This is a genomic window from Acutalibacter sp. 1XD8-36 (assembly GCF_009917525.1).
Classification (GTDB): domain Bacteria; phylum Bacillota; class Clostridia; order Oscillospirales; family Acutalibacteraceae; genus Acutalibacter.
Map to the genome: position 1 here is coordinate 507,805 of NZ_QZDU01000002.1, position 53,586 is coordinate 561,390.

Genomic DNA, 53,586 nt, shown 5'->3' on the forward strand with positions numbered 1-53,586 from the left:
CCTGATATGCCTCCTGCTCATACTTTAAGCAGCACATAAGCCTGCCGCAGGCCCCGGATATTTTAACAGGGTTTAAGGAGAGCCCCTGCTCCTTCGCCATTTTTATGGACACCGGCTGAAAGCCCCCCAGGAACGAGCCGCAGCAGAAGGGCCTACCGCATATGCCGATACCTCCCAGCATTTTCGCCTCGTCCCTCACGCCTATCTGCCTGAGCTCTATCCTTGTGCGGAACATCCCCGCCAAATCCTTCACAAGCTCCCTAAAGTCCACCCTGCCGTCGGCGGTGAAGTAAAAGAGTATCTTGCTATTGTCGAAGGTGTACTCCACATCCACCAGCTTCATCTCAAGCCCTCTGGCGGCTATGCGCTTCTCACAGGCCTTAAACGCCGATTTCTCCTTCCTGTGGTTCTCCTCCACCACCAGAAGGTCCTCCGGAGTCGCCGGGCGTATGAGCTTTCTGAGGGGCTGTATGATAGCCGAGTCCCGCACCTCCGTGTTCTCCATGGCGACCTCGCCGCACTCAACGCCCCTGGCGGTCTCCACTATAGCCATGCTGCCCTTTTTAAGCGTCTCCCCGCCCGGGTCGAAATAATACACTTTGCCGGTGCTCTTAAACCGCACCCCTATCACTTCTGCCATTTATCTTCTCCTAACATATCAGGTCTATTAAACGTCCCCCTGCCGCAGGCCTGCACAGTAAAATGTGAGCAGCAGGCCGGAATTTCCGTTGCGCCCCAGCATCTGCAAGGTCTCGTCGGTGAGCTCCTTCATAGCCATGAGCCGCCGCTGGGAAAAGCCCCGCAGGGCCTCCGCGGCCTCAGGCGCTCCGCCCAGCAGGGAGCTCCCGCCGGCGTTGAGAGTAAAGGCGTCCCGGAATATCAGGCTCAGCCTGCCGAGGGTTTCCCCGAAGAGAGCCCTGTCCCTCTGCAGCGGGGCCGCCGCCTTCAGGAGCCTGTGCCCCGGGCCGCTTATAGCCGAGACTATCTCACCGGCAATCACAAACGCCCGGGTCGCTTCCGACCCATCCAGGGCCTCCTGCATCCGGCCCAGGTTCCCCCCCAGGCGTCTGGAGAGCTCCAGCGCCGCCTCCGGCTCCACCCCTTTTTTCCCGCGGAGCCAGTCTGCGGCCTCCTCTATCTCCGGCGGGTGCAGGTTAAATATCTGCGTCCGGGAGCGTATCGTGGGCAGGACTGCCTCAACTGTCGGGCAAAGCAGTATGAACACCGCGCTGTCCGGCGGCTCCTCTATAAGCTTCAGGAGCTTATTCTGGGCAGCTACAGCCGTATTTGAAGTGTTCCCCGAAAGCCGCACGATATAGACATTGTACGGCGCCTCCTCGGGCATCCGGTAGGCGTCCTCAAGCATGGCCCGCGCCGCGTCCACATTTAAATCCCCCGAGGCCCCGCCGCCCTCCACCGTTCTGATATCAGGATGGCTCCCGGCGTCCGCCCTTATACAGCTGGGGCATATCCCGCACGGCGCGTGTTCCCTGTCCCTGCACACAAGGGATTTTGCAATAAGGGCGGCGAGGGTCCTCTTGCCAGTTCCCCTCTCCCCCGCAAAAAGCAGGGCATGGGGAAAACGCCCGGCGGAAAAGGCTCGGGACAGGGCCTCTTTCACCGGGGCGTTTCCTAAAAATCCCGGAAATTCCATCAGACCTTCTCGAAACGGTCCACGTTCAGCACAAAGATTGTGGAGCCGCCCACAGTAACCTCAACCGGGAAGGAGGAGTACATGCCCACCTCCATTGTGGAGGAATGGGGTACAATCTGGGTGCGGCGGCTGCTGTACTTGGAGATTATGCCGATAACATCGTCCACCTTCTCGTCGTCCACGCCGGAGATAAAGGTGGTGTTGCCCGCCATCAGAAAGCCGCCGGTGGTGGCAAGCTTCGTGACGGAAAAGCCCTCACGGGTCAGGGCCGAGGACACGGCGCCGCTGTCGTCGTTGCTGACGATTGCAAGGATAAGTTTCATAATAGAGCTCCCCTTTCTGGTATAGAGGTCATTTTCATCTATTTTACCATAAACCCGGGGGAAAATCTAGTCCCAATCAGAAATTTAACATCAATTTACTCCGCAGGCAAGCAGCTCGGCCCTCTCCCTGCTCATCCCTGAGTATTTCACCATCAGCCCCACCACCTGCCGCTGGCGCTGGCGGGCCAGGTCCGGGTTTTCATTGAGGTCGTATACAGAGGGGGCGTTGGGTATGCCCGCAAGCAGGGTGGACTCATAATCCGTCATCTCAGATGGGGCCTTGTCAAAGTATGTGTAACTTGCCTCCCCCACGCTGTAGCAGCCGCTGCCAAAGTAAATGCTGTTTACATACAGCTCCAGTATCTCCTCCTTGGAGAGCCTGCTCTCCAGGGCCCAGGCCATGAACACCTCTGCGACCTTCCTGGTGAGCTCCTTCTCCTGGGTGAAGTACAAATTCTTCGCCAGCTGCTGTGTAATCGTGCTGCCGCCCTCCACAAAGGACATGGCCTTTATGTCATTATACACCGCCCGGCCTATGGCTATATAGTCCACGCCGCCGTGCTCATAAAACCTATGGTCCTCAGCGGCGATAACCGCGTCCAGGTATGTGTCCGGCAGCTGTGATAACTCTGTAAAGCTGTCCTTTGAGCGTATCTCACCAACTGCCCTCATAATGGGCTTCTGTTCCAGGGCCCCGGTGTACATATAGTAGCCCCTAAGGGTAACGCCCCCGGCGGCCACAATACATACGGCAAAGAATATCAAAATTATATTGCGGGTTATTTTAAGTGCTGTGTGTTTCCTTTTTATTGCGGTCATTGCAAGGACTCCCTTCGCTTTTGATAGCCATATTCTATCAGGACTTCCTTGCGAAATTCTTACGGAAATTCTTTCGGATTGTTTGCCTCGTCTTACATTTTCTGTAAGGTTTACTTTTTCAGCAGGAAAATGCCCGCCTTCTTGCCGGAGACAAGTATATCATACCTCCCGGCAAGCATAAGCTCCGGAGTATTGTTCAGCGCCTGAAGTAACGCCTCCTTTGCCGCGGTCAGCAGGACAATACATCCCTCGGGCTTCAGGCATTGGGACATCCCCCTAAGCGCCCTTGAGTAAAACTCCTCAATGGACATGCCCACCTCCTGATATATCCCCCAGGGCGGGTCGGTTATAAACGCGTCCACTGTCCCGGGCCCAAAGGCCTCTGTGAGCTTTAGGGCGTCCTGTCTTTTTATATGCACATTCTCCCGGCGGGGAAGCTTCCGGCGGGACGAATCCACCATCCTGCTGTCTGTGTCAAAGGCAAAAGCCTCAGCGAAGGGGAATCGCTTGCACCTCTGGAGCGGTATGGCCCCGTGGCCGCAGAAGGGGTCAACAATTATGTCCCCTGGCTTTGGCTCCGAGAGCCAGCAGAGCATATAGCACAGCTCCGGGTGCAGCTCCCCGGGAGCGAGAAGCTTGTCATAGGCCTTATGCCGCGTGAGGCGTTTTAGGAACCACCCCTGTCCATCGGCCCGGACCATGGCCCAGAACTCACTGTCCGGCAGGGAACGGTCGGGCTTCAGGCCGCTCTCAATGCGCAGCCTGTCCTCCACGGCGTTCCGGGCCTTTTTTGGCACGGAGATAAGCTGTCCGCAGCAGGAACTGACCAGCCGGAAGGTGCGGGCGCCCTTTGGATTGTCCCGGCAGGCAGGCCAGTCGGCGGGGAAGCCTGGCACAGCGCGGAGAAATCCCGCAAGGCCCTCGGGTGTGGGCGCAGCGGGAGCGGTGTACAGCACCCGGAAGATATTATTAAAGCAGAACAGATTCAAGTCGCTGTATGGCACGGAGGTGGTAAAGTCCACGGAGCCCCCGGACAGGATAGGGCCCTCCAAGTCTTTAAGCCTGCGGCCCAGTATTTTTGCGCAGAGCTCCTCCGCCCCGGGGACGCACAGGCCAAGATAGCGGTATTTCATATGAAATCCTCCTGAAGCTTGAAATATGTATGGAGATATACTATAATATAGACAGTATATCACATAAGCGGAGAGGATGGGAGCCCCAGTGAAAAAAATTCAGGAATCTGCGGAAAATTATCTTGAGACCATACTTATACTTCACGAGCGCATGGGCGCTGTGCGCTCCATAGACATAGCCTCTGAGATGGAATTCAGCAAGCCCAGCGTCAGCGTTGCCATGAAGCACCTGCGGGAGAGGGGCTGCATAACCGTGGACCAGGATGGGTATATCACCCTAACCGAGGAGGGCCGTTCCATAGCCGAAGGGGTGTACGAGCGGCACCTGCTTTTTACCCGCTGGCTCACCTCCCTTGGCGTGCCGGAGGACGTGGCTGCAGAGGACGCCTGCAGGATAGAGCATGTAATAAGCGAGGAGACCTTCAGGGCCATACAGAAGCACGTGGACGGATAAGGCCGCACCTCCTTTTGCGCCCGGGCATAGACTGGGGGGAAGGAGGTGAGCGCTTGCCTATAAGAGTTTTCATAGACCAAGGCCATAACCCCAGCGGCGTCAACGCCGGGGCTGAGGGCAACGGGCTTCGGGAGCAGGACGTGACCTATGTGGTGGGCCAGTCCCTTGCGGGAATGCTTCGGGACGACCCCCGCTTTGCCGTAAGGCTCTCAAGGAATACCCCCACAGAGAGCCTGGGCACCAGCAACAGCACAAGCCTTGCCGCCCGGGTGCGCATGGCAAACTCCTGGCCCGCCAACTATTTTATCAGCATACACTGCAACTCAAACCCTAACCCGGCTATCAACGGCTCCGAGGTATATGTGTACCAGGAGGGCACCCAGGCCTTCTGGCTTGGGCAGCACATTATACAGGGCCTTGTGCAGGAGGCCGGTACCAGGGATAACGGCGTGCGGGTGAATTCCTCGCTGTATGTGCTCAGAAGGACCACTATGCCCGCGGTGCTGGTGGAGCTTGGGTATCTGTCAAACCCCGGGGACGCCATGAAGCTGCGGGACGACCCAAGGTCCTTCGCCCGGGGCATCTATCAGGGTATGCTCAGCTATTTTGGGTTTACCTAAGGCACACAAAATAAAAAGCTTATCCCCTCATCACTGGGGGGATAGGCTTTTTATTGGGAGTGACGAAAACTTATTGTCTCTTTAGCGGGCCATGGGGGACAGCACCCAGAACATAGCCCGTTCCTTCTGGCCTGTCACCTGGAACGCGCCGGCCCTCTCCTGCACAAAGCGCTCATAATTTTCCACCTGGCGGCGGCTCATTGTATCGCGGATGATATTGTTGATTTTTTTCATGGTGGTTTCTCCTTTCAGGCTGTATATCTATTCTACTTCAGTTACTTTATTTTATCTTGATTTCACTTGCGGCTTTCAGGCATTCATGGACCAGAACATGGCCTGTTCCTTCTGCCCTGTGATTTGGAAGACTCCGGCCTTCTCCTGGATGAATCGCTCATAGCTCTCGCTCTGGCGGCGGGTAATGGACTCACGGATTCTCTCGATGATGTTCTTCTGATTGTATTTCATAATTATCTCTCCTCTGGATTTATAAATATTTTCTAAAATATGTGTAAACACTCTGTAAAGTTACTACCGGGCCAGCAAGCCTTGACTCCAGAACATCGCCTGTTCCTTAGTCGCGGTTACCTGGAACACTCCGGCCCTCTCCTGCATGAACTGCTCAAAGCTCTCGGCCTGACGGCGAGCCATATATATGTGGTTTAGGGCGTTCCTTCCGGTCTTCATGATGTTGTTAATGCTGTTCTTCATATAAAACTCTCCTCTCAGTATTTGTGCTTTCCGTGTTTCTCTTGAGCTGTGGCTATATTATAAATCAAACACTTGTCGGGTTCAACCCTCAATTCCGTAACAAGTGTTGAGTTTATAATTCTGTTCTCTGGAGCTTTCTGTCCCCGACCTTGTGACTATATTATAAATCAAGTTTATAAAGTTGTCAAGGGTTTTTATAAAGAAATTTTCAAAAATTTTTGTGAATTTATAAATACACAAAATATCCGTCTCCGCTTGACAATACCCTCCAGCCATGGTATACTGGTTGTGCATAATATCCTTAAAAACTGTGACGGGAAGAAATCGGCGCTTCCGGCCTTTCAGAGAGCCTGCGGACGGTGCGAGCAGGCAGCAGGACCGCCGCGTATACTGTTCCCCGAGTTGCCGCGCCCAACGCCCCTATGGGGTCAGTAAGTGCCGCCGTGTGGCGCCGTTACCCGCCCGGCCTTGTCAGAGGCACTGAGCAGTAAAAGCGGCCCGGCTGCTTTTACGAAATCCTGGGTGGTACCGCGAATTTTTCGCCCCGGGCGCTTTTTAAAAAGCGTTCGGGGCTTTTCATTTCCCCCGGCGAGCTACCAATCAATAATTATATAATAGAAAGAAGGATTTTAAATGAACCTTGGCTACCGTAAATACAGACCCTTCGAGCCCATAAAGCTTCCCGGGCGCACCTGGCCCGACAAGGCCATCACCAAGGCCCCGGCCTGGTGCAGCGTTGACCTGCGGGACGGCAACCAGGCCCTTATCAATCCCATGAATCTGGAGCAGAAGCTGGAGTTTTTTCGCCTCTTATGCGATATCGGCTTTAAGGAGATAGAGATTGGCTTCCCCTCTGCCTCTGAAACAGAGTACGAGATACTGCGCACCCTTATCGACCAGGGCCTTATCCCGGACGACGTAACTATCCAGGTGCTTGTCCAGGCGAGGGAACACCTTATCAGGAAGACCTTTGAGGCCATAGACGGCGCAAAGAATGTAATAGTCCACTTCTACAACTCCACCTCCACCCTCCAGCGCCGTGTTGTGTTCAATACCGATATGCAGGGGGTCATAGATATTGCCGTGAACGGCGCGAAGCTTATCCGCAAGCTCACGGAGGAAATCACAGCCAATTCTGATATAAATATAAGGTATGAGTATTCTCCCGAGAGCTTTTCCGGCACAGAGATGGACAACGCCGTGCTTATCTGCGACAGGGTGCTTGAGGAGCTGGGCGCTACCCCGGATAATAAGGTCATAATAAACCTTCCCAACACCGTGGAGATGTGTACCCCCAACACCTACGCCGACCAGATAGAGTATTGCTGCAGTCACATGAAGCATAGGGACAGCGCCATTATAAGCCTGCACCCCCATAACGACCGGGGCACTGCCACCGCCGCCACAGAGCTTGGGATAATGGCCGGGGCCGAACGGGTGGAGGGCACCATCTTCGGCAACGGCGAGCGCACCGGCAACTCTGATATTATGAACCTTGCCATGAACATGTATTCACAGGGGGTAGACCCTGAGCTTGATTTCAGCCATATGAACCACATTAGAGAGGTTTACGAGCGCTGCACTGAGCTGAATGTACATCCCCGGCACCCCTACGCGGGCCAGCTTGTGTTCACAGCCTTCAGCGGCTCCCACCAGGACGCGATAAATAAGGGCGTTAACGCCATGCAGAGGGAGCAGAACCCCTACTGGGAGGTGCCCTACCTGCCCATAGACCCTGCGGACCTGGGGCGCCAGTATGAGCCCATAGTGCGCATAAACAGCCAGTCCGGCAAGGGCGGCGCGGCCTTTGTAATGCACCAGAGCTTCGGCTATGTGCTGCCCAAGGCCATGCACCCGGAATTCGGCAGGCTTGTAAAAAAGTTCTGTGACGAGAAGGGCCGGGAGATAAGCGCCCAGGAGGTCTTTGATATCTTTAAGAACGAGTATCTTGACGTGCACGAGCCCTACGACCTTATCAGCTATAAAATATTCGAGGAGGACGGCGGCGACGGCAAGGTTATAGTGGACTTTGAGGGCACCATCCGCCACGACGAGATAACCCGGGCTGTCTCCGGCAAGGGCAACGGCCCCATCGACGCCTTCTTCAGCGCCATAAAAGCCGTTGGCCTTGAGCACTACGAATTTGTCAGCTACAGTGAGCACGCCATCTCCGGGGGCGCCGACTCCCAGGCGGTCGCATATATTGAGCTTGAGCATGAGGGTGAGAGGCTGTTCGGCGTCGGCGTAGACAGCAATATCAGCATTGCCTCTATTAAGGGGATAATCTGCGCCATTAACCGCAATCTTCGCTCATAAAAATCTGCTTTGAGGGGAAATCTTAATGGACAAGCAACTGACTATCTGGATAGTTATAGGGGTATACGCCATATTCATGCTGGCAGTAGGCATACTGTACTCCCGCAAGGGTACCGACATGGCCTCATTCACAGTGGGCGGAAGGAGCGCCGGGGCGTGGATATCCGCCCTCTCATACGGCACCGCCTATTTCTCGGCGGTAATGTTCATCGGCTACTCCGGGGGCTCCGGCTGGAGCTATGGGCTGTGGAGCGTGCTGGTGGGTATTGGCAACGCGGTGTTCGGCTCATTGCTGGCCTGGCTTGTCTTGGCAGACCGCACCCGGGAGTACACCAGGAAGCACGACATCCGGTCCATGCCCCAGCTATTTGAGACCCGCTTTAAGAGCTCCAAAATGCGGCTTTTCGCCTGCGTAGTCATCTTCGTCTTCTTAATCCCCTACTCGGCCTCAGTGTATAAGGGCCTCACCAGCGTCTGTTCGGTGATACTCGGCATAGATGAGCAGGTCTGCATGATAATAATTGCCATCGCCTCGGCGCTGCTGCTGGTGCTTGGCGGGTATATAGCCACGCTGAAAGCCGACTTTGTCCAGGGCTTCGTGATGATGATAGGCGTTACGGCGCTGATAGTGCTGGTAGTGCTCTCCCCACAGGTGGGCGGGCTCAGCAGCGGGCTCTCAAATATGGCGGAGTACATGAGGTCCCACCAAATGCTGCCCCTTAGCGGCAGGCCCGCTGTGGCGCTTATCTCCACACTGCTCATGACAAGCTTCGGCACCTGGGGCCTGCCCCAGATGGTGCATAAATACTACGGCATCAGGGACAGGCAGGAGGTAAGGCGGGGCACCGTAATCTCCACCGTCTTCGCCCTCCTGGTTGCCGGCGGCGGGTACTTTATCGGCTCGCTGTCCCACCTGTTCTTTGGCGAAACCATGCCCCAGGGCGGCAAAGACTTCCTTGTGCCCCTTATGCTGGACCAGGCCGGCCTGCCGGACCTGCTGGTGGGCGTGATACTGGTGCTGCTCATCTCGGCCTCGGTGTCCACCCTCTCCAGCATTACCCTCACGGCCTGCTCCACCGTGTCTATGGACCTGGTGAAGCCCACTGTCGCCAAGAAGATAAACGAGAAGGACCTTGCCGCCCTCACGCGTATCCTATGCCTTGTATTCGTGGTGGTAAGCTACTTCATCGCCAACTACCCCACACCCATACTTGAAATGATGTCCTATTCCTGGGGAATAATCTCCGGCTCCTTCCTAGCGCCCTACCTCCTCTCCCTATATTGGAAGGGCATTAACCGCGCCGGGGCCTGGGCCGGTATGCTGGGCGGCTTTCTGACCGCCTTCCTGCCTGCTGTAATATCCGGCTTCACCACGCCGGACGGCCCTCTGTATGCCTGCCTTGCCATGGGGATATCCTTCGCCCTGTGCTTTGTGGTCAGCAAGCTTACTGCCGGTAGGCAGCCGGCATAAACAGTCAGCAGGATTCAGATGGATACCCAAATGAAAGAAAAGATTACCCGCTTCATTAAGCAGGAGGCTGTACTCTGCGCCGCGCTTATCCTGGCCTCTGTCTCCATGCTTCTTGTGCCCCCTGACGGGGAATACATCAACTATATTGACTTCCGTACGCTGGCTGTCCTGTTCTGCCTCATGGGCGTCATGTCCGGGCTTCAGAAGACCGGACTGTTCCAGTGGGTAGCAGAAACCCTCCTCACAAGGGTCCGGCGCGCCTGGCAGCTTGTCATGATTTTGGTCCTGCTCTGCTTCTTCTCAAGCATGCTCATCACAAACGACGTGGCACTCATCACCTTCGTGCCCTTCACCCTCACCGTGCTTGGATTGGCAGGGCAGGAAATAAGGACGCGGCTGCTGGTCCCCACCGTAGTGCTCCAGACCATAGCCGCAAACCTTGGGAGTATGCTCACGCCTGTGGGCAACCCTCAAAACCTCTATCTCTACGGCAAGGCCGGTACAACGCTCTCCCAGTTTATTCTGCTCATGCTGCCGTACACCATAGCCTCCCTTTTGCTTCTTTCAGCCTGGAGCCTGATTCAATCCAGGGCACATAAAGCCCCGGTCGAGGTAGCCTTTGCCGAGAGGACAGCCCTCTCCGGCAAGCCGCTCTGTTTAGGGGTGTATGCCCTGTTATTCTTTATCGACCTGCTGGCCGTAGTTAGAGCCATCCCCTATCCCGCCGCACTGGGCCTCACCGTCATTGGACTCCTTTTGACAGACAGGGCCATATTTTCCCACATCGACTACAGCCTTCTCCTGACTTTCATAGGCTTTTTCATTTTCATCGGCAACATGGGCAGGCTGCCCCAGTTTGCCGGGCTTCTGCAAAAAATCGTCTCCGGAAACGAGGTGCTTGCGGGAATCGCCGCCAGCCAGGTCATCAGCAATGTCCCTGCAGCACTGCTGCTCTCCGGGTTCACGAAGGACTTCCCCTCCCTGATTATCGGCGTCAATCTTGGCGGCCTGGGAACTCTTATAGCGTCTATGGCAAGTTTGATTTCCTATAAGCTTGTAGTGCGTAGGGAGAAGGGGGCAGTGGGGGCCTATTTTCGGTATTTTACAACGGCGAACCTCTGGTTTTTGGGTGCGCTGGTACTGTTCTGGGTTGTTTGGGGGCGGTAGTTGCAGCATACTGATAAGTAAATTTAGGGATGTTTTTTAGCTGTATGCGGGGTTGTGGATTGTGTTGTTTTTGTCAGTATTGCTCCACGGCATGAATGTCTCAAAATGGCAATGTATGAACTTGCATCTTTGCCTGATTCGGTGTAATTGTCACGCCATGCCAGAAATTTCTTTGTGGTGGCTTTGTTGCTCCAATTATCCCTGGTTGCGAAATAAAGCACATCCTCGTATAGGTACACACTACATATTGTCCCGGCTTTTCATACGCTGTGCCGCGTCATAAAAGGTGGACTTCGGCACCCCGCAAGCTTCCGCGGCTTTGCGCAGACTTATTTTCTTTTCCCGCCACGCCTGGTACAGCGCCGGGAAGCTCTCGGGCAGGGCCCTGGCCTGGGGGCCGAAGTGCACGCCTCTGGCCTTGGCTGCTGCTATGCCCTCGGCCTGGCGGGCTCGTATATTCACCCGCTCGTTTTCCGCTACGAAGGACAGCACCTGGAGCACTATATCGCTGAGAAAGGAGCCAAGTAAATCCTTATCCCGGCGGGTATCGAGCAGGGGCATGTCCAAAACTACAATATCTATCCCCTTCTCTTTAGTGAGCACGCGCCACTGCTCCAGAATTTCTTCATAGTTCCGGCCCAGGCGGTCTATGCTCTTTATGTACAGCATATCGTCCCGCCGAAGCTTTTTTACCATTTTAAGGTAATTTGGGCGCTGGAAGTCCTTTCCGGACTGCTTGTCCGAGTAGATATTTTTTTCGGGCACCTCTAAAGCCCTCATGGCGACGAGCTGGCGGTCATGGTTCTGTTCGGCGGTGGACACCCGCACATACCCATAAATATTCCCTGTCATTTCCATCCTCCTTATGTGGATTTTGGAATTTATTTTACAATAAATAAGGGCCTGACAGGTTTACTTTTACATCAGTTTCTCATATACCCGTCCGCTGGCGCATACATATATAGCACCGAAAGAAGGTGCCCTATATGTCAAACAATGTTATCGACGACCGCGCTACCAAGCTAGGGGAGTATATCGTAGAAAATAAGGCAACCGTCCGCTGCGCTGCCAAGCAGTTTGGGGTTAGTAAGAGTACGGTGCATATGGAAGAAACAAAACAGAACGGTTGCTATGGCTAGTGAAATAGTGGAAAGGCCAGTGTACACAGATGCAAGAGTGTACACTGGCTCTTTCTGTTTCCCTAGTCTTTCAGCGCAGTGACCGGCACCACAAACACCCGTCCGGCCGCTGGTACGCTGCGTTCGCCAATCCGCACGGCACACACATCGCGGCAGGATGCTGACCCTTGGGGGCGTCCTCTCGTACCGGGCCAGGGAGCGCAGAAGCTTGGATGTGTCCCTCTTGACGCCATCGATGCAGTACATGTCGTCGCCAACCACAGCGTTCAAATATCCCTTGGGCAACAATGCTGCCTGCTGGAATCGCTGGATTTGTAGAGAGACATGGGCCGCATACGCAACTTGCCATTGCGCCCCGCACCGTTGTGGTAGGATAAAGTCCAGGTTGTGCCGCACCATTTTTGCCCATCCGCACAGACGGCTCCGAAGGTGGATGGATACTCTTGTAGGGTCTTGTCGATCATGCGGGGGCGGTAATCTTGTCTTTTCACAGCACGGCTTCCGTACATTCAGCTCAATTATTCAATTCTATTCAGAGAGTTTTGATTTTTTACCGTTAAGCCGAGTCTCATCAAAAAGCTGCTCCAAAAGCCCAAACGTTACAAACTGTCGCACAGATGCTACCCACTGTAACAGGTTTGCTGGTATAATTCTTTATAATCAGCAAGGTGGTGTAGGCAATGATCTTTGACTTTCCAGAACGGTTCCGTTATCTCCGGCAGTCCAAAAATTTAGCCCAAAGCCAGCTAGCCAACCTAATCGGTGTAGACAGGAGTACCATCTCGTCCTACGAAAGTAACATCCGGCAGCCCTCGTTGGACACGCTTTCGCGGATTGCAGATGTGTTTGGCGTAAGCACAGACTATCTTTTGGGACGTACGGATTCCCTCGGGTTTGACTCCCTTGCGTTGAACGGAGAGGAAAAAGCCCTGGTCTATAAGCTTGCTTTCGCACTGTCGAAAAAGAACCTACAGCTTCGCCAGCTACAGGAGGAGGGGATACCCGATGCCTGAACCCATCTGTTCCCCGAATCACGATACCTGGGAGAAACGCTTTATTCCCGCCAAACCGAAAGCCACTCTCAGGAACCGGCTTTTCCGTGTATGCGCGTATTGCCGCGTTTCTACCGACAACGACGCGCAGCTGTCTTCCTTTGAGCTTCAGCAGGCCCACTACCGCCAGCTGGCAGACCAGCGGCCCAACTGGAGTTTGCGGCATATTTACGCCGATGAGGGGATCTCCGGGGTCTCGCTGAAAAACCGCACGGCGTTTAACGACATGATCGCCGCCTGTGAAAAGGGAGAATATGACCTGATTGTAACAAAAAGCGTCTCCCGCTTTGCCAGGAACCTGGTGGACTGTATCTCTCTGGTCCGTAGGCTCAAGAACCTTGATCCGCCGGTGGGGGTATTTTTTGAAACGGATAATCTGAATACCATAGAAGAAAGTTCCGAATTTATGCTCACCTTTCTTGCCTCCTTTGCCCAGGAGGAATCCGTCAAAAAGCGGGAAGCCATGATCTGGTCCCTGTCCCAACGGTTCAAGGACTGCCAGCTGCTGGCCCCTCCTCTGCTTGGTTATGATAGGCAGCGGGACGCCGCTGGCCACTACATCAAGCATGCCCCGCTGGTCGTCAACGAGGCCGAGGCAAATGTGGTCCGCTTTATTTTCGACGCTTACCTGTATGGCTGGTCCCAGGCAGATATCGCCGCTTTTCTTACGGATATTGGATGCGGGACAAAAACCGGAAACACCGGCTGGAGCAACAGTTCGGTGGGCTACATCCTTTCCAACGAACGCTACTGTGGCGATATCCTGACCTGGAAGACCTTTACCTCCGACCTGTTTAACCACAAGCGCAAAAAGAACCGCCAGGACGTGGATCAGTATTACTACAGGGAGCAACACGAAGCAATCATTACAAGGGAAAAATTCGAGATGGCGCAGGCCCTCCTTGAAAGCAGGAAGCACAGTATGCGCGGCGGAATGCCTCCCCTCCATGTGATAGACGACGGCGTCTTTCGCGGTTTCGTTCCCATTAACCACCATTGGATCAATGACGACCCCGGGCTGTATTATGACTTGTCAAACAGCGTAAGCATACCGCGCAGGGAGATCCGCCTGCTCAAAAGTTCCTTTTCCCGGTTCGACCTCAAAGGCTATCAGGTGGTCAGGAGCCAGTTTACGCAGGCACGATATGAGGGGCCGACGGTAACGATCGGGATAGACAAGATCATATTCAACCTGTTCTGTGTGAGGACGTTTTCCGACGTGGGCCATATCCAGCTGCTCCTGCATCCTTCCCAGCGGAAGATCGCCATACGGCCCTGTGACAAAGGGGCCGTACACTGCATCAAATGGCGCCCTGATGGGCATATGCCCTTGTATGCAAAAATTTTGCGCTGCCAGCATTTTGGCACGGCTCTCTTTCGCATGATGGAGTGGGACCCGAATTACTTATATAAGGTCCGGGGGACATGGGTGCAGCGGGAGCACAAGCAGATTATTGTTTATAATTTGGAAGACGCGGTGTCTGCCGTGCCGCTGTCTCCAACCAGCGGAGCCCGCTTGCGGCGCGCTGAGCTATACCCGGAAGCCTGGGAATACAGCTTTGGCGATGAGTTCTATGACCACATCCGCGAGAACGGCATCTTTTATATGGGGCAAAGCGCAGCGTGGCAAGCGGACAGGCCCAGCGTGCCTGCCCCGGGGGTCGAGCAATATAGAACGCCCACCGGCTGCGAGCTTCAAGCGTTGGCGGACAAACTCAAAAAGAAGGATGGTGTTGGAAATGCCGGCACAGGATAAGCTGGACCAGATATTCTGCCAAACAATGCTTGACGGGGAAGAAGAGATCGTACCGGACCTGGCGGGGTTCCAGGTCACAAAAGCGGAACTGTTCTCCCATACCCGCGAACCAGCGCTCACCATCTGGCCGGCGCGCATCCGTTTCAATATGTCCTGTCTCAGGCGGTTTCCGGGGGTAACGCACATACAGCTGCTGATACATCCGGAGCAAAAGCGGCTGATCATCCGGCCCTGTCCGCCCGAAACGCCGGACGCCCTGCGTTGGGCGAAAGGCGGCGGGGATAAGGAGCTTGTGAACCGGGATATGCTTTGCAGGATATTTGCCGCCAAAATATTCGACCTGATGGGCTGGGACAGTGAGTACAGGTATAAGATTATGGGGAATCCCGCCGTCTATCAAAAGGAAGTACTGTTTCTATTCAAGCTGACCGACTTTGAACTGTTTGTGGGAGGAAAAAGGGGAAAGTCCTATCTTCCCGGCGAGTGGCGGGAGTATTTCGGCATCCCGGCAGAACGGCATGAAGACAGCTATAAAATCAACCTTGCTGATGGATATATTACCACAGGCCGCGTTTAGGAGGGAAAAATGAATCAATTCAAGACCGAAGTAGAGCCAATTTCAATTGAGGGCTTTCAAGTAGTCAGCGGCGAGCTTTTCTCCCATGTCAGCAGTTGTGCTTCGCCGTCCTGCACCATTTGGAGTTCGGGGATAACCTTCAACAGGCTGGCGCTGACCGCGCTGAACTGCTGTGAGCGCATCCGCCTGGAGGTACATCCACAGAAGAAAAGCCTTTTGGCCGTCCCGGTGACCGTCAAAGACAAGGACAGCATCATATGGCGCAAAAACATTAAAGAGTACGCACCAAGACGCATGGAATCCGTCCGGTTCTCCTCACAAATCTATGAGATATGGGGCTGGGATACCAGCTGGGTCTACAGGGCCGTGGGACACGTTGTGACAGTGGAGAACAAGATCATGCTCCTCTTTGATTTCAGCGCCCCTGAGCAGTGGAAGGCCAAAGAGAAAAAGACGGCAAAATGAATGGCGTATACATCTCTTTTTATTTGAAAGCGAACCGAATCCATATTTTTGTGGAAGCCCTTCGCTCTATGGGCAGTCCTGAACGGATCCGCTTTCTTATCTCCAAGGATGGGCGGATCCTGCTGATCCAGCCTTATGGCAAAAGGGGTTTTACCTCGCATATGATCCCACGGGAAGTATATGATGGCAAGCGGCCGCTGGAAATATCCAGCTATAAACTGTGTACAATCCTGGCGGAGCTTCACGGCTGGGACCTGGGTTGTTCCTACCGTGTGCCTGGACGGATCGCGGCGGACACCCGTTCTGCGCTCTTCTTTTTGGATAAAGCCGAGGCTATCTGATAGCAAAACAGAACTTCTATTGTGGGTTATGAAGTGAAATGGCCTTCCCATATAGCGTGGCAGGAATTACTAAATAATGTGATATGTTATTTTCACAAGCGGCAAATGCTATGTAAGCACAATACATCCAATTACTATCCGGTACGTGTAAATTAGAAATGAACTGGCGTATTGATATATAATGCCAGTTCATTTTATTTATGCATACCTCTCAAAAGCCTGTGATTCCCAGCGAAAATCCTTTTTTAAAAGCGTTTTGAATTGATCAAAGGTTCTCGTTTTTTCTTGACTCGGTCCCTGCCGCCAAAAAGCTGGAAACAGGGGCATGAACTTATCAATGACGGTGATGACCGGCACGTTCCACACACTGGATTCTTCATTGTCGATCACAATCACCCGATGGGGCTTATCAATTTCAATCCCATCTAACCTTGTTCCGCCGGAGAGCATCAGTCCATTATAGGCGTACAGTTTGCTCAACTGGCAAGAACCAATCTTCATATCCAGCATGATCCTCCGGCGCAGCGGCTCGTAAATGTCCTCTCGCACGAAAGAGATCTGCGCCTTGCGGCTCATGCTGTTGGAGCGCTCGAAAGCCAGATACCGACAGGGTCCAGCGCCAAAATCCAGCACGATGCCCTCTGGCCGGAACATACTCTCTGCTTTCTTCTGTCGAACGGCATGACGGTTCTGCGCGGCATTCCGGTCGAAGATATTGCTGAAATCTACGTAGCAAATCACGTCCGACAGGTCGCTGATGAGCGTGTCCTCCATCGGTAGCTGGTAGTTGTCTCCACGCAGAACACACATAGTCTGAAAGAGCAGCGCGCAGTCCTGTTGCTCATGGAGCGAGGAAAGTACCTTGCACTTCTCCGTTGCTTTAGCATTTAGAGTAAAGGCATAGCCGCTCTCCGCACCTCCCTGAGCATAGGCCATGAGGGCGCTAGCAGAAAGTGAGTAGATTTTATACCTGACCTGTGGCACGGCAGTCACCTCTTGCCCAAATTATACCAGAGTCCTTTCCGGTTTGCAATATGAATACTGCTCCCACTTTTTCAAGCTGGGAGCGTTTCTATTTTACCGAAAGGACTGATGTGTATGCCAAAACCCATCGAAAAGCTTACCGTCATCGACGGCGAAACCCTACAGGACATGAGGTTTCAGCCGGGAAAGGGTGTCTTCTTCCAAAGCCGCAAAAGTAATGGACAGCGGCTGGTGCAAGTCTTCTTTGTCTCTGCAAAGGACGTAAGTGCCGCAAGTGACGCAACTTTGAGTGGTGCCGGATTTACCGTCCCTTGCGACCCTTACAATGCTGAACTCCCGGTATTCTCTAGGGGAAACGCCCATTCAGCGTGAGCCGCTACTTTCGACCCTTGCGCCCCTGTGAGGCCACAGCAGGCCCGTGTTGGCGTTTTTCGGCGGCAGCTGGGTACGTCTCCACCACCAGGCCCTGAGAAGGGCGTTTTGGGGCAATTCTGGCCCCGTTTCGCGGCAAGGTTCAAAGGGGCCGGATTTCCCGGCAGGGGAGGGCCGTAAGGGCCTCCCGCTGGGGGGGCCTCCCGCTGGGGCAAGCAGAGCGCGTGGCTGTCCGCCCCGCACAAAAGAACCGGGCAGAAGCCCGTACCCACTTTAGAAAGGTATGAAAGGCAATAGAAAACGAGCAGAAACTCTGACGATTCGTCTGACAAAAACAGAGAAAGAAATGATTCAAAAGAAAGCAAAGAAGGCTCAACTCAGCGTTACAGATTTTTTCGTTGCAACATCGTTGCGCACGGAGATTCACGTTGCCGAGAACATCAAGCCTCTGCTGATTGAGCTGAAAAGAATCGACAACAACATCAACCAAATCACCATGAAAATCAATGCGGGAGCGTTCCACTCCGCTGACTTTATGGAAGTCATACAAGGCCAGCGGATGCTTTACCAGCAGCTCCCGCGCATAGGGGAGGTCGATGATGGCAACCATAAAATTTATCCAGGAGAGCCGCCAATCAATTAGTGCCATGAAAGGCGTGATTTCCTACTGCTTGCAGGAGAAAAAAGTTGCGGATGATGCCACTGGCCAGCGCATGGTCAGCGGCATTTTTGCGATGGCGAGAACACATTTGCGGAATTTTTGACTACAAAGACCGCCTATGGGAAGCAATCATTGGCCTGACAGCCGGCATAATACCCAACTCCAATTAATTTACCCCAGCGGTTCGGTGCTATCACCGGGCCGCTTTTCATATATATTCACATCGAGAAGCTGAATCCAAAGGAGGCCTGGCAAACAATTTGAGTAAAAAAAAGCTGAATTACCGTTTTCATAATCCCAACCCCGACAGCCAAACGGCCAACTACATACTAAAGGTTTTCCTCGAATCGAACCGCCCAAAGGTTGAAAACGCGGTCCAACAGGCGGCGCAAGAAGTTCAGGCCGGGGAAGAAACGGAACATGAAGCCATTACCAGGGCAATGTGATTTTCTCTTGCTATTTTTCCGCCAATGCGGTACAATAGTCTTGAAAGGGGGCGGCCTTATGCAAAAGGTTTATTCCATCCACGAAATCGAAAATATTCTCCACCCGGTTTTCGCTGGCTATGGCGTGCGGCGAGCGGTGCTGTTCGGCTCCTACGCAAAGGGACAGGCCACTCCCCGCAGTGACGTGGACATTCTGGTTGACAGCGGCCTGCGCGGGCTGGCGTTCTTTGGCCTGTTGGAAGGTGTTTCATCCACACTGAGCGTACCGGTTGACCTTATCGATGTTTCACAAATCGAGGAGGGCTCTCAAATTGATGCAGAGATACGGCAGACAGGGGTGCCGATTTATGGGCAGTAAGGATCTTGCGGTGCTGAGAAAAATCCTTCGGCATATCGAAAGCATTATGCGCTACTGTGCCGATTGCCGTACGCTGGAAGATTTTTCATCCGACGCCATGCGCTTGGAGGCTACCGTCTTCAACCTGATGCAAATCGGCGAGCTTGCAAAGGAATCTCTGAGCGACGAGGCAAAGGCGCAGATTAAAACCATCCCCTGGCAGCAGATTTACGGCATGCGCAACCGGATTGTGCATGGCTATTCCGGGGTCAATATGCAAATCGTGTGGGACACCGTATCGGTAGACATTCCCATGCTTCATAAAGAATTAGAATCGATTATCAAAACAAATTCTTAAATATGGCGGGGCCGAAAAAACGGCTCCGTCAATATTTTTTATTGCTTTCCTGAAAGAAGTGTGGTAAACTCAGTAGTAACAAAACGTTTAAAATGAATTAGTGAGGTGCCCCATGAACATCGCTGCCTATTGCCGCGTCTCCACCGACAAGGAGGACCAGCTTAACAGCCTAGAAGCCCAGAAAGAATTCTTCTCAGAATACACCAAGCGCACCGGCGACGCGCTTGTGCGCTTGTACGCCGACGAGGGCATTTCCGGCACAAAGATCAAGAACCGCAAGGAGTTCCTGCGGATGATGGCGGATGCCGAGCACCATCTGTTCGACATGGTAGTGGTTAAGGACATCAGCCGCTTTGCCCGAAACACTGTGGACCTTCTCCAAAGCGTCCGCAGGCTGAAAGCCCTGGGCATCGAGACCCAGTTCCTCACTGCCAACATGACCAGCATGGGCAACAGCGAGTTCGTGCTAACTATCTTCGGCGCGCTGGCCCAAGAGGAGAGCGCCAACACCTCCAAGCGGGTAAAGTTCGGCAAGAAGATGAACGCCGAAAAAGGCCGGGTTCCCAACATCGTCTACGGCTATGATAAGACCGCTGGGGACTATTTTAATCTGGCAATTAACCCAACAGAGGCTGACATTGTCTGCCAAATCTTCCATATGTACACTGAGGAAGGGGCGGGCGCGGCGAAAATCGCCAACACCCTCAACGAGCGCGGCCTGCGCACCAAGCGCAACTGCTCCTGGAGCCAGAACGCCATCTGCCGCATTTTGACCAATGAACTGTACATTGGTAAAATCATCAACGGCAAGCAGGAAGTTTCCGACTTCCTCACCGGCCAGCGAGCGGACAAGCCTGAGGATGACTGGATCGTGGTGGACAGGCCCGAACTGCAAATCATCTCCCCCGAAACCTTCCAGCAGGCCCAGGAGATTTTGGATTCCCGCCACAAGACTTTCCGCACCGACCACCAGCGCCAGAGCAACAAGCACCTGTTCTCCACCCTCATCAAGTGCAAGGAGTGCGGCTGGTCCTTCTACCGCACCGTGCGCACCTACAAAAACACCTATGTGCGCTGGGTCTGCTCCGGCCACACCGGGCGGGGCGCGGATAGCTGCCCCAACGCCGTCACCGTGGACGAGGACGAATTGACAGGCGCCTTGCAGGAATACTTCGCCCAGGTGCTGATGTCCAAGAAAAATATCATCCCCTATGTTGTCAAGGAGTTCCAGCGGGTTTACCGCACTAAGGATGATAACCAGGAGTATGAAAAGGAATTGACCGCCCAACTTGCTAAGCTCCAAAAGACCCGCCAGAAGTACATGGATATGTACACCGATGACCTTATCAGCCGGGAGGAGCTGAACGAGAAGATAGGCGGCTCAAAGAAGGAAATCGAGCGCATTGAAAACGAGTTGAAAATCGTCGGCTACAATATCACCAAAGGCGACCAGTTGGAAAGCATCTTGCAAAACACCTTCAAGACCATCGAGGACATCACCGATGTGCACTCCATGACCAACGCTCAGCTCAAGCGGCTGATCCAGAAAATCGAGGTGGACAAGGACGGCAACGTGGACATCTACCTGCGGCTTCTAGGCGATTTAGGTCTGGAAGAAACCGTAGTGATTGCAGACAACCATACATAAGGACGTCTCCCAGCGTCTAAAGTATATCGACCGGGGCCTCTATCGGGACGTAAAAAATATCCTGGCCGTGAACAAGGCCCAACGGCATATCCGCGGCGGGCTTGCCACCAAGAAAAAATATGAGTCGCTGAAATGAGCGGAAGGTCCGGCCCCTGCGGGGGCGGGACCTTTTTTGCTCGGCTTTCATTTATATAGGGGTTTTATTATTTGGGAATTGACACCTTGTTCGCGGGGCGCTATAATGGTTTTATCAACCCCAAGGGAGGACAGCTATGAGTTTTGAAGTGAGAGACCGTTTTTATATGGACGGCGAGCCCTTTAGGATAATTTCAGGGTCCATACACTATTTCCGTGTGGTACCCGAATACTGGCGTGACAGGCTTGAAAAGCTGAAGGCGCTGGGCTGTAATACCGTTGAGACCTACATACCCTGGAACATGCACGAGCCTCAAAAGGGTAAATTCCGCTTTGACGGAATGCTCGACGTGGAGCGCTTTGTAAAGCTGGCCCAGGAGCTTGGGCTCTATGTGATACTGCGGCCGTCGCCGTATATCTGCGCCGAGTGGGAGCTGGGCGGGCTGCCCCCCTGGCTGCTCAGTGAGGACGGTATGCGCTTTAGGGTGTACTACCCGCCGTACCTGAAGCATGTGCGGGATTACTATGAGGCCCTTATGAAGAGGCTCGTACCTTTGCAGATAGATAATGGCGGGCCGGTCATAATGATGCAGGTAGAGAACGAGTACGGCTCCTATGCCAACGATAAGCAGTACATAGAGTGGCTCCGGGACCTGATGAGGGAACTGGGAGTGACCGTGCCCCTGTGCACCTCCGACGGCCCCACCCATGACATGCTGCACGGCGGCACAATGGACGGCGTCCTCGCCACAGCCAACTTTGGCTCCCGGGCCGAGGAAGCCTTTGGCTATCTCGCAAAGTTCCGCCCAAACACCCCTTTGATGTGCATGGAGTTCTGGATAGGCTGGTTTGACGCCTGGGGCAACGGCGGGCATATGAGGGGGGACCTGGAGGGGGCCTCAAAGGACCTGGATAAGCTTTTGGAGCTTGGCAATGTAAACTTCTACATGTTTGAGGGCGGTACAAACTTCGGCTTCATGAACGGCGCCAATTACTACGACCACCTCACCCCCGACACCACCTCCTACGACTACGACGCCATACTAACTGAGGATGGGCAGATAACTGAGAAGTACCGGCGTTTCAGGGAGGTCATCGGAAAATACCAGGACATCCCCGAGGTGGAGCTTACCACCGAGATAAAGCGCATGGACTACGGAGTTATACCTGTAAGCGGCAGAGTCGGCCTGTTCTCCGTTTTGGACAGCCTGAGCTCTCCTATAGAGAATACCTTCCCCCAGCCCATGGAGAAGCTGGGCCAGAGCTACGGCTACATACTATACCACACAGACCTGCGCACCGAGGAGCAGCTTCGCCGCCTGCGCCTTCACAGGGCAAACGACCGCGCCCAGGTGTTCGTGGACAAGAAGCCTGTTATCACCCTCATGGACAAGGAGCTCTTAGAAGAGCACGAGATGGACGTGAGCTTTAAGCGCGGCGCGGACATGGACATCCTGGTCGAGGACCTTGGGCGGGTGAACTTCGCCGTTAAGCTGGAGGAGCAGCGCAAGGGCATTGAAGGGGGCGTCTGGTTTAACGGGCACTGGCATAACGGCTGGAAGCAGTACCCCCTGCCTTTGGACGACCTCTCTAAGCTGGACTTTGCAAAAGGGTATCAGGAGGGCCTGCCCGCCTTCTACCGCTTCACCTTTGACATCGAGGAAACAGGCGACACCTTCCTTGACTTTGAGGGCTGGGGCAAGGGCGTGGCCTTTATGAACGGCGTAAACCTGGGCAGGTTCTGGGAGATAGGCCCTCAGAAGCGGCTGTACATCCCCGGACCCCTGCTGAAGGCCGGCACAAATGAGATTATACTTTTCGAGACTGAGGGCAAGGCCGGCGATTCCATCGCCCTTAGAGGGACTCCGGATATAGGTTAAAGTCCCGCAATACTACGTGAATAAGAGGAATATGTCAGTATGAATCCAGAAACTGAACTCCGGGAGGCCCCGGTCTTTACGCCCCAGCCGCCACCGCCTGGGCTGGGCGTTCTGCGCACGATACTGCTGGTGCTTATGGTGCTGGTAGGCTTCGCCGAGGCCCTGCTTGCCTTGGCAGCAGCCCTGGGCATTTTCCAGGGCGCCGCAATCAGTGTCCCGCTGTTGTGAGATACGGGATATAGAGCCGATTGGAAAGGGAGGTACATAAAAGATGTCAAAGGCAATAGTCAACGGAAACCGCTCCAAGGGGCGCATCAACAGGAATATCTACGGACATTTCGCCGAGCACCTTGGCCGGTGTATCTATAACGGCATTTATGTTGGGGAAAATTCAAGTATCCCCAATGTGAACGGTATGCGCACAGATATTGTAAACGCCCTTAAAGCCATGGGCATCCCGGTGCTCCGCTGGCCCGGAGGGTGCTTTGCAGACACCTACCACTGGCGGGACGGCATCGGCCCAAAGGACAGCCGCAAGAAGATAGTGAACACCAACTGGGGCGGGGTCACCGAGGACAATTCCTTCGGCACCCATGAGTTTATGGAACTCTGCCGCCAGCTGAACTGCGAGCCGTATATCTCCGGCAACGTGGGCTCCGGCACAGTGCAGGAGTTCTCCGACTGGGTTGAATACTGCAATATGGGCGGCCAGTCCCCAATGGCGGGGGAGCGCCGGGCTAACGGGCAGGACGCCCCCTGGAACGTGAAGTACTGGGGTATCGGCAACGAGGCCTGGGGCTGCGGGGGAAATATGCGCCCGGAATTCTATGGAGACCTCTGCCGCCAATACTCCACCTATCTCCGCAATTACGACCCCGAGCATTCTATATATAAGATAGCCTCCGGCGCCAGCGAGGGTGACTATAGCTGGACAAAGACAGTTATGGAGCGGGCGGGGCGTTTCATCGACGCCGTAAGCCTGCATTACTACACCCGGCCCCGCACCAAGCGCTGGGAGGACAAGGGGCCTGCTACCGGCTTCCCCAGGGAGGAGTATTACTCCACGCTGTATAACACGCTCTACATGGAGGATCTGGTGGAAAACCACTCCCGCATTATAAAGCAGTATCAGGGAGACAGGCAGATTGGGCTCTGCGTGGACGAATGGGGCACTTGGTTTGACGTGGAGCCCGGCACAAACCCCGGCTTCCTGTATCAGCAGAACACAATGAGGGACGCCCTTGTAGCCGCCATAAACCTGAATATCTTTAATAACCACTGTGATACGGTCGTAATGTCTAATATCGCCCAAACTGTGAACGTGCTCCAGGCGGTGGTGCTCACCGAAGGGGACAAGCTGGTGCTGACCCCAACCTACCATGTATTCGAGATGTATAAGGGCCATCAGGATGCGAGGCAGCTTGAGAGCTATGTTGAGACCGCTATGATAGGCGGCAGTCAAGTCCCTGACCTTCACATTTCTGCAAGCCAGCGGGACGACGGCACAGTGCTTGTGACCGTGGCAAACCTGGACGATAACAGCCCTGCGGAGCTGGACTGCGCCGTTACAGGCCTTGGGAAACTCCGCGAAGTCTCCGGGCGCGTGCTGTCCGGGGCCATAGGCGATTATAACGACTTTGACAGCGCTGATAATGTGAAGCCCGCCACTTTGACTGCCGGGCTCACCGGCGATGGCTTTAGGGCCACCCTGCCCGTCTGTTCGGTTGCGGCGTTCACACTTAAATGACAGCGCCCCGCTGTAGGCGTTGCCTGTTAAATGAGCTGGACGGCGAGTATTTTAAATCTGTATACAAATATATAGACAGCCTGCCCCAGGAGCTAAAGGCCAGCCCGGAGATATACTCCCGCAGGCTCGGCGTCTGCCGGGCGTGCCCGGAACTGAAAAACGGCATGTGCGCCCAGTGCGGGTGCTTTGCAGAGGTCCGGGCAGCTAAACGGCATATGGCCTGCCCCATGGGGCGTTGGGAGCGGGAGATATAATATTAGCAAATAAGCGAGGCTTATTATGGACAAAAGTAAATTCAGCAGACCTATAGATATAGGGAGGGTAAAGGTCACGGACCCCTTCTGGCACACCATACAGGAGACTGTGCGCCGGGAGGTGATACCCTACCAGTGGGATGCCCTTAACGACCGGGTTCCGGGCGCTGAGCCCAGCTTCTGTATGCACAACTTCCGTGCGGCGGCAAGGCTTATGGAGCGCAAATCCCAGCCGGGCTTTACCGAGCCCTCCTATACCTTCCGGGGCTTCCAGACCCTTCCTGAGGACAAGAACAATCCGGACCCGGATAAATTCTACGGCTTTGTGTTTCAGGACTCGGATTTTTACAAATGGGTGGAGGCCGCGGCCTACTCCCTATGCAACCACCCGGACCCGGAGCTGGAGGCCACCGTGGACGGCGCTATCGACGTAATATGCGCGGCCCAGCACGACAGCGGGTATCTGGACACTTACTATATTCTAAACGGAATGAACGGCTCCTTTACAAACCTTAAAGACCACCACGAGCTCTACTGCCTGGGCCACCTTGTGGAGAGCGCTGCGGCTTATTATATGGCTACCGGCAAGGACAGGCTGCTTGGGGCGGCAAAGAGGTATGCCGACTATGTGGGGGAGTGCTTCGGGCCTGAGGAAGGTAAGCGAAAGGGGTATCCGGGACATGAGATAGCGGAGATGGCCCTTTTCCGGCTTTATGAGATCACCGGCGAGGAGAAGTATCTTGCCCTTGGCAAGTTCTTCCTGGACCAGCGGGGCACAGAGCCCAACTACTTCCTGGAGGAGGAGAGGCGCCGCGAGGGCCGCCACGAGCCAAAAGGGGACACGGCTCCCTATGCCTACTACCAGGCCCATAAGCCTGTGCGGGAGCAGGAGGAGGCTATGGGGCACGCGGTGCGGGCCGGGTATCTCTACTCCGGCATGGCAGACGGGGCAAGACTCACCGGGGACGATTCCATGCTGGCGGTATGTAACAGGCTCTGGGACAATATTGTGAAGAAAAAGCTATATATTACCGGCGGGATTGGCGGCACGGCAGTGGGCGAGGCATTTTCCTACCCCTACGACCTGCCCAACGACACGGCTTATTCCGAGAGCTGTGCGGCAATCTCCCTGGCCTTTTTCGCAAGGCGTATGCTGGAGATAAACCCGGTCTCCCAGTATGCCGATGTCATGGAGCTGGCTATGTACAACACCGTGCTCAGCGGTATGGCCCTGGACGGCAAGAGCTTCTTCTATGTGAACCCTCTGGAGGTGGACCCCGCAGCCTGTAAAGCCGATACCCGTCTTGAGCATGTGGAGCCGGTGCGCCAGAAGTGGTTTGGCTGCGCCTGCTGCCCGCCCAATATCGCTAGGATAGTCACCTCTGCTGCGGCGTATGCCTTCACAGAGAGGGAGGACGCGGTCTTTACACACCTGTATATGGGCAGCGAGATAACCAAGAAAGTTGGTGGCGCTAAGCTCCGGCTGACCCTAGAGAGCAGTATCCCCTGGGAGGGCCGCGCCGCTATGACCGTACATACCGATACGCCCGCCATGTGCACCCTGGCCTTCCGGCTCCCGGGCTGGTGCAGGAAGCCTGCAGTCACCGGCCCTGAGGGTATGGAACGCTCTGAGAAAGACGGCTATATATACTTTACCGGCCTATGGCATGACGGCGACCGGGTAGAGCTCAATTTCCCCATGGATATCCGCCTGAGCTCAGCCGACCCCAGGGTCCGGGAGGACCTTGGCCGCGTGGCTGTCACCAGAGGACCTGTCTGCTACTGCCTTGAACAGGCCGACAACGGAGAGAATTTGCACCTACTGAGGGTGGACCCTGGCGCTATAGATAGGGCTATTGTGAGCGATATAGAGATTTGCGGGCAGAAAATGTGTGCCCTGGAGCTTGACGGTTACCGTCTTGAGCTGCCGGACGAGGGCTCTCCCCTCTACGCCGACTACGCCCCGCCAAGGGAATCCCCCGCCAAGCTGAAGTTCATCCCCTACTACGCCTGGGCCAACCGGGGCGAGGGTGAAATGAGCGTTTGGGTGCGGGTATAAGTTAGGAGTATGCTATGTTGGAGAAACTGAAGCAGGAGGTCTGTGAGGCAAATTTGCTGCTGCCAAAGCACGGCCTTGTTACCTTCACCTGGGGCAATGTGTCCGGTATAGACCGGGAGCGGGGCCTGATGGTGATAAAGCCCTCAGGGGTGGAGTATGACGGTATGACAACCGGGGATATGGTCGTAGTGGACTTGGAGAGCGGCGAGCGCATTGACGGCAGATGGAAGCCCTCAAGCGACACGGACACTCACCTGGCCTTATACCGTGCTTTCCCAAAGCTCGGGGGTATAGTCCACACCCACAGCCGCTGGGCCACCACCTTCGCCCAGGCCGGAAGGTCCATTCCGGCTATGGGCACCACTCACGGCGACTACTTCTATGGGGATATCCCCTGCACAAGAAGAATGTCTCCGGAGGAGATTTGCGGCAGCTATGAACTGGAGACCGGCAATGTGATAATCGAGACGTTTCATAAGTGCGGCGCCGACCCCATGAGTATCCCCGGGGCACTGGTCCACAGCCACGGCCCGTTCGCCTGGGGCAGTGACCCCAAAAACGCCGTGCACAACGCCGTGGTGATGGAGGAGGTCGCCTTTATGGACTGGCACGCCATAATGCTTGAGCCTGAATCCGTCCGAATGCAGCAGGAGCTTCTTGATAAGCACTACCTTCGCAAGCATGGGGCCAATGCCTACTATGGGCAGGGCTGACTGCCGGAAAGACATAGAGAGCGCCCGGAGACATTTTCCGGGCGCTCTCTACTTATGTCAGAATGGGGCTATATCCACTTTGAGATGTCTGTTACAAAGGCGTAGGGATTTATGCGCATCTCCATCAGCCCCACGGCAAGCAGGGCCCGGGCGTCTATAAGATATGCGTTTGCGTTCAGAAGCTTTCCCCTGATAATATCCGGCTCCTCTAAAATATCCCCTATCCTCTGGAATTCCTGCCCCCAGCCGAAGTCGTCGGCGCCCTGGTACTGCCGCTCCGCGCCGTTGACTATGTAGGTATTGGTAAAGCCGTACCTTATCCATGGCGGGCGAACTATATCCTCTATGCCGTGCATAAAAGTACATGCCTCCAGTATATCCCCAATGAACAGCAGCTTTCCCCCCACTACCGCCAGCTGCATAAAAGGCGAGTGGGGCCCTACAGCGGTGTCGTCCATCCCATGCCCTACGGTGAGCCTGTGGGCCAGCGCCCCCCTGGCACAGACCGAGTGGGTTGGGTTTATGCTCCGCTCAACACCGGGCTGTCTCCAGAATACCCTAGGCAGGAGGCCTATGCATGGCGGAGTGGTCTCGCTGTCGAACACCCTATGCTCACCACTCACGTTTTCATAGGTCAGGGCCGGCATAAGCAACGTGCCGGATTCCCCTACCGACTCCTGCAAGGCCGCTATCACCTCCTCCGGGGTGAGCCTGGTTCCCAGGGCTTTCATAGACGAGTGCACCAGCACCGCGTCCCCTTCTTTAACGCCCAGCATCTGCAAATCCCGTATAAGCTGTTCTCTTTCTGTCATGTGTACATCTCCTTTCTTTATTATTATGTTAAAATGCTAACATTTTGCTCAGACCAAAGTCAATAGCTGCGGCAAATTTCTGCGAAAAAAATTGGGGGCTGTTCAAAGGGGCTCCTTCGTGTTATAATGCTCACATAGTGAGGAAAAGATTGGAGGACACGCCATGAACAAGAAAAGGTCAAAATACAGCCTGGGCCCTGTAGCGGGGCTCGTAGTTTTGATAGTTCTGTTCCTGCTCTCAAGCCGGATAAACCTTTCGGACGGCGGCGCCCCGGAGGGGATAAATTCGGTTCCCCTGCCGGACAGCTCAGCCGACCAGCCCTTGCAGGTCTACTTTCTGGACGTGGGCCAGGGAGACAGCGAGCTCATACGGATACCCGGGGAAACCGGATATTTCAATATGCTGCTAGACACCGGCGAATATGAGTACGCTGACGGCCTCACCGAATATTTGAAGGGCCTGGGTGTAGAGCGCATAGATGCGCTGGTCTGCTCTCACCCGCACACAGACCATATGGGCTGCATGGCACGGATAGTCCAGCGCTTTGACATTGGGGCCATATATATGCCCCTGCTCCCCGAGGACAGGGCTCCGACTACCGCCGCCTATGAGAAACTGCTGGACGCCGCCCTGGACAAAGGGCTCACCATAAACCAGCTGCATGAGGACGCCATCATTGAGTCGCCCCCTGGCTCACAGTTCCAGGTAATGTCCCCAAGGATGGACGCAGACTGGGACGGGGCAAACAATTACTCGGCGGTGATACGCCTGGTCTACGGCGAAAGCTCCTTCCTGTTTACCGGGGACGCCGAGGAGGAGAGCGAGGAGATTATTTTGGAGGACGGCTATATGCTCAGCTCAGACGTGCTCAAATGCGGGCACCACGGCTCCAGTTCCTCTACTTCAGATGAATTTTTGGAGGCGGTGGACCCCCTCTACGCCGTTATAAGCTGTGAGACAGGAAACCGCTACGGCCACCCTCACCGGGAGACCGTAGAGAAGCTGGACAGGGAAAAAATAATTACCTACCGCACCGATAAGGACGGCACCATACTTGCCGAGAGCATGGGTGACAGGATAACCTTCACCACCGGCCTGGACTCTGTACAGGGAAGGGACGGCTGATATAATGGCAGCGGAATTTGAGCAAAATTTTGACAGGGAGGCCAGGGACTACGACTCGGCCCGTCCGGAGTACCCTCCGGAGCTCTATAGGGATATTTTTTCCTATCATGCCTTGGGCAAGAGCAGCCGGGTCTTGGAGATAGGGCTTGGCACCGGGAAGGCCTCCGGGCCTATACTTGATACTGGCTGTGATTTAGTTGGCCTTGAGCCGGGAAAAAACCTTGCGTCTCTTGCAAAAAAGCGGCTGGCACTCTATGATAACCTCACTCTCCGGGAGCTGACCCTTCAGGATTTTGACTGCCCGGGGGATACCTTCGAGCTTATATACGCCGCCACAGCCTTTCACTGGCTCCCGGAGGAGTACGGCTATAGGCGGGTATATGAGCTGTTGCGCCCAGGCGGCGCCTTTGCCCGCTTCGCATACCACGCTGGGCCGGACAGGGTTCGCCATGAGCTCACCGGGGAGGTCTATGAGCTCTACCGCCGGTATATGCACGGCGGCAAGGGGGAGTACCGCCCGCTGACCGAATCAGATGGTGAAAGGCTGCTGGCAATCCCAAAGAGGTATGACTTTATAGATACGGAGTTTCACCTGTACGAGTTCAGGAAAGACTTCACGGCAGAGGACTATATGGGCCTTTTACGCACCTACCCCGACCATATGGCCCTGGACCCCAATGACCGCCAGGGGCTTTTCGGCGGGATATATGACGCGATACTGCGCCACGGCGGAATAATGACAGTGTACTATACTGTGGACCTGGAGCTGGCTAGAAGGCCGGAGTAAGCGGCGAAATGGACCTTGCATTTTCCCTGTACATGTGGTATAATTTGAATGACCAAAACACAGGTGGTCATAGTCGTTCATCGAAACACGAAGACCGGGGAGGTGGCGCCTTCCCCGGTCTTCTCTTTTTAGAACCGCTTACCCTTTGTGAGCGTCAATCCACTGGCAGATATAGTATGCGATGATTCCCGCCAGTATGCTCAGGATAAAGTCACAGGTGGACATATTTCGTTCACCTCCCCTGCTTACATGTATAGTAGGGTAAGCAATACTATTATAACAGGCCGTTCGACATTTTTCTATAATATTTTTGCAAAGGAGCCAAACTCAAATGCTAACTGAAAAGAAAAGAGAATTCATCCAGTTCATGCTCTCTGCAGACGTATTGCGCTTCGGGGAGTTTGTCACAAAGTCCGGGAGGAATACCCAGTACTTTGTCAATACCGGCATGTACCGCACTGGGGCCCAGCTGTCGCGGCTCGGGGAGTATTATGCTGCCATGGTGGCAGACACCGTGGGCGGGGAGTTCGACGCCATGTTCGGCCCTGCTTATAAGGGGATACCCTTAGCGGCGGCCTGCGCATCTTCCCTCTGGCGGGAGCACGGTATTGATAAGCCCTACTTCTTCAACCGCAAGGAGGTAAAAGACCACGGCGAGGGAGGCAGCACCGTAGGCTATAAGCCTAAGGACGGCGACAGGGTTATAATCATCGAGGACGTTATCACCGCCGGGACAGCCGTTAGGGAGAGCATGTCCATACTGAAGGCCTGCGGTGACATTACTGTGCCGGATATTTTCATCAGCGTGGACCGCTGCGAGGTGGGCCAGACACCTGGCAAAACCGCCATCATGGAGGTCGAGGAGGAGTTCGGCGCCAAGGTGCACCCCATCGTCACCGTCCTGGACGTATACGACTATCTCAAGGAGAACGGCGACCCGGCCCTCTGCAAGGCCATGGAGGGCTATATGGACCGCTACTGTATACTGAGATAAATATATGCCAAGGTTTTTTATACAGGACACCCCATCAGGAGAATATCTGCTCTCAGGGGAGCCCGGACGTCACGGGGCCAAGGTCCTGCGCCTTAGGCCCGGGGAGGAAGTCACCCTCTGCGACGGAAGGGGGGCCGACTATATCTGCACCGTCCGGGAGAATACTGGTGAAAGCCTCCTTTTGGACGTGGGCAAATCTGTCACAAGCCGGGGAGAGCCCCGAGTTAAAATAACCGTTTGCCAGTGCCTGCCTAAGGGTGACAAGCTGGAGACAGTGGTTCAGAAGGCCGTGGAGCTGGGGGCCTATGAGCTCTGGCCTGTTGAGAGCCGGTACTGTGTGGTAAAATGGGACCAAAAGTCCCAGGAGAAAAAGCTTGCCCGCCTGCAGAAGATAGCGCTTGAAGCCGCCATGCAGAGCGGCCGGGGGATAGTACCCAAGGTGCTGGAGCCTGCGGGGTTAGGGCCTGCGCTGGAAAGGGCGAGGACAGAGGGGGACGTGCTGTTCCTCTATGAGCGGGCTGCCAACAGTCTGCGCGGGTGTCTTAAAAATACCGGGGACAGACTGTTCCTGTTCGTAGGGCCAGAGGGCGGGTTCTCCGAGGAGGAAGCCGCCCTTGCTGAAAAACTGGGGGCCAGGATTACCAGCCTCGGCCCCAGGATACTTCGCACGGAGACTGCTCCCATTGCGGCCCTTGCCGCCATATTCTACGAGAAAGGGGACATGGAGCTATGAGCGGTACTGTCCTTGTGACCGGGGCCTCCGGGGGCATCGGCAGGGCTATTGCCCTTGCCTTCGGGCATGCCGGCTGCCGGGTCGCCCTGCACTATAACGCACACAGTGAGCCTGCTATAGAGACGGCTAAGCTCATAGTCAAACAGGGCGGCACAGCAGAGGCTTTTGGGGCGGACCTCACTGATGAGGCCCAGGTGGAGAGGCTGTTCAGAGAGTGTGAAAGCTCGCTCGGTAAGGTGTCCGTGCTGGTGAACAACGCCGGGATGTGCTGGCAGGGGCTTTTCACGGATATGACCCTTTCACAGTGGCAGCAGGTTATGGACGTAAATCTCACCAGCATGTTCCTCTGCTGCCAGAGAGCTCTGCCGCCTATGATAAGGGATAAATCCGGGTGCATAATAAACATCAGCTCAATGTGGGGCCAGCAGGGTGCAGCCTGCGAGGCGGCGTACTCGGCTTCAAAGGCCGCTGTAATTGGGCTCACCCAGGCGCTGGCTATGGAGGAGGGCCCCTCCGGTATCAGGGTCAACTGCATAGCCCCCGGGGTGATAGACACGCCTATGAACTCTCACCTCTCAGACGGAGACATTGAGGCCCTCAGGGAGGAGACCCCACTTATGCGCATAGGCTCCCCTGAGGATGTAGCCAGGGCGGCGGTGTACCTTGCCGGGGCTGAGTTTGTCACGGGACAGGTGCTGGGGGTAAACGGCGGGTTTGTAATGTAGGAATATATTTTTTGTATACACTAACATGTATATATATTGGCATATTGTTTACACTTCGCTGTTGACTTTTCACCAAAAAAATGGTAATCTTATAGTAAATAACCGGCGAAAAGCCTTTGTATGCACCTGCCGGGGAGAAAGGGACGATTCAGCATGACAGAGTTTGAGAGATGGCTCGGTATGGACCTTGACGACAAGGACCTCACCGCCGAGCTGGAGTCCGTGAAGGATAAGCCCGAGGAGATAAACGACCGTTTTTACAGGGACCTGGAGTTCGGCACCGGCGGGCTTAGAGGCGTAATCGGCGCCGGCACCAACCGTATGAATGTCTATACCGTGCGCAAGGCCACCCAGGGCATGGCAAACTATCTTCTGGAGCATGCCGGCGGCAAGCCCCAGTCCGTAGCCATTGCCCACGACAGCCGGATAAAGGGAGTTGCCTTTGCCCAGCAGTCAGCCGCCGTGCTTGCCGCCAACGGCATAAAGGCGTACCTGTACCCACAGCTTATGCCTACCCCGGCCCTGAGCTTTGCCGTGCGGCACCTGAAGTGCGACGCGGGTATCTGCGTTACTGCCAGCCATAACCCCGCAAAGTACAACGGCTATAAGGCCTACGGCTCCGACGGCTGCCAGGTCACGGCTGATATGGCCGACGGCATTATGAACGAGATAAATTCCCTGGACATATTCACCGGCGTTAAGAGGATGGATTTCCAGGAGGGCATAGATAAGGGGCTTATTGAGTATATCGGCGAAGAGACCGTGGACGCGTTTATCGACAGCGTATACGCCGAAAACCTCTCAGTGGACGCCTCCAACCTGAAGCTGGTGTATACGCCTCTCAACGGCTCCGGCCTAATGTGCGTCAAGCGCATCTTAGACAGGATTGGCGTAAAAGACGTAACTGTCGTCCCTGAGCAGGAGCAGCCTGACGGCAGCTTCCCCACCTGCCCCTATCCGAATCCCGAGATACGCGAGGCGCTGCAGAAGGGCCTGGAGCTCTGCGAAAAGGTCCAGCCCGACCTGCTCTTAGCCACCGACCCCGACTGTGACCGTGTTGGTATCGCTGTCAATCAAAATGGCGAGTACGTGCTCATGACCGGCAACGAGGTCGGTATCATGCTCTTAGACTTCATTGCCCGGGTGAAGAAGGAGCAGGGCAAGCTTCCCGCCCATCCTGTAGCCGTCACCACCATTGTGAGCACCGACATGGTGGACCCCATCGCCAGGGATTACGGCGTGGAACTCAGACGCTGCCTCACCGGTTTTAAATATATCGGTGACATTATTGCCGAGCTTGAGGAGAAGGAGGGCAATGCCGACAGCTACCTGCTGGGCTTCGAGGAAAGCTACGGCTATCTCTCCGGCGGCTATGTGCGGGATAAGGACGCCGTTGACGGCAGTATGCTCATCTGTCAGATGGCTGCCTACTATAAGGGCAAGGGTATGACTCTTGTGGACGCCATGAACGCCCTTTATGAGAAGTACGGCTACTATAAAAACGACCTGATGAACTTCGCCTTCGAGGGCGAGGACGGTATGAAGACCATGAACGGCATTATGGATAAACTCCGCAACGACCCGCCTGCTGAGATAGCCGGTGTGAAGGTCGCGGGCCGCAGCGACTATAAGGAGTCCCGGTCCTACGGAGACAATGAGGGCGTGATAGACCTGCCCAAGTCCAACGTGCTGGAGTACCGTTTGGAGGACGGCTGCAAGCTGATAGTGCGCCCCTCCGGCACCGAGCCGAAGATTAAGATATACCTCTCCGGCAAGGGTGCCACCCGTGGGGACAGCGAAGCAGTTATACAGAAGATGAAGGACGCTGTGCCCGCCCTTCTTGGTATCTAAAATGAATCTTACGCCCGCTGAGAAGCAGACGCTTTTCGGCGGGCGTTTACTATATTCCTGAAAATAACACAGTAAAAAGTGTATGGCAGACCGTTATGGTCTGCCTATGATTTTTTGTGGTGCATAATCTATCTCCGACGGTCCAGGCTGTTGAACTGATGTGCATTGCCGGTGGTAAACCGGCCCTGGAGCATGAGCTTGTCGTCCAGCACCCTCTTCTTTCTGCGCCGCTTTACACCGTAGAATATATACCAGCAAACGAGCGCCACAGCCACTACAGCCACGATGAACAGGATATTGTAGAGCACATTAGTGTTGGGGTCCATATATGCTTCTTCTCAACGTATGCGCCTGGACATGCCGTCCACGGAGGTGGTGGCCTTGAAATGAGCCATCTGCTCAAGGCCGCCTATGGCCTTGTCCTCGCCTCTCCTTTTACGGCCGTATACCAGCCAAAGTACTACTGCGCCCGCCGCTATAATAGCGGTAAGTATCAGCGCTCCGAAAATGAATGATAATAGCCCTGTCATGTTCCCGACCTCCTTTAATTACTCGTTTTAGCGGAATTTCCGAGGTTGGGCATTCCTGGCGGCGTCAAGGGTGTGCAAAAAGGCCGTTGTCTCAAAAAGTTTCTCGTTTTTCTTTTTGTTCTCCTTCTTCCCGCCAAATGCCAAGTGTATAAGCAGCCCGCCCCCTATGAAAGGTACTACAGCTATAATCACATGAAAAATGATGTTTAAAATGTCTTCTAACCCTAGCATATCCTTGACCTCCTTTGAGTGTCATAGGTCCAGTCCTTCAATGTTTTCTATAGGTTCTCGATTATCCTATCCAGTTTCGCGGCCTACCTGGCCTCGCCGGGCTCATCTCTGTGCTCCCTCACAGCATCCTGGGCAAACCGGATGAACGCCTTAAACTGGCTGTCTGTTCGGCCCACTTTTGAGCCCTCCCTTCATTTACATGTATATTATACCACCATAATATGTGAAAAGTCAATGGTAAAACTGCACAAATCATGGCTCATTTCTCCATCTTCCGGCCCACCACCGGCGCCGCCAGATACTTGTTGAATATTGGCAGCAGCGGCCCTGTACCGAAGGCCATCATCAGCGTGCCGATACCTATTGCGGCCCCGCAGGCAAAGCCGGTGCCAACACATATCACATCTATCAGTATACGCCACCAGCGGAAGGGTATCTTGGTGCGCTCGGGTACAATATAGCTTATGCAGTCGTAGGGGGCCATGCCCAGGTCGCAGGTCACGTAGAAAGAGCAGCCCACAAGCTGCATGAGCACACCCAGCACCGTCAGCAGTACCCGGGAGATTATCCCCATCTCAGAGGCGGGGGGCAGGATATTTGCAAGCAGCCCGCTCATAATGTCCGCCGAGAAGCCCACCAGCAGCATATTACCTATGGTGCCTATGCCAAGCTTGGAGCGGTCCACAAAAACTATCATTATCAGCAGTATGGCGTTGAATATTGCCTGCCAGACCCCGAAGCTCAGATTTAGCTTTGAGCTGACACCCAGGTTCAGGGTGGAGAACGGGTCCGAGCCCATCGCGGCGTGCATGAAGAAGCCAACCCCCATGCCCATGATTATAACGGCTATCAGCATGATTATAGTGCGCCTTACCATCTGCTGTCCCCGAAAGCGCTCAAATAATTTATCCATCGGCTCAGCCCTCCGTCTCAAAGAGTATTCCCAGGGTCCCCGGACCGCAGTGGCTGGCGATGGTGCAGCTGGCTTTTGTAGAGTGTATCTCCTTAAAGTCCATTGTGGAGCGTATAGTCTCCCGCACCAGCTCCTCAAGCTCCGGCTCTATGCTGGAATAGGTAATAAAGATATGGTCCCGCTTTATGTTCGGGTACTGTGCAAGCTTATCCTTCACATAGCTCACAAGCACCTTTTTAAGGTTTCCCCTGTACTTTTTCCCCACGTGCATACTGCCGTCGGTATTGTCTACCTCTATGCAGGGTTTCAGGCTCAGAAGGTTTGCGCTCACCGCCGCCACTGTTGAGCAGCGCCCTCCGGCTCTCATAAAATCCAGGGTATCCAGGATAAAACTGGCGTGTACATTCCCCCGATTTGCCTGAAGTTTCTCCGCTATCTCTGCGGCGGGCAGCCCGGCTGCTATCATGTCCCCTGCGTCTATCACCTGCAGGGCTATGGCTGTGGACAGGTTGAAGCTGTCTATGGGATACACCCTTCCGGGCGCCCCGGACTCCATGAGCTCCTGGGCGGCTAAAACACAGTTCTTATGGGCACTAGATATGGCCCCGCCCAGGTTAAGGTGTATCACCTCATACCCCTCGTTCACCCAGTCTTTAAAGTAGTCCACATACTCCCCGATATTTATAGCCGCCGTGCGGGGCAGGGCTTTGCGGTCGTAATATGCCGCGAATATCTCCTTGACGGTGATATCCACGTTGTCCTGGTAGTCCTTTTCGTCCAGGATAATATGGAACGGGTAGTAGCTCACATTATACCTGGCCTTCAGCTCCTCACCCATATCACAGGTGCTGTCGGCGCTTAAAATAATCTTATCCGCCATCAATAGCCTCCTCCTACAGCTCAAGCTCTGCCAGCTGCTTATAGTTCTCCTTCAGCGCCGGATACAGCCCGGTGTATATCCTATAGAACTTCTCATATTTCTCCACGTTCCCGGCTATGGGCTCCTGGGGCGGGTTTACATCTATGAGCATATCACAGGCCTCCTGCACCGACGGATATAGGCCTGCGCCAACGCCGGCAAGGATAGCCGCGCCAAGGGCAGGCCCCTCCTTGGATTTCACCGTCTGCACCGGGCAGTTGTACACATCCGAGAGCATCTGCCGCCAGAATGGGGATGTCCCGCCGCCTCCGCAGGCCAGCATCCGGCTTGTGGCAACCCCCATTTCCCTCAGTACCTCCAGGCTGTCCCGCTGGGAGAAGGCCACGCCCTCCATTACGGCCCGCAGCAGGTCGCTGCGCACATGCATGGCTGAGAGTCCGAAGAACACCCCACGGCAGTCCGGGTCCAGGTGAGGAGTGCGCTCACCCATAAGGTATGGCAGGTAGAAAAGCTTGTTGCAGCCCACCGGGGAGAGCTCCGCCTGCCTGTCTAAAAGCACGTAGGGGTCAATGGAAAGCCCCTGGGCAGATACTATCTCCGAATAGCAGAAGTTGTCCCTAAACCACTTTAAAGAGAGCCCTGCCCCCTGGGTCACGCCCATAACGTGCCAGGCTCCGGGCACTGCACAGCAGAATGTGTGTACGCGCCCTTTGGGGTCGATGGATATTTTGTCCGTATGGGCGAAGACCACCCCGGAGGTCCCCAGGGTCGTGAAGGCCTTGCCGTCCCGCACCACTCCTGTGCCTACAGCAGCAGCAGAATTGTCTCCGGCGCCGCCCACCACAGGGGTGCCCGGGCGTAAACCCGTGAACTTAGCCGCCTCTGCGGTTACCTCCCCGGTGACCTCCGGGGACTCGTAGACTTTAGCGAGAAGCGCCGGGTCTATGTCAAGCTTTGTTAGGACCTCCTCGCTCCAGCAGCGCTTCGGCACATCTAAAAGCTGCATACCCGAGGCGTCGGAGACCTCCGTGGCAAAGACCCCGGTGAGCATATAGCGCACATAGTCCTTAGGAAGTAAGATATGGGCGCACCGGCTGTAGATTTCCGGCTCGTTCTCCCTCACCCAGAGCAGCTTTGCGGCGGTAAAGCCGGTAAGGGCCGGGTTAGCTGTTATCTCTATAAGCCTCTCCCTTCCAACGCGCCCGGTTATCTCCTCACACTGCCTGCCGCTTCGCTGGTCGCACCAGATTATGGAGCGCCTGAGGACCCTCCCATCCCTGTCCAGCATAACCAGGCCGTGCATCTGTCCGGAGAGGCCCACACCCTTTATGTCCCCGGGGTCAACCTTCGACTCGGCTATCACCTGTCCGATAGTAGTGGCCGCCGCCCTCCACCAGTCCTCCGGGTCCTGCTCAGCCCAGCCGTTTTCCGGCTGATATAGGGGGTACTCAACTGTGGCGCTGGCCGCGATATGTCCCTCCCTGTCGAAAAGCACGGTCTTTGTGCCGCTGGTGCCCAGGTCCACGCCTATGATATATTCCATATTTACATCTCCTTTACTGTTACTGCACTATGTATCTAACCAATATAATGTATCATTTTTGGCGGGATGTCAAGGGTCAGTTTAGGCTTGCGCAAAAATAATGTTTGTGGTATATTTATATATAAGGCTTTAAGGAAGGAGCAAAGAGCATGAAAATATATGACGCCGTAGTCATAGGCGCCGGGGTCACCGGCTGTGCTGTGGCAAGGGAGCTCTCCCGGCACGAGGGCCGCTTCCTTGTGGCGGAACGGGCTCCGGACGTGTGTGAGGGCACCAGCAAGGCCAACTCCGCCATAATCCACGCAGGCTTTGATGCCGAGCCCGGGACCCTGAAGGCTGAGATGAACGTCCGGGGCAACCTGATGATGGACAGGCTCTCAAAGGAGCTTGACATACCCTTTAAGCGCATAGGCGCCTTAGTGGTCTGCCTTAGGGAGGAGGAGCTGCCAAAGCTCCGGGAGCTCTATGACCGCGGGATAGTGAACGGAGTACCCGGGCTCTCACTGCTCTCAGGAGACGAGGCAAGGGCCATAGAGCCCAACCTTACCGGCGAGGTCTGCGGGGCCCTATTAGCCAAGAGCTCGGGCGTTGTCTGCCCCTTCGAGCTGACCCTGGGCCTGGGGGAGAGCGCCGCCATAAATGGCGTGGAGTTCCGCTTTGATACCAAGGTATCCGGCCTTAGGTGGGATGGCGAGCTCTGGGCCGTTGAAACCAGAAGCGGGGATATCCTGGCTAAAACGGTGGTGAACGCCGCAGGGGTGTATGCCGGGGAACTGCATAATATGGTGTGTGAGGATAAGCTGCACATCACCCCCCGCAAAGGAGAATACTGCCTGCTGGACAAAACCGCAGGGGGACATGTCTCCCATACGGTATTCCAGCTTCCGGGGAAGCTTGGCAAGGGTGTGCTTGTGAGCCCTACCGTCCACGGCAACCTGCTTGTGGGCCCCACCGCCATGGACGTGGACGACCCCGAGACCGCCGCCACTACCGCCGGCGGCCTTAAAGAAGTTGCTGAGAAGTCCGGCTGGGCGGTGAAAAACGTGCCCATGCGCCAGGTGATAACCTCCTTTATGGGCCTGCGGGCCCATGAGGATAAGGACGATTTCATCCTGGGCGAGTCTGTTGAAGGCTTCTTCGACGCGGCAGGGATAGAGTCGCCAGGCCTCACCAGCGCCCCTGCTATCGGGGAGCATATAGCAAAGCTTATAGCAGAAAAACTGGGGCTTAAGCCTAACAGGAGCTTTGAGCCTATAAGAAGGGGCGTACCAAAGGTTGCGGAAATGCCCATAGCTGAACGGGCGGCGCTCATTGAGAAGGATCCCCGGTACGGCAATATAATCTGCCGCTGTGAGGAAGTCTCCGAGGGGGAGATACTGGACGCTGTAAAGGGCGTGCTGGGGGCAAAGACCTTGGACGGCGTAAAGCGCCGCACCAGGGCGGGTATGGGCCGCTGTCAGGCGGGCTTCTGCTCCCCCAGGGTCATGGAGATACTCTCTAGGGAGCTGTCCCTTGACCTTACAGAAATACGCAAATCCGGCAAGGACTCCCAAATCGTACTGGACAAAACCCGGAAGGAGGTGAGCCCGGATGGAGCATGACATTGTCATAATCGGCGGGGGCCCCGCCGGGTTAGCCGCGGCAATAGCGGCTAAAGAGGCCGGGGCTGATGACGTCCTCATACTGGAGAGGGAAAAGGAGCTGGGGGGAATACTCAACCAGTGTATACACAACGGCTTCGGCCTGCACACCTTTAAGGAGGAGCTGACCGGCCCCGAATACGCCGCCAGATATATTGAAAAAGCCAGAGAGCTAAAAATACCCTGCCTGCTGAGCACTACAGTCGTTGACCTGCAGCGGGAGGGCGGCGGGGTGACCGTCACCTCCGTCAGCCGCCAGGACGGCCTCCTGCAGACCCGCGCCAAGGCCGTTATACTGGCAATGGGCTGCCGGGAGCGTCCCAGAGGGGCCCTGAACATCCCCGGCACCAGGCCCGCGGGTATATTCTCAGCGGGTACGGCCCAGAGGCTTGTAAACCTGGAGGGCTATATGCCCGGCAGACGGGTGGTTATCCTGGGCAGCGGGGATATCGGGCTTATAATGGCAAGGCGCATGACCTTGGAGGGGGCAAAGGTTCTCTGTGTGGCGGAGCTGCAGCCCTACTCCGGCGGGCTCAAGCGCAACATTGTCCAGTGTCTGGATGACTACGGCATTCCCCTGAAGCTCAGCCATACGGTGGTCGATATCCGGGGCAAGGAGCGGGTCTCCGGCGTAACTATTGCCAAAGTAGGGCAGGACCTGAAGCCCATCCCCGACACAGAAGAGGAGTTTGAATGTGACACCCTGCTGCTCTCTGTGGGGCTCCTGCCTGAAAACGAACTGTCCCGCGCCGTTGGGGTAGAGCTGGCCCCTGTGACCGGCGGGCCCATAGTCAACGAGAGCCTGGAGACAAATATACCCGGGGTCTTCGCCTGCGGGAACGTGCTCCATGTCCATGACCTGGTGGACTATGTGTCTCAGGAAGCGGCCCAGGCCGGCAGGAATGCCGCAGGGTACGTACTGGGCAGGCGGGCCTCAGGCGGTGAGGGGATACCCCTTGTCCCGGCGGGAGCCGTGCGCTACACGGTGCCCTGCACGGTGGACCCTGCAAGGATGGACAGCGAGGCCGTGGTCCGCTTCAGGGTGGGCCGGAACATGAGAAGGGCTGTTGTCACCCTTAAGGCCGGGGATAAAGAGCTCCTTCGGAAAAAGCGCCCGGTGATGGCCCCAGGAGAGATGGAACAGCTGATAATTAAGAGAGACTGGCTTACCGGCAGTGAGGAATCCCTTACGCTGGAAGCCCGGGAGGAGGAATAGTCATGGCCTTTGTTGAGCTTACCTGTATAAGCTGTCCACTGGGCTGCCCTTTGAGCGTGGAAACGGATGATGAAGGCCGTGTGCTCTCCGTCACCGGCAACACCTGCAGGAGAGGCGAGGAGTACGGCAGAAAGGAGGTCACAGCCCCCACCCGCACTGTGACCTCTACGGTCCGGCTGACTGGAGGCGGCTCCCCTGTGGTATCCGTGCGCACCAGCGAGGATATACCCAAGGGGAAGATATTTGACGTGATGGCCTCGATACGCTCAGCCTCTGTAGCGGCTCCCGTACACATAGGCGATGTGGTGATACCCAACATAGCCGGTACAGGCGTGGACCTGATAGCCACAACTGAAAGGGAGGCGGTATAGTGCTTGATAAAGCTATAACCACCCTCCTCTTTGACCTGGACGGCACCCTGCTGCCTATGGAGCTTAAAAGCTTTACTGACGCCTATTTTAAGCTCCTGGCGGCTAAGGCCGCTCCCTATGGCTACGAGCCAAAGGCTCTTGTGGCGGCAGTCTGGAGGGGCACCAAGGCCATGATACAAAACGACGGCTCCCGGCCCAATGAGCAGCGCTTCTGGGAGGTATTCGCCGGGGAGCTTGGTGATAAAATACTGGAGCTGCGCCCGGTATTCGATAAGTTCTATGCCGGGGAGTTCAACGGAGCTAAAACAGCCACCAGGGAGAATCCCCTTGCCAGGAAGGCGGTCGAGGGGGCTAAAGCCGCCGGGTACACAGTGATACTGGCGACGAACCCATTGTTTCCTGCCGTGGGCGTGGCGACACGGCTCGGCTGGCTGGGTCTTGCCCCGGAGGATTTCGCCTGTGTTACCAGCTATGAAAACTGCTCCTACTGCAAGCCCAGCCCCATGTACTATACCCAGCTGCTAAATTGGGTCGGCAAGGCCCCTTCAGAGTGCCTGATGATAGGCAACGACGTAAGGGAGGACGCCTTTGCAGCCATAGAAGCCGGGCTTAGCGCCTACCTTATCACCGACTGCCTGGAGAATGCCGGTAATGACGACTTCAGCTCCATACCCCACGGCAGCTTTGCCGGATTCATGAAATTTGCCGGACTGGAATAAACCCGGGCCGCGCTTAAATAATATACTTATTAAACACACTTAGGAGGTAACTAAAATGGCAGTTCTAACACTTACAAAGGAAAATTTCGAGACAGAGGCTCTGAAGTCCGACATCCCCGTTCTGGTGGATTTCTGGGCGGATTGGTGCGGCCCCTGCCGGATGTTCTCCCCCATTGTTGACGAGTTTGCAGAGGAGAACGAGGGCAAGGTCAAAGTAGGCAAGGTAAACGTGGACGAGCAGCCCGAGCTCGCGGGACAGTACGGCGTTATGAGTATTCCCACAGCCATACTGTTTAGGGGCGGTGAGATAGCCGCCACATTGGTGGGCCTGCAGTCCAAGTCTGCTTTGGAGGAGCTTATTTGAGCCGTGGAAGATATCTTTGACCTGATGATAATCGGCGGCGGCCCCGCCGGGTATACCGCCGCCTTATACGGCGCCCGGGCCGGGCTCACCGTCGGGCTCATAGAAAAGCTCGCCCCCGGCGGGCAGATGGGCACGACAGATATGGTAGACAACTACCCCGGCTTTCCCGACGGCATAAACGGCTTCGAGCTCGCCATGAATATGAAGGCTGGAGCGGAGCGCTTCGGGGCAAGGACTATCTCAGCGCAGGTCACCGGCCTGGAGCTCTCGGGGGATGTCAAGATTCTGCGCACTCCCAAGGAGGACTATAATGCCCGGACAGTTATACTTGCCACCGGCGCACAGCCCAGGGAGCTGGGCCTGCCCAATGAGCGTGAGCTGCGGGGCCGGGGAGTTTCATACTGCGCAACCTGCGACGGCATGTTCTACCGAGGCAAGACTGTTGCCGTGGTCGGTGGAGGCAATACCGCCGTGGCAGACGCTCTGTACCTCTCCAGGATATGCGAGAAGGTTTACCTCATACACCGCCGGGATAAGCTGCGCGCCCCTCAGGTACAGCAGCAAAACCTTGAGAAGGCTGGGAACGTAGAGTTTATATGGAACAGTGTGGTAAAGGAGATGCGCTTTGAGCAGCGCCTCACCGGACTGACAGCAGAGCATAAGGAGACCGGCGGGCTCCGGGAGCTGGAATGCGCCGGTGTGTTCATCGCGGTAGGCCAGGTGCCTGAAACTGAGCTCTTTAAGGACCAGGTGGAGCTGGACAGTTCCGGCTATGTAGTGGCCGGAGAGGACTGCCGCACAAGTATCCCCGGGGTTTTTGCCGCGGGGGACCTTCGGGCAAAACCCCTCCGGCAGATAGTCACCGCCGCCTCGGACGGGGCCGTTGCCGCTACAGCTGCCCAGGAGTTTCTTGATATGTGAAAAACTGATTTACTCCAAAAACCGCCCTATACTGTGCCAGGCGCTTCTCCTTACTTACTCCCCTCAGGGCGTTTGGCGAGGGCGAGTACAGGACAGTTACAGGATATTTAACCTGATTTATAACCACATACCCACGCTTGGGGTCCTCAGGACTCCAGGCGTGGCGTTTTTTATCGGCAATTTTGCTCACCTGCCTTGCTACAAATATGCTTGTATAAATCAGCTCCTCTATATTTGGGTAGTTCCGCAGAAGTTTATTAAGGTCTTTTAGCTCTATTATTTCAAGGGATGCGTCGTCCGATTTGCCGTCTTTGTGAATACATTTTTCTACGATATCCGTTATCCCCGCATTAAGCTCTTTGAGCAGCCGCTTGCGTTGGTCAACTGCTTTCTTTGTGTTTTCATAACTCAGCTTAACTTGAGTGACCTCAGACATTAGGCTCCAGAAGCCGTTATCCCTGGAGCCGTAGTAAAAGTCGACGTCCCGGGGATACAGCCGTTTTTCCCCCGAAACGCAGAATCTAAAGGGCGGTATTGTGCCTATAATCAGTTTTGAGGCGTTTTCTGGAATATATTCCCTATAAGGATGTATTGAACACTCCATATATTCACCCCCGTTCAGCTCTATTATAAATCCTGAAAACTGTAAAAGCAAGGGGAGACAGCTTCCTTATGAAGCCTCTCCCCTTATGCTATCACCTATGCATATTACTGTTATTATTTCCCGGCAGCAGGTTGTAGTTCTGCCGCGGACGGTCGTTGGGCATGTAGAAATATACGAACTTAATGGAGAATATGTCGCAGATAATGAAATTATTCGCCGCCTCGTCATATAAGGTCACAAAGCTCCGGCCCACAAAATAGAGCATCCCCTGTTTGCGGGTGATTATCCCGGTGCCAATGAGGAACTCTATAACAACAAAGTTCCCTATATTTTGGGCCAGTATCATCTGCATGGACCCGCGCATTTCCTCGGAGTCGAAGTCCTCCTGCACCGGGTGCTCGAAATTGTCCATTGCCGCGGCGCCGTCGGCCTCTGCCATATAGTCTGCCCGGCTCATTAGCCTCCGCATTGCGGCTGAGTTCCTGCCGCACTCACGTCTCTGATTCCCTGTCATAAGCTGCCTCCCTTTCAATGTAAAGAATATTATCAGGTGTCCGCGTAGCTCTCCGTGGGGTTATAAAAGCAGTGGTCCCCCAGGCGTATCACGAACCTCCCCACCTGCGAGGGGAAGTTCTCCCTGCAGGTGGGCTTATAGGGGTTGAAATACCAAAGGGCAAAGCCCAGGTTTGTCAGCCGGTTTCCTGCCATGGCCCAGTCTGCAATGCTGTAGTGCACATCGGTGGGCCGCATATTATAGATGTTCTGCATGTTGTACTGCCCGCCAACAGTCTCCATCACGCAGGTAAACTGTCTGGGCTGATAGATGACCTGCCGCACGGTAAGGAGCCTGCCGTATTCGCCGTAGGTCACCTGCACCCGGTTCATCACCACACAGGCCACGGCCTGCATCCCGGTATCCCCCTCGCCGCCCGCCTCGCACTCGATTATCCGTGCCAGCAGCTCTCTGTCAGAAAACGCCACGTCCCTTCCTCCTTATGTTTGTGGTTATTTATATGAGGAATACTATGGGGATATGACTGGTAGCGGCGTGTTATTACAGTATAAGTGGCGCAGGGGCCTCAGGGTACCCATAAAGGACAAGGGCTATTAGTATAAGCAGCATTATCAGGATAGGAAGCAGGCGTTTTACAGTTTGCATTTGAGCGCTCATCTCCAGGCAGGTTATAACTATAAATATATAGTGTATTAGAACTATATAAGTATAGCATAGATAAAACCTGCCTGTCAAGGTAAAATACCTATTGAGGTGAGGCATATGCCGGAAGAGATAAGGATAACAAAAAAGCGTCCCCGGCGTGGGGACGACGGTCATAAGATAGTATCAGTACGCATGAAGGACGAGACCATTGAACGTCTGGACGGCCTGGCTGAAAAGACCAACCGCTCCCGCAACGAGCTTATCAACATGCTGCTGGAGTCGGCGCTGGATATTGTGAAGGTGGAGGAGTAGAAAGGATAAGCGGGACGAATATGCAAAAGGGCTTTCCCTATAGGGAGAGCCCTTTTTTCGCGAAGCTCTTTACTTTTCCCTCACCGGCATCCATACCTCCCAGGTATACCCGGGAGCTGAGACATCCCCAGCCGGATACACCTCCAGGTTGGGGACAGCCTCGTCCCGGCGGTAGCCGCTGGAGGGAAACCACTGGGTCAGTATCCGGGCATAGGCCTCAGGCACGTGGGGGTAGCCGGTAGGGCCGCCCACAGTAAAGACCGCCCATGTAGCGGCGGGCACAGTCTCCAGGTCCATACCCTCCGGGCGTACACCTCTGTACTGGGCCCCTATTACAGCTCTCATCCTGCCGCCCTCGGTTTTGAAGCTGTACGCCGCCACCTGGCAGAAAGGCTCGCTGTAAAGGCACCCCTGCCCGCCGTCACCGTAGAGCCGTGGGTCATACTCCTCCATAAACCGGCGCCAGAGAGGGGTCAGGGTCTCCCCGTTCCCACAGTCCGGGTCCTCAAGCCCCGAGAGGCCCACAATTTGGAAGCTGCCCATCTGCTGGATACGAAATTCCATCGCGCTCACTCCTTTGATAGTCAGTAGAAAAGAGATAGGCGGATAGGTTTTAAGGGGCGTGCCCATATGCCGGGCCATTGTGGGACTAACTCCATGGAGCTCTTTAAAGGCACGGGCAAAGGCTGTGGGGGAATTGTAGCCGTACCCGAGAGCTATGTCTATAACCCTCTCCCTGCTATGCTGCAGGTCGAAAGCCGCCTGAGACAGCCTTCTCCGCCGGATATACTCTGATACCGGCATTCCGGCCATAAATGAGAATATCCGGGAGAATTCATAGACCGAGCAGCCGACCATCCGAGCCATGTCTCCATAGGATATATCCCCGGAAAGGTTCTCCTCCAGGTACTCCATCACGCCGTTCATACCTCTGAGCCAGTCCACCGCCATCCCTCCTCTCTGCCGTCTATTTTAATGCAGAGAGCGGCGCTTTTCTCCACATTCCTTGCAAAAATGGGATAGGTTTATTTTATGACCTCAATATTATCCTTAACATAAATTACCCCGGAAACCACCGTCACCACAGCCACCGCCCAGCAGAGCGCCTGGATTATTAAGGAGACCGCCATGGCGTCGGAGCCTCTGGCAATGGCAGTCAGGCCGTAGTACAGCAGTATCGTAGACATCTGCAGTACGGTCTTCACCTTGCCCCACATATTCGCTGCTATCACCTTGCTTTTGGAGGCGGCAACCATGCGTATGCCCGCCACGGCAAACTCCCGAAATAGGGTCAGGGCCAGCACTATCGGGCTGCACACACCGTCCACCACCATGTAGATAAGCGCGGCTGTTGTAAGCATTTTGTCCGCCAAAGGGTCGGCAAAGCGTCCGAAGTCCGTCTCCAGGTGGTATTTCCTGGCTATCTTGCCGTCCAGCAGGTCGGTTATGGAGGCCAGGGCGAAGATTATTCCGGCAACAAGGCCGAATATTTGATTGAAATCCTGTGTGCCGAATTTCGTCATAGCCGCGAACACCATAAAGAAGGGCACCAGCGCGCACCGCAGAAGTGTAAGCTTATTGGGTAGATTCATTTTCATATGAGGCCAGCTCCTTTTAGTTTTAGACATTCAGTTCCAGAGAGCCTGTCAAATCGCCCTCCATGCAGTCCTCTATCTTCACCTGCACAAAGCTTCCAAGCGTGGGGCGCTTCTCTGGGGCTGTGAAGAATATCTTGCCGTCCACATCCGGCGCGTCCATATATGAGCGTCCAAACCAGCACTCGGCGTAGCGGTCAAAGCCCTCCACCAGCAACTCCACAGTCTTGCCGATAAGGGCCTCCCCCTTCTCCCCGGTTATGTCCATCTGCTGCTCCGCGATTATCCCCGCTCTCCTCTCCTTTTCCTCCTGGTCCAGCTGGTCCGGAAGGGAGGCGGCGGGGGTGCCCTCCTCCCGGGAGTAGGTAAAGCAGCCCAAGCGGTCAAACTTTACTGTCTTTACAAATTCTGAAAGCTGGGTGAAATCCTCCTCTGTCTCCCCGGGGAAGCCGGTTATAAGTGTGGTGCGGAGTATCACGCCGGGGACTTTTGAGCGTATCTTCTCAATAAGCGCCTCCAGGGACTCCCTGTCCCCACGGCGGTTCATGGCCCTCAGCACCTTGCCGGAGCAGTGCTGAAGGGGAAGGTCTATATAAGGCAGTACCTTTTCTTCATCTGCCATCACCTCCAAAAGCTCATCGGTTATGGCATCGGGATAGCAGTACAGCACTCTCAGCCACTTTATGCCCTCTATCCCGGATAAGCGCTTTAAGAGCTTTGCAAGAGAGTATTCGCCATAGAGGTCAATGCCATAGCGGGTGGTATCCTGGGCGATTAGCACCAGCTCCTTCGCCCCATTCCGGGCCAGAGCCCTGGCCTCCTGCTCAATGTCCTCCACTGTCCTGCTGCGGTAGCCTCCGCGGATATATGGTATTGCGCAGTAGGAGCAGCGGTTGTCACAGCCCTCGGCTATTTTCAGATAGGCCGACCAGCTGGGTGTGGTGAGCTCCCTGTCACCGCTAAGAGGCAGCTTTTCCTTTTCAGGGAAGGCCTCTATCGGGCCGGACTCCAGCATATCCCTCAGGTACTTGGCAGGGTCCTCGTTGGCCCCTATGCCCAGGACTCCGTCCAGCTCCGGCAGCTCCTTCCTAATCTCCCCCTGAAAGCGCTCCGCAAGGCAGCCTGTTGCCACAAGCTTTTTAATGCGGCCCTCCTTTTTAAGCATGCCCAGCTCCAGTATCTCGTCGATGGACTCCTTCTGGGCGCTCTCAATAAAGCCACAGGTGTTCACAATAGCAACATCAGCCATGGCAACATCGTCCACCAGCTCATATCCCGCCGCTTTCAGCTTTGCCATAAGCAGCTCGCCGTCCACTTGGTTCTTTGCGCACCCCAGGCTTATCATACCTACTTTTACTGCCATCTTCTTTATCCTCCCTCTATTTTACCATTCTGCGTACTGCCGCGAAAAATTCATCGGTATAGTCCCCTGCAAGTATCTCGCGGACCTTTGCTTTCTGCTCCCATTCATCTATGGGCACCCATTTTGCGCCGTCCACCTCATGGGGCTGTAATATCAGTTCCTCTGCAGGGACATCCCTTACGAGGCCATACACGTCCATGAAGAAGCCCTCGGCCTTCCGGCGGCTGAGAAATACCAGCTCCTCCGGCAGGGCGCTCATGCCTGTTTCCTCTAAAAGCTCCCTCACAGCGGCGCTAAGGCTTGTCTCTCCTGAAAGCACCCCGCCTCCGGGGTTTTCCCATACTCCGGGATAAACGCTTTTCTCCATGCTCCTAAGGGTGCAGAGCACCTCTCTACGGCTGTTCACCACTGTGACAGTCACAGACAGATGGTAGTCCCCGGGGGCCTGCACGCCGCCCCGTTCCAGAGTCCGCCCGGTAAGCTCTCCGTTTTCATCGTATATGTCCCAAAGCTCCATATGTACCTCCCTACTGAGCCAAAAGCTCCCTGGCCCCCTGTACCGCAAGCCTCACGTATTCACCCAGCGGCAGCTCACGCACGCCAACCACCGTTACCGAACAGCGGCTCACCGGTATCAACAGCTTCTGGGCGCGGCTCTCTGAGACCGCTGCCGCCATAGCGGGGGTTATCTCTCCTAAAAGAGCGTTGGCTGTGATTATTCCTGTGGGGCCCATTATTATGTCCGCGTCCCGGCAGCAGACGGCTACAGGATTCTCCCCTGTGGCCCCCGCGTCAGCCCCGGCCTTGAGCATGGCGGCGGTGGCGGCTGAGTTTGTGCCCACGGCTATTATTTCCCCGGGCACATCCTCTGCCTTCAGGCCTGCAACTATAGCTGAGCCCATGCGCCCGCCCTGGCCGTCTATCACCACTATCCTTTTCTCTCTCATTCTTCCTCCTGTTTCCCTCCTGCCGTTTGGACGGTCCCGGCCTCAGGCTTCTCCCTGCCGGCCAGCAGCTTTTTCAAGTCCTCGCCCACACCGCTCCGCTCCAGCCACATACTCACCTCGCCTCCAAGGAAAAGGATGTACATGCAGAAGAACAGCCAGAACATCATTATCACCAGGGTAGCCAGACTGCCGTAAATGGAGAAATTGGAGAAATTCTCAACAAACAGCGAGAAAAAGTACGAAAACAGCACCCATCCCGCCGCACCGAATACCGCTCCCAAAAGATTGTGCCGGAACTTTGCCCGGCGGCGTGGCACAAAGGTATATAACAGGGTAAAGAATATAAAGAGCATTACAAAGCTCACCAGTGATTTAAAGTTTATGAGCAGGGCGGCTACAACAGGCCAGCGGTCCTGGATAGCCCGGTAGATGGTGGAGCCAAAGACCAGTAGGACCGCCGCCGCTATGAGCACCACCGCCAGCATAACCACGTATACCACTGCCATCACCCTGAGAAGGATATAATTGCGGGGCTGCTCCGCCTCGTAGATATGGTCCAGCCCCTTAATTATAGCGACCATGCCCATGGAGGAGGACCACACCGCTGCTATCACCGCCACCGGCAGCACCCCGGAGGCCTCAATGGGGCTGGGGATTATCTCTCCCAGGGCCGCGGAAAAGGCGTCGGGCAGCAGGTTCAGCGCGGCCTCTATCATTGTGACCCCTGAGGAGAAGTGTATGCGCTGCATGAGTGTCAGCAGAAACGCTAAGAAGGGCAAAAAGGAGGTGATTAGAAAAAAGGCGCTGTGTGCCGCAGAGGAATCTATGCGGTCCTCGGTTATGCGGCCCATAAACCAGAGCACCTGCTTTTTGATAAATGCCAGCATAGTGTCATGCACCTCCCTGCCCGAAGCTTCCGATAATTAGCGTAATAATGTATTGAGTATTATACCATAAGCGCACCGGGGCGGTCAAGTCCGCCCCTATATGGGCAGCGGCAGAAAAAGATTGATTATCCCCCACGCTTCTGCTACAATACTCTTAGTTAAAAATAAAGGAGTTGGTCGTATTGGATTATATGCGCCTGAAAAGCGGTACTGATGTGCGGGGAGCAGCCATAGAGACAGCGGAGGGCGGACCGGTAACGCTGACCGATGAAGCGGTTATTGATATTGCCCGGGCATTCTTAGTCTGGTGTGAAAAGCACCTGGATATACCTGCGAATAAGCTGAAGCTGGCGGTTGGCCGGGACTCAAGGCTATCCGGGCCAAGGATAGCCGGCGCCCTTAGGGAGGCCCTTGTCCCCTATGGCGTCACCTGCTTCGACTGCGGGCTGGCCTCAACGCCGTCCATGTTCATGGCAACTATAGACATCCCATGCGACTGTGCCGTACAGATAACCGCCAGCCACCATCCCTTCCACAGAAACGGCCTGAAATTCTTCACAAAGAATGGCGGCCTGGACAGCCCGGAGCTTGCGGAGGTATTGACTCTGGCTGGAGAGGGGGCATGTCCCCATAAATTTGAGGGAGGAAGCTGGCAGGAGTCCAACCATATGGAGCAGTACGCCGCTCATTTGCGGGAACTGATAGAGAAGGGGATAAATGCTCCCAATTACTACCGACCCCTTGAGGGCTTCCACATAACCGTGGACGCTGGCAACGGCGCGGGCGGTTTCTATGTAGAAAAAGTGCTGGCCCCACTGGGCGCAGATATCAGCGGCAGCCAGTTTCTGGAGCCAGATGGCAGCTTCCCCAATCATATCCCAAATCCGGAGGATACGGAAGCCATGGGCTTTGCCTCCAGGGCAGTTATAGAGTCCGGCGCAGACTTAGGTATAATCTTTGATACCGATGTGGACCGTGCAGGCGTAGTTGACCGCCACGGCAGGGAGATAAACCGCAACAGGCTTGTAGCCCTGGCCTCAGCCATAGCTTTGGAGGGGGCCCCGGGCGGCACCATAGTCACCGACTCCATTACTTCCGACGGCCTTCGTGAGTATATAGAGGGCACCCTCAGGGGCAGGCACCACCGGTTCCAGAGGGGATATAAGAACGTGATAAATGAGGCTTTAAGACTCAATGGCGAAGGAGTAAACTGTCCTCTTGCCATTGAGACAAGCGGGCACGCGGCCCTTAGGGAAAACTACTTCCTGGACGACGGCGCGTATCTTGTAACGAAGATAATCATAAAACTTGCGGAGCTGCGCCGGGAAGGGCGGGAGCTTGAAGACATGCTCAGCGAGCTCCGGGAGCCCGCCGAGGCCCTTGAGGTACGCATACCTATACTTGAGCAGGACTTCCGTTCCCGGGGCAACGAAGTTATAGAAAGCCTTGAGGCCTACTCTCAGGAGAAGGGCTGGCAGACAGCCCCGGACAACCGGGAGGGCATAAGGGTGTCCTTCCCCGCCGGGGAAGGTGAGGGCTGGTTCCTGGTGAGGCTCTCTGTCCACGACCCCATACTGCCGGTGAACATCGAGAGCGATGTTCCTGGGGGCACGGAGGTAATTCGAGGGAAGCTCCTGGACTTCTTTATCAGCGAGAGCCGGGGCCTTGATATTTCCGCCCTATGAATGGGGATAAGAGGGTCCGGGTGCTCACAGCCATGAGCGGCGGAGTGGATTCCTCAGTGGCGGCGCTGCTTTTAAAACAGGAGGGCTATGACAATATCGGCGTGACCCTAAAGCTGTTCTCCGGCGAAGACAGTACTGAGGATTTCCGGGGAGAAAAGGCCTGCTGCTCACTTGAGAGCGTCGAGGCGGCAAGGAGCGTGGCAAACAGGCTCCATATGCCCTTCTATGTGTTCAACTTTGCCGGGGACTTCCGGCGGGAGGTCATGGACCGCTTTGTTGAGACCTATAAAAGCGGCGGGACCCCAAACCCTTGTATCAGCTGCAACAGGTATGTGAAGCTTGGAAAGCTCTTTCTTCGGGCGGCTGAGATTGGCTGCGAGTATGTCGCTACAGGGCACTATGCCAGGGTAGAGCACGACTCCGGCAGCGGGCGTCGGCTCCTGAAAAAGGGGATAGATGAGGACAAGGACCAGAGCTATTTTCTCTATAACCTCAGCCAGGACCAGCTTTCACACCTGCTGCTGCCATTAGGCGGGCTCACCAAGCCCCAGGTGCGGCAGCTTGCCGAAGAGTCCGGGTTTATCAATGCCCGCCGGCAGGAGAGCCAGGATATCTGCTTTGTGCCAGATGGGGATTACGCAGGGTTCATAGAGCGGTACACCGGCGCCTCTCCTGAGCCTGGGGATTTTGTGGGGACCTCCGGACAGGTGTACGGGCGGCACAGAGGCATAATCCGCTACACCATAGGCCAGCGCAAGGGGCTGGGGCTGAGCTTTTCCCAGCCTATGTATGTGTGCGGCATAGTCCCGCTGAAAAATCAGGTCATTCTCGGGGAAGATAACGAGCTGTTTTCAGACAGGCTTATAGCCAGGGATTTAAACTTTATAGCCGTCGAAAGTATAAAGGAGCCCCTTCGGGTTACAGCCAAGATACGTTATAGGCATAAGGAACAGCCGGCAACGGCGGTGCAGACCGGGCCGGACGAGCTCACGCTGCACTTTGACCGGCCCCAGCGCGCCATAACCCGCGGGCAGGCCGTAGTGATGTATGACGGCGATACGGTTATAGGCGGCGGGACTATCTGCTGAC

The 53,586-nt window shown here is 55.2% G+C and carries 65 protein-coding genes and 1 pseudogene (1 of these 66 only partly in view); 39 read left to right on the forward strand and 27 right to left on the reverse strand.

The window, feature by feature from the left end:
• The 5 genes from D5270_RS06050 to D5270_RS06070 form a co-directional block, all read right to left on the reverse strand.
• Positions 1-640: the 5' portion of a PSP1 domain-containing protein gene (locus tag D5270_RS06050; RefSeq protein ID WP_166543221.1), read on the reverse strand. It extends 224 nt beyond the left edge of the window; only the first 640 of its 864 coding nucleotides appear in the window; the start codon lies at positions 638-640; its stop codon lies beyond the left edge, outside the window.
• A gap of 27 nt (positions 641-667) precedes the next feature.
• The gene (locus D5270_RS06055) at positions 668-1,654 is read right to left on the reverse strand and encodes a DNA polymerase III subunit (RefSeq protein WP_166543222.1); all 987 of its coding nucleotides are present in this window, start codon (positions 1,652-1,654) and stop codon (positions 668-670) included.
• The gene (locus tag D5270_RS06060; protein WP_066538215.1) at positions 1,654-1,977 is read right to left on the reverse strand and encodes a cyclic-di-AMP receptor; all 324 of its coding nucleotides are present in this window, start codon (positions 1,975-1,977) and stop codon (positions 1,654-1,656) included. The genes D5270_RS06055 and D5270_RS06060 overlap by 1 nt, the downstream gene beginning before the upstream one ends.
• A 90-nt stretch (positions 1,978-2,067) precedes the next feature.
• Positions 2,068-2,796 (reverse strand): transglycosylase domain-containing protein, encoded by a 729-nt coding sequence (locus tag D5270_RS06065; protein WP_166543223.1) that lies wholly within the window; start codon positions 2,794-2,796, stop codon positions 2,068-2,070.
• A gap of 110 nt (positions 2,797-2,906) precedes the next feature.
• Positions 2,907-3,929 carry a TRM11 family SAM-dependent methyltransferase gene (locus D5270_RS06070; protein WP_166543224.1) on the reverse strand — a complete coding sequence of 341 codons (1,023 nt, stop codon included), beginning with the start codon at positions 3,927-3,929 and terminating at the stop codon, positions 2,907-2,909.
• 88 nt (positions 3,930-4,017) lie between these two features.
• Here D5270_RS06070 and D5270_RS06075 point away from each other — a divergent pair, with 88 nt between their 5' ends.
• Positions 4,018-4,383 carry a metal-dependent transcriptional regulator gene (locus tag D5270_RS06075; RefSeq protein ID WP_442858593.1) on the forward strand — a complete coding sequence of 122 codons (366 nt, stop codon included), beginning with the start codon at positions 4,018-4,020 and terminating at the stop codon, positions 4,381-4,383.
• A 53-nt stretch (positions 4,384-4,436) separates the two neighbouring features.
• Positions 4,437-5,003 carry an N-acetylmuramoyl-L-alanine amidase family protein gene (locus tag D5270_RS06080; RefSeq protein WP_166543226.1) on the forward strand — a complete coding sequence of 189 codons (567 nt, stop codon included), beginning with the start codon at positions 4,437-4,439 and terminating at the stop codon, positions 5,001-5,003.
• A gap of 81 nt (positions 5,004-5,084) precedes the next feature.
• On the opposite strand, the gene D5270_RS06085 is transcribed toward D5270_RS06080, so the two are convergent.
• From D5270_RS06085 to D5270_RS06095, 3 genes are all read right to left on the reverse strand, one after another.
• Positions 5,085-5,237, reverse strand: a complete 153-nt coding sequence (locus tag D5270_RS06085) for a hypothetical protein (protein WP_166543227.1) — start codon at positions 5,235-5,237, stop codon at positions 5,085-5,087.
• A gap of 75 nt (positions 5,238-5,312) precedes the next feature.
• Positions 5,313-5,468, reverse strand: coding sequence for a hypothetical protein (locus D5270_RS06090; protein ID WP_166543228.1), 156 nt, complete (start codon positions 5,466-5,468; stop codon positions 5,313-5,315).
• Between the two features lie 63 nt (positions 5,469-5,531).
• Positions 5,532-5,711: a hypothetical protein gene (locus tag D5270_RS06095; protein WP_166543229.1), complete on the reverse strand. Its 180-nt coding sequence runs from the start codon at positions 5,709-5,711 to the stop codon at positions 5,532-5,534.
• A gap of 633 nt (positions 5,712-6,344) precedes the next feature.
• Between D5270_RS06095 and leuA the strand changes: the two genes are divergently transcribed.
• Genes leuA through D5270_RS06110 form a run of 3 tightly spaced genes read left to right on the forward strand, consistent with a single transcriptional unit; the run spans position 6,345 to position 10,665 of the window.
• Positions 6,345-8,027 carry a 2-isopropylmalate synthase gene (gene leuA, locus D5270_RS06100; protein ID WP_166543230.1) on the forward strand — a complete coding sequence of 561 codons (1,683 nt, stop codon included), beginning with the start codon at positions 6,345-6,347 and terminating at the stop codon, positions 8,025-8,027.
• 25 nt (positions 8,028-8,052) lie between these two features.
• Complete coding sequence (locus D5270_RS06105) at positions 8,053-9,498, forward strand: sodium:solute symporter family protein (protein ID WP_166543231.1); 1,446 nt, start codon at positions 8,053-8,055, stop codon at positions 9,496-9,498.
• 30 nt (positions 9,499-9,528) lie between these two features.
• Complete coding sequence (locus D5270_RS06110) at positions 9,529-10,665, forward strand: SLC13 family permease (protein WP_243150175.1); 1,137 nt, start codon at positions 9,529-9,531, stop codon at positions 10,663-10,665.
• Between the two features lie 240 nt (positions 10,666-10,905).
• Here D5270_RS06110 and D5270_RS06115 read toward each other — a convergent pair whose 3' ends face one another.
• A complete protein-coding gene (locus D5270_RS06115; protein ID WP_166543233.1) occupies positions 10,906-11,517 on the reverse strand; it encodes a recombinase family protein in 612 nt (203 codons plus the stop codon).
• A gap of 134 nt (positions 11,518-11,651) precedes the next feature.
• On the opposite strand from D5270_RS06115, the pseudogene D5270_RS06120 reads away from it, so the two are divergent.
• Positions 11,652-11,780, forward strand: a pseudogene (locus D5270_RS06120) (sporulation transcriptional regulator SpoIIID); the annotation flags it as partial.
• A 290-nt stretch (positions 11,781-12,070) separates the two neighbouring features.
• On the opposite strand, the gene D5270_RS06125 reads toward D5270_RS06120, so the two are convergent.
• Positions 12,071-12,295, reverse strand: a complete 225-nt coding sequence (locus tag D5270_RS06125) for a hypothetical protein (protein ID WP_166543234.1) — start codon at positions 12,293-12,295, stop codon at positions 12,071-12,073.
• A gap of 189 nt (positions 12,296-12,484) precedes the next feature.
• On the opposite strand from D5270_RS06125, the gene D5270_RS06130 reads away from it, so the two are divergent.
• Genes D5270_RS06130 through D5270_RS06150 form a run of 5 tightly spaced genes read left to right on the forward strand, consistent with a single transcriptional unit; the run spans position 12,485 to position 15,995 of the window.
• The gene (locus D5270_RS06130) at positions 12,485-12,817 is read left to right on the forward strand and encodes a helix-turn-helix domain-containing protein (RefSeq protein WP_166543235.1); all 333 of its coding nucleotides are present in this window, start codon (positions 12,485-12,487) and stop codon (positions 12,815-12,817) included.
• Positions 12,810-14,612: a recombinase family protein gene (locus D5270_RS06135; protein ID WP_166543236.1), complete on the forward strand. Its 1,803-nt coding sequence runs from the start codon at positions 12,810-12,812 to the stop codon at positions 14,610-14,612. The genes D5270_RS06130 and D5270_RS06135 overlap by 8 nt, the downstream gene beginning before the upstream one ends.
• Entirely contained in the window at positions 14,596-15,189 is a 594-nt protein-coding gene (locus D5270_RS06140; protein WP_166543237.1) for a hypothetical protein, read from the forward strand. Before D5270_RS06135 ends, D5270_RS06140 begins: the two co-directional genes overlap by 17 nt.
• Positions 15,190-15,198: 9 nt before the next feature.
• Positions 15,199-15,654, forward strand: coding sequence for a hypothetical protein (locus tag D5270_RS06145; RefSeq protein ID WP_166543238.1), 456 nt, complete (start codon positions 15,199-15,201; stop codon positions 15,652-15,654).
• Positions 15,651-15,995, forward strand: coding sequence for a hypothetical protein (locus tag D5270_RS06150; protein ID WP_166543239.1), 345 nt, complete (start codon positions 15,651-15,653; stop codon positions 15,993-15,995). The genes D5270_RS06145 and D5270_RS06150 overlap by 4 nt, the downstream gene beginning before the upstream one ends.
• Before the next feature lie 198 nt (positions 15,996-16,193).
• On the opposite strand, the gene D5270_RS16575 is transcribed toward D5270_RS06150, so the two are convergent.
• Complete coding sequence (locus D5270_RS16575; RefSeq protein ID WP_207709301.1) at positions 16,194-16,979, reverse strand: hypothetical protein; 786 nt, start codon at positions 16,977-16,979, stop codon at positions 16,194-16,196.
• Between the two features lie 114 nt (positions 16,980-17,093).
• On the opposite strand from D5270_RS16575, the gene D5270_RS06160 reads away from it, so the two are divergent.
• From D5270_RS06160 to araD, 13 genes are all read left to right on the forward strand, one after another.
• Complete coding sequence (locus tag D5270_RS06160) at positions 17,094-17,351, forward strand: hypothetical protein (RefSeq protein WP_166543240.1); 258 nt, start codon at positions 17,094-17,096, stop codon at positions 17,349-17,351.
• Between the two features lie 283 nt (positions 17,352-17,634).
• Positions 17,635-17,994 carry a plasmid mobilization protein gene (locus tag D5270_RS06165; RefSeq protein WP_166543241.1) on the forward strand — a complete coding sequence of 120 codons (360 nt, stop codon included), beginning with the start codon at positions 17,635-17,637 and terminating at the stop codon, positions 17,992-17,994.
• Between the two features lie 278 nt (positions 17,995-18,272).
• On the forward strand, positions 18,273-18,458 hold the full coding sequence (locus D5270_RS06170) for a hypothetical protein (RefSeq protein ID WP_166543242.1): 186 nt from the start codon (positions 18,273-18,275) through the stop codon (positions 18,456-18,458).
• A gap of 58 nt (positions 18,459-18,516) precedes the next feature.
• Positions 18,517-18,816: a nucleotidyltransferase family protein gene (locus tag D5270_RS06175; protein ID WP_161473131.1), complete on the forward strand. Its 300-nt coding sequence runs from the start codon at positions 18,517-18,519 to the stop codon at positions 18,814-18,816.
• Positions 18,806-19,153: a HepT-like ribonuclease domain-containing protein gene (locus D5270_RS06180; RefSeq protein ID WP_166543243.1), complete on the forward strand. Its 348-nt coding sequence runs from the start codon at positions 18,806-18,808 to the stop codon at positions 19,151-19,153. The genes D5270_RS06175 and D5270_RS06180 overlap by 11 nt, the downstream gene beginning before the upstream one ends.
• A gap of 112 nt (positions 19,154-19,265) precedes the next feature.
• A complete protein-coding gene (locus D5270_RS06185) occupies positions 19,266-20,801 on the forward strand; it encodes a recombinase family protein (protein ID WP_166543244.1) in 1,536 nt (511 codons plus the stop codon).
• Positions 20,782-20,937, forward strand: a complete 156-nt coding sequence (locus D5270_RS06190) for a sporulation transcriptional regulator SpoIIID (protein ID WP_166543245.1) — start codon at positions 20,782-20,784, stop codon at positions 20,935-20,937. The genes D5270_RS06185 and D5270_RS06190 overlap by 20 nt, the downstream gene beginning before the upstream one ends.
• Positions 20,938-21,073: 136 nt before the next feature.
• The gene (locus D5270_RS06195) at positions 21,074-22,816 is read left to right on the forward strand and encodes a glycoside hydrolase family 35 protein (RefSeq protein WP_166543246.1); all 1,743 of its coding nucleotides are present in this window, start codon (positions 21,074-21,076) and stop codon (positions 22,814-22,816) included.
• 39 nt (positions 22,817-22,855) lie between these two features.
• Positions 22,856-23,044 carry a hypothetical protein gene (locus D5270_RS06200; RefSeq protein ID WP_166543247.1) on the forward strand — a complete coding sequence of 63 codons (189 nt, stop codon included), beginning with the start codon at positions 22,856-22,858 and terminating at the stop codon, positions 23,042-23,044.
• A gap of 43 nt (positions 23,045-23,087) precedes the next feature.
• On the forward strand, positions 23,088-24,563 hold the full coding sequence (locus D5270_RS06205) for an alpha-N-arabinofuranosidase (protein ID WP_166543248.1): 1,476 nt from the start codon (positions 23,088-23,090) through the stop codon (positions 24,561-24,563).
• Positions 24,560-24,817, forward strand: a complete 258-nt coding sequence (locus D5270_RS06210; protein WP_166543249.1) for a DUF6171 family protein — start codon at positions 24,560-24,562, stop codon at positions 24,815-24,817. The genes D5270_RS06205 and D5270_RS06210 overlap by 4 nt, the downstream gene beginning before the upstream one ends.
• Positions 24,818-24,842: 25 nt before the next feature.
• The gene (locus D5270_RS06215; RefSeq protein ID WP_166543250.1) at positions 24,843-26,876 is read left to right on the forward strand and encodes a glycoside hydrolase family 127 protein; all 2,034 of its coding nucleotides are present in this window, start codon (positions 24,843-24,845) and stop codon (positions 26,874-26,876) included.
• Positions 26,877-26,890: 14 nt separating this feature from the next.
• Positions 26,891-27,589: an L-ribulose-5-phosphate 4-epimerase gene (gene araD, locus D5270_RS06220; protein ID WP_166543251.1), complete on the forward strand. Its 699-nt coding sequence runs from the start codon at positions 26,891-26,893 to the stop codon at positions 27,587-27,589.
• Positions 27,590-27,657: 68 nt separating this feature from the next.
• Here araD and D5270_RS06225 read toward each other — a convergent pair whose 3' ends face one another.
• The gene (locus tag D5270_RS06225; RefSeq protein WP_166543252.1) at positions 27,658-28,401 is read right to left on the reverse strand and encodes an AAC(3) family N-acetyltransferase; all 744 of its coding nucleotides are present in this window, start codon (positions 28,399-28,401) and stop codon (positions 27,658-27,660) included.
• A gap of 163 nt (positions 28,402-28,564) precedes the next feature.
• Here D5270_RS06225 and D5270_RS06230 point away from each other — a divergent pair, with 163 nt between their 5' ends.
• From D5270_RS06230 to D5270_RS06255, 6 genes are all read left to right on the forward strand, one after another.
• Positions 28,565-29,527: a ComEC/Rec2 family competence protein gene (locus D5270_RS06230; protein ID WP_166543253.1), complete on the forward strand. Its 963-nt coding sequence runs from the start codon at positions 28,565-28,567 to the stop codon at positions 29,525-29,527.
• Between the two features lie 4 nt (positions 29,528-29,531).
• Positions 29,532-30,314 carry a class I SAM-dependent methyltransferase gene (locus tag D5270_RS06235; RefSeq protein WP_166543254.1) on the forward strand — a complete coding sequence of 261 codons (783 nt, stop codon included), beginning with the start codon at positions 29,532-29,534 and terminating at the stop codon, positions 30,312-30,314.
• Positions 30,315-30,645: 331 nt separating this feature from the next.
• Positions 30,646-31,308, forward strand: coding sequence for an orotate phosphoribosyltransferase (pyrE, locus tag D5270_RS06240; protein WP_166543255.1), 663 nt, complete (start codon positions 30,646-30,648; stop codon positions 31,306-31,308).
• Positions 31,309-31,312: 4 nt separating this feature from the next.
• Entirely contained in the window at positions 31,313-32,041 is a 729-nt protein-coding gene (locus tag D5270_RS06245; RefSeq protein WP_166543256.1) for a 16S rRNA (uracil(1498)-N(3))-methyltransferase, read from the forward strand.
• Complete coding sequence (ymfI, locus tag D5270_RS06250) at positions 32,038-32,766, forward strand: elongation factor P 5-aminopentanone reductase (protein WP_166543257.1); 729 nt, start codon at positions 32,038-32,040, stop codon at positions 32,764-32,766. Before D5270_RS06245 ends, ymfI begins: the two co-directional genes overlap by 4 nt.
• Positions 32,767-32,919: 153 nt before the next feature.
• The gene (locus tag D5270_RS06255) at positions 32,920-34,617 is read left to right on the forward strand and encodes a phospho-sugar mutase (protein WP_166543258.1); all 1,698 of its coding nucleotides are present in this window, start codon (positions 32,920-32,922) and stop codon (positions 34,615-34,617) included.
• 128 nt (positions 34,618-34,745) lie between these two features.
• Here the strand turns inward: D5270_RS06255 and D5270_RS06260 are convergent, their stop codons facing one another.
• The 6 genes from D5270_RS06260 to xylB form a co-directional block, all read right to left on the reverse strand.
• Positions 34,746-34,943, reverse strand: a complete 198-nt coding sequence (locus D5270_RS06260) for a hypothetical protein (RefSeq protein WP_166543259.1) — start codon at positions 34,941-34,943, stop codon at positions 34,746-34,748.
• Between the two features lie 12 nt (positions 34,944-34,955).
• On the reverse strand, positions 34,956-35,147 hold the full coding sequence (locus tag D5270_RS06265; RefSeq protein WP_166543260.1) for a hypothetical protein: 192 nt from the start codon (positions 35,145-35,147) through the stop codon (positions 34,956-34,958).
• Positions 35,148-35,174: 27 nt separating this feature from the next.
• Positions 35,175-35,378 (reverse strand): hypothetical protein, encoded by a 204-nt coding sequence (locus D5270_RS06270; protein WP_166543261.1) that lies wholly within the window; start codon positions 35,376-35,378, stop codon positions 35,175-35,177.
• Between the two features lie 259 nt (positions 35,379-35,637).
• The gene (locus tag D5270_RS06275; protein ID WP_166543262.1) at positions 35,638-36,291 is read right to left on the reverse strand and encodes a YczE/YyaS/YitT family protein; all 654 of its coding nucleotides are present in this window, start codon (positions 36,289-36,291) and stop codon (positions 35,638-35,640) included.
• Positions 36,292-36,295: 4 nt separating this feature from the next.
• Positions 36,296-37,171, reverse strand: a complete 876-nt coding sequence (locus D5270_RS06280) for a DegV family protein (protein ID WP_166543263.1) — start codon at positions 37,169-37,171, stop codon at positions 36,296-36,298.
• 13 nt (positions 37,172-37,184) lie between these two features.
• Positions 37,185-38,714, reverse strand: coding sequence for a xylulokinase (gene xylB, locus D5270_RS06285; protein ID WP_166543264.1), 1,530 nt, complete (start codon positions 38,712-38,714; stop codon positions 37,185-37,187).
• Between the two features lie 155 nt (positions 38,715-38,869).
• On the opposite strand from xylB, the gene D5270_RS06290 reads away from it, so the two are divergent.
• The 6 genes from D5270_RS06290 to trxB are packed head-to-tail and all read left to right on the forward strand — an operon-like array spanning position 38,870 to position 43,945.
• Positions 38,870-40,315 (forward strand): NAD(P)/FAD-dependent oxidoreductase, encoded by a 1,446-nt coding sequence (locus D5270_RS06290; protein ID WP_442858595.1) that lies wholly within the window; start codon positions 38,870-38,872, stop codon positions 40,313-40,315.
• The gene (locus D5270_RS06295) at positions 40,305-41,570 is read left to right on the forward strand and encodes an NAD(P)/FAD-dependent oxidoreductase (protein ID WP_166543266.1); all 1,266 of its coding nucleotides are present in this window, start codon (positions 40,305-40,307) and stop codon (positions 41,568-41,570) included. The genes D5270_RS06290 and D5270_RS06295 overlap by 11 nt, the downstream gene beginning before the upstream one ends.
• A 2-nt stretch (positions 41,571-41,572) precedes the next feature.
• Positions 41,573-41,941, forward strand: coding sequence for a DUF1667 domain-containing protein (locus tag D5270_RS06300; RefSeq protein ID WP_166543267.1), 369 nt, complete (start codon positions 41,573-41,575; stop codon positions 41,939-41,941).
• Positions 41,941-42,660, forward strand: coding sequence for an HAD family hydrolase (locus tag D5270_RS06305; protein ID WP_166543268.1), 720 nt, complete (start codon positions 41,941-41,943; stop codon positions 42,658-42,660). Before D5270_RS06300 ends, D5270_RS06305 begins: the two co-directional genes overlap by 1 nt.
• Before the next feature lie 55 nt (positions 42,661-42,715).
• Complete coding sequence (gene trxA, locus D5270_RS06310; RefSeq protein WP_166543269.1) at positions 42,716-43,024, forward strand: thioredoxin; 309 nt, start codon at positions 42,716-42,718, stop codon at positions 43,022-43,024.
• 24 nt (positions 43,025-43,048) lie between these two features.
• On the forward strand, positions 43,049-43,945 hold the full coding sequence (gene trxB, locus D5270_RS06315) for a thioredoxin-disulfide reductase (protein ID WP_166543339.1): 897 nt from the start codon (positions 43,049-43,051) through the stop codon (positions 43,943-43,945).
• Here the strand turns inward: trxB and D5270_RS06320 are convergent.
• From D5270_RS06320 to D5270_RS06330, 3 genes are read right to left on the reverse strand one after another with little or no spacing between them, the layout of a single operon-like run.
• On the reverse strand, positions 43,914-44,600 hold the full coding sequence (locus D5270_RS06320; RefSeq protein ID WP_166543270.1) for a hypothetical protein: 687 nt from the start codon (positions 44,598-44,600) through the stop codon (positions 43,914-43,916). The genes trxB and D5270_RS06320 overlap by 32 nt on opposite strands.
• 40 nt (positions 44,601-44,640) lie before the next feature.
• A complete protein-coding gene (locus tag D5270_RS06325) occupies positions 44,641-45,063 on the reverse strand; it encodes a hypothetical protein (RefSeq protein ID WP_166543271.1) in 423 nt (140 codons plus the stop codon).
• 32 nt (positions 45,064-45,095) lie between these two features.
• Positions 45,096-45,530 carry a cell wall hydrolase gene (locus D5270_RS06330; protein ID WP_166543272.1) on the reverse strand — a complete coding sequence of 145 codons (435 nt, stop codon included), beginning with the start codon at positions 45,528-45,530 and terminating at the stop codon, positions 45,096-45,098.
• A gap of 295 nt (positions 45,531-45,825) precedes the next feature.
• On the opposite strand from D5270_RS06330, the gene D5270_RS06335 reads away from it, so the two are divergent.
• Positions 45,826-46,020: a ribbon-helix-helix protein, CopG family gene (locus tag D5270_RS06335; protein WP_166543273.1), complete on the forward strand. Its 195-nt coding sequence runs from the start codon at positions 45,826-45,828 to the stop codon at positions 46,018-46,020.
• Between the two features lie 69 nt (positions 46,021-46,089).
• Here the strand turns inward: D5270_RS06335 and D5270_RS06340 are convergent, their stop codons facing one another.
• From D5270_RS06340 to D5270_RS06365, 6 genes are all read right to left on the reverse strand, one after another.
• Positions 46,090-46,965 (reverse strand): AraC family transcriptional regulator, encoded by an 876-nt coding sequence (locus tag D5270_RS06340; protein WP_166543274.1) that lies wholly within the window; start codon positions 46,963-46,965, stop codon positions 46,090-46,092.
• An 80-nt stretch (positions 46,966-47,045) separates the two neighbouring features.
• Positions 47,046-47,618 carry a CDP-diacylglycerol--glycerol-3-phosphate 3-phosphatidyltransferase gene (gene pgsA, locus D5270_RS06345; RefSeq protein ID WP_330587415.1) on the reverse strand — a complete coding sequence of 191 codons (573 nt, stop codon included), beginning with the start codon at positions 47,616-47,618 and terminating at the stop codon, positions 47,046-47,048.
• 22 nt (positions 47,619-47,640) lie between these two features.
• Positions 47,641-48,978 (reverse strand): 30S ribosomal protein S12 methylthiotransferase RimO, encoded by a 1,338-nt coding sequence (gene rimO / locus D5270_RS06350; protein ID WP_166543275.1) that lies wholly within the window; start codon positions 48,976-48,978, stop codon positions 47,641-47,643.
• Between the two features lie 16 nt (positions 48,979-48,994).
• Complete coding sequence (locus D5270_RS06355) at positions 48,995-49,495, reverse strand: NUDIX hydrolase (RefSeq protein WP_166543276.1); 501 nt, start codon at positions 49,493-49,495, stop codon at positions 48,995-48,997.
• A gap of 10 nt (positions 49,496-49,505) precedes the next feature.
• The gene (locus D5270_RS06360; RefSeq protein WP_166543277.1) at positions 49,506-49,925 is read right to left on the reverse strand and encodes a DUF3842 family protein; all 420 of its coding nucleotides are present in this window, start codon (positions 49,923-49,925) and stop codon (positions 49,506-49,508) included.
• Entirely contained in the window at positions 49,922-50,812 is an 891-nt protein-coding gene (locus D5270_RS06365; protein WP_166543278.1) for a YihY/virulence factor BrkB family protein, read from the reverse strand. The genes D5270_RS06360 and D5270_RS06365 overlap by 4 nt, the downstream gene beginning before the upstream one ends.
• Positions 50,813-51,003: 191 nt before the next feature.
• Here D5270_RS06365 and D5270_RS06370 point away from each other — a divergent pair, with 191 nt between their 5' ends.
• Positions 51,004-52,497 carry a phosphomannomutase/phosphoglucomutase gene (locus D5270_RS06370; protein ID WP_207709314.1) on the forward strand — a complete coding sequence of 498 codons (1,494 nt, stop codon included), beginning with the start codon at positions 51,004-51,006 and terminating at the stop codon, positions 52,495-52,497.
• Positions 52,494-53,585: a tRNA 2-thiouridine(34) synthase MnmA gene (gene mnmA, locus D5270_RS06375; RefSeq protein WP_166543280.1), complete on the forward strand. Its 1,092-nt coding sequence runs from the start codon at positions 52,494-52,496 to the stop codon at positions 53,583-53,585. Before D5270_RS06370 ends, mnmA begins: the two co-directional genes overlap by 4 nt.
• The last annotated feature ends 1 nt before the right edge of the window (position 53,586 follow it).

What these genes read in the sequence shown, in the direction of transcription:
- D5270_RS06210 (WP_166543249.1), top strand. Translation starts at nt 24,560, where the DNA reads ATGACAGCGCCCCGCTGTAGGCGTTGCCTGTTAAATGAGCTGGACGGC.
- D5270_RS06200 (WP_166543247.1), top strand. Translation starts at nt 22,856, where the DNA reads ATGAATCCAGAAACTGAACTCCGGGAGGCCCCGGTCTTTACGCCCCAG.
- araD (WP_166543251.1), top strand. Translation starts at nt 26,891, where the DNA reads ATGTTGGAGAAACTGAAGCAGGAGGTCTGTGAGGCAAATTTGCTGCTG.
- D5270_RS06085 (WP_166543227.1), bottom strand. Translation starts at nt 5,237, where the DNA reads ATGAAAAAAATCAACAATATCATCCGCGATACAATGAGCCGCCGCCAG.
- D5270_RS06175 (WP_161473131.1), top strand. Translation starts at nt 18,517, where the DNA reads ATGCAAAAGGTTTATTCCATCCACGAAATCGAAAATATTCTCCACCCG.
- D5270_RS06095 (WP_166543229.1), bottom strand. Translation starts at nt 5,711, where the DNA reads ATGAAGAACAGCATTAACAACATCATGAAGACCGGAAGGAACGCCCTA.
- D5270_RS06060 (WP_066538215.1), bottom strand. Translation starts at nt 1,977, where the DNA reads ATGAAACTTATCCTTGCAATCGTCAGCAACGACGACAGCGGCGCCGTG.
- D5270_RS06165 (WP_166543241.1), top strand. Translation starts at nt 17,635, where the DNA reads ATGAAAGGCAATAGAAAACGAGCAGAAACTCTGACGATTCGTCTGACA.
- D5270_RS06185 (WP_166543244.1), top strand. Translation starts at nt 19,266, where the DNA reads ATGAACATCGCTGCCTATTGCCGCGTCTCCACCGACAAGGAGGACCAG.
- D5270_RS06365 (WP_166543278.1), bottom strand. Translation starts at nt 50,812, where the DNA reads ATGCTGGCATTTATCAAAAAGCAGGTGCTCTGGTTTATGGGCCGCATA.
- D5270_RS06235 (WP_166543254.1), top strand. Translation starts at nt 29,532, where the DNA reads ATGGCAGCGGAATTTGAGCAAAATTTTGACAGGGAGGCCAGGGACTAC.
- D5270_RS06195 (WP_166543246.1), top strand. Translation starts at nt 21,074, where the DNA reads ATGAGTTTTGAAGTGAGAGACCGTTTTTATATGGACGGCGAGCCCTTT.
- D5270_RS06230 (WP_166543253.1), top strand. Translation starts at nt 28,565, where the DNA reads ATGAACAAGAAAAGGTCAAAATACAGCCTGGGCCCTGTAGCGGGGCTC.
- rimO (WP_166543275.1), bottom strand. Translation starts at nt 48,978, where the DNA reads ATGGCAGTAAAAGTAGGTATGATAAGCCTGGGGTGCGCAAAGAACCAA.
- D5270_RS06295 (WP_166543266.1), top strand. Translation starts at nt 40,305, where the DNA reads ATGGAGCATGACATTGTCATAATCGGCGGGGGCCCCGCCGGGTTAGCC.
- D5270_RS06065 (WP_166543223.1), bottom strand. Translation starts at nt 2,796, where the DNA reads ATGACCGCAATAAAAAGGAAACACACAGCACTTAAAATAACCCGCAAT.
- D5270_RS06355 (WP_166543276.1), bottom strand. Translation starts at nt 49,495, where the DNA reads ATGGAGCTTTGGGACATATACGATGAAAACGGAGAGCTTACCGGGCGG.
- D5270_RS06130 (WP_166543235.1), top strand. Translation starts at nt 12,485, where the DNA reads ATGATCTTTGACTTTCCAGAACGGTTCCGTTATCTCCGGCAGTCCAAA.
- xylB (WP_166543264.1), bottom strand. Translation starts at nt 38,714, where the DNA reads ATGGAATATATCATAGGCGTGGACCTGGGCACCAGCGGCACAAAGACC.
- D5270_RS06300 (WP_166543267.1), top strand. Translation starts at nt 41,573, where the DNA reads ATGGCCTTTGTTGAGCTTACCTGTATAAGCTGTCCACTGGGCTGCCCT.
- trxB (WP_166543339.1), top strand. Translation starts at nt 43,049, where the DNA reads ATGATAATCGGCGGCGGCCCCGCCGGGTATACCGCCGCCTTATACGGC.
- D5270_RS06245 (WP_166543256.1), top strand. Translation starts at nt 31,313, where the DNA reads ATGCCAAGGTTTTTTATACAGGACACCCCATCAGGAGAATATCTGCTC.
- D5270_RS06325 (WP_166543271.1), bottom strand. Translation starts at nt 45,063, where the DNA reads ATGACAGGGAATCAGAGACGTGAGTGCGGCAGGAACTCAGCCGCAATG.
- D5270_RS06090 (WP_166543228.1), bottom strand. Translation starts at nt 5,468, where the DNA reads ATGAAATACAATCAGAAGAACATCATCGAGAGAATCCGTGAGTCCATT.
- pgsA (WP_330587415.1), bottom strand. Translation starts at nt 47,618, where the DNA reads ATGAAAATGAATCTACCCAATAAGCTTACACTTCTGCGGTGCGCGCTG.
- D5270_RS06335 (WP_166543273.1), top strand. Translation starts at nt 45,826, where the DNA reads ATGCCGGAAGAGATAAGGATAACAAAAAAGCGTCCCCGGCGTGGGGAC.
- D5270_RS06105 (WP_166543231.1), top strand. Translation starts at nt 8,053, where the DNA reads ATGGACAAGCAACTGACTATCTGGATAGTTATAGGGGTATACGCCATA.
- D5270_RS06255 (WP_166543258.1), top strand. Translation starts at nt 32,920, where the DNA reads ATGACAGAGTTTGAGAGATGGCTCGGTATGGACCTTGACGACAAGGAC.
- D5270_RS06180 (WP_166543243.1), top strand. Translation starts at nt 18,806, where the DNA reads ATGGGCAGTAAGGATCTTGCGGTGCTGAGAAAAATCCTTCGGCATATC.
- D5270_RS06055 (WP_166543222.1), bottom strand. Translation starts at nt 1,654, where the DNA reads ATGGAATTTCCGGGATTTTTAGGAAACGCCCCGGTGAAAGAGGCCCTG.
- D5270_RS06370 (WP_207709314.1), top strand. Translation starts at nt 51,004, where the DNA reads ATGCGCCTGAAAAGCGGTACTGATGTGCGGGGAGCAGCCATAGAGACA.
- D5270_RS06205 (WP_166543248.1), top strand. Translation starts at nt 23,088, where the DNA reads ATGTCAAAGGCAATAGTCAACGGAAACCGCTCCAAGGGGCGCATCAAC.
- D5270_RS06070 (WP_166543224.1), bottom strand. Translation starts at nt 3,929, where the DNA reads ATGAAATACCGCTATCTTGGCCTGTGCGTCCCCGGGGCGGAGGAGCTC.
- D5270_RS06225 (WP_166543252.1), bottom strand. Translation starts at nt 28,401, where the DNA reads ATGACAGAAAGAGAACAGCTTATACGGGATTTGCAGATGCTGGGCGTT.
- D5270_RS06160 (WP_166543240.1), top strand. Translation starts at nt 17,094, where the DNA reads ATGCCAAAACCCATCGAAAAGCTTACCGTCATCGACGGCGAAACCCTA.
- D5270_RS06280 (WP_166543263.1), bottom strand. Translation starts at nt 37,171, where the DNA reads ATGGCGGATAAGATTATTTTAAGCGCCGACAGCACCTGTGATATGGGT.
- mnmA (WP_166543280.1), top strand. Translation starts at nt 52,494, where the DNA reads ATGAATGGGGATAAGAGGGTCCGGGTGCTCACAGCCATGAGCGGCGGA.
- D5270_RS06150 (WP_166543239.1), top strand. Translation starts at nt 15,651, where the DNA reads ATGAATGGCGTATACATCTCTTTTTATTTGAAAGCGAACCGAATCCAT.
- trxA (WP_166543269.1), top strand. Translation starts at nt 42,716, where the DNA reads ATGGCAGTTCTAACACTTACAAAGGAAAATTTCGAGACAGAGGCTCTG.
- D5270_RS06140 (WP_166543237.1), top strand. Translation starts at nt 14,596, where the DNA reads ATGCCGGCACAGGATAAGCTGGACCAGATATTCTGCCAAACAATGCTT.
- D5270_RS06145 (WP_166543238.1), top strand. Translation starts at nt 15,199, where the DNA reads ATGAATCAATTCAAGACCGAAGTAGAGCCAATTTCAATTGAGGGCTTT.
- ymfI (WP_166543257.1), top strand. Translation starts at nt 32,038, where the DNA reads ATGAGCGGTACTGTCCTTGTGACCGGGGCCTCCGGGGGCATCGGCAGG.
- D5270_RS06135 (WP_166543236.1), top strand. Translation starts at nt 12,810, where the DNA reads ATGCCTGAACCCATCTGTTCCCCGAATCACGATACCTGGGAGAAACGC.
- D5270_RS06270 (WP_166543261.1), bottom strand. Translation starts at nt 35,378, where the DNA reads ATGCTAGGGTTAGAAGACATTTTAAACATCATTTTTCATGTGATTATA.
- D5270_RS06110 (WP_243150175.1), top strand. Translation starts at nt 9,529, where the DNA reads ATGAAAGAAAAGATTACCCGCTTCATTAAGCAGGAGGCTGTACTCTGC.
- D5270_RS06360 (WP_166543277.1), bottom strand. Translation starts at nt 49,925, where the DNA reads ATGAGAGAGAAAAGGATAGTGGTGATAGACGGCCAGGGCGGGCGCATG.
- D5270_RS06260 (WP_166543259.1), bottom strand. Translation starts at nt 34,943, where the DNA reads ATGGACCCCAACACTAATGTGCTCTACAATATCCTGTTCATCGTGGCT.
- leuA (WP_166543230.1), top strand. Translation starts at nt 6,345, where the DNA reads ATGAACCTTGGCTACCGTAAATACAGACCCTTCGAGCCCATAAAGCTT.
- D5270_RS06275 (WP_166543262.1), bottom strand. Translation starts at nt 36,291, where the DNA reads ATGGATAAATTATTTGAGCGCTTTCGGGGACAGCAGATGGTAAGGCGC.
- D5270_RS06265 (WP_166543260.1), bottom strand. Translation starts at nt 35,147, where the DNA reads ATGACAGGGCTATTATCATTCATTTTCGGAGCGCTGATACTTACCGCT.
- D5270_RS06215 (WP_166543250.1), top strand. Translation starts at nt 24,843, where the DNA reads ATGGACAAAAGTAAATTCAGCAGACCTATAGATATAGGGAGGGTAAAG.
- D5270_RS06115 (WP_166543233.1), bottom strand. Translation starts at nt 11,517, where the DNA reads ATGACAGGGAATATTTATGGGTATGTGCGGGTGTCCACCGCCGAACAG.
- pyrE (WP_166543255.1), top strand. Translation starts at nt 30,646, where the DNA reads ATGCTAACTGAAAAGAAAAGAGAATTCATCCAGTTCATGCTCTCTGCA.